The sequence below is a fragment of the Rhodococcus sp. K11/5 genome, assembly GCF_055193735.1.
This window is the reverse complement of sequence record NZ_CM143721.1, coordinates 173,015-228,235: the sequence shown is the minus strand read 5'-3', so window position 1 is coordinate 228,235 and position 55,221 is coordinate 173,015. Positions and strand designations below refer to the sequence as shown.

At 69.0% G+C, this 55,221-nt stretch carries 64 protein-coding genes, 3 tRNA genes and 1 pseudogene (2 of these 68 only partly in view); 18 read left to right on the top strand and 50 right to left on the bottom strand.

The annotated features are described in order from the left end of the window. The 7 genes from tgt to ACY466_RS01055 form a co-directional block, all read right to left on the bottom strand. On the bottom strand, positions 1-931 hold the 5' portion of the coding sequence (tgt, locus tag ACY466_RS01085; protein ID WP_463249108.1) for a tRNA guanosine(34) transglycosylase Tgt. Its footprint begins 302 nt before the window's first position; the window shows 931 of its 1,233 coding nt (coding positions 1-931); its start codon is at positions 929-931; the stop codon falls past the left edge of the window. Beyond that, positions 928-2,862: an ABC transporter ATP-binding protein gene (locus ACY466_RS01080; RefSeq protein WP_463249106.1), complete on the bottom strand. Its 1,935-nt coding sequence runs from the start codon at positions 2,860-2,862 to the stop codon at positions 928-930. The genes tgt and ACY466_RS01080 overlap by 4 nt, the downstream gene beginning before the upstream one ends. Continuing rightward, positions 2,859-4,592 (bottom strand): ABC transporter ATP-binding protein, encoded by a 1,734-nt coding sequence (locus ACY466_RS01075; RefSeq protein WP_463249104.1) that lies wholly within the window; start codon positions 4,590-4,592, stop codon positions 2,859-2,861. The genes ACY466_RS01080 and ACY466_RS01075 overlap by 4 nt, the downstream gene beginning before the upstream one ends. Before the next feature lie 43 nt (positions 4,593-4,635). Then, a complete protein-coding gene (locus ACY466_RS01070; RefSeq protein ID WP_463249102.1) occupies positions 4,636-6,963 on the bottom strand; it encodes an MMPL family transporter in 2,328 nt (775 codons plus the stop codon). Between the two features lie 111 nt (positions 6,964-7,074). Next, positions 7,075-7,710, bottom strand: coding sequence for a TetR/AcrR family transcriptional regulator (locus ACY466_RS01065; protein ID WP_463249100.1), 636 nt, complete (start codon positions 7,708-7,710; stop codon positions 7,075-7,077). Positions 7,711-7,840: 130 nt separating this feature from the next. Next, entirely contained in the window at positions 7,841-8,410 is a 570-nt protein-coding gene (locus ACY466_RS01060) for an antibiotic biosynthesis monooxygenase (protein WP_463249098.1), read from the bottom strand. An 83-nt stretch (positions 8,411-8,493) separates the two neighbouring features. Next, complete coding sequence (locus ACY466_RS01055) at positions 8,494-8,631, bottom strand: hypothetical protein (RefSeq protein ID WP_463249096.1); 138 nt, start codon at positions 8,629-8,631, stop codon at positions 8,494-8,496. A 446-nt stretch (positions 8,632-9,077) separates the two neighbouring features. Here ACY466_RS01055 and ACY466_RS01050 point away from each other — a divergent pair, with 446 nt between their 5' ends. Then, positions 9,078-10,166, top strand: coding sequence for a fatty acid desaturase family protein (locus ACY466_RS01050; protein ID WP_463249094.1), 1,089 nt, complete (start codon positions 9,078-9,080; stop codon positions 10,164-10,166). Between the two features lie 19 nt (positions 10,167-10,185). Here the strand turns inward: ACY466_RS01050 and ACY466_RS01045 are convergent, their stop codons facing one another. From ACY466_RS01045 to ACY466_RS01020, 6 genes are all read right to left on the bottom strand, one after another. Continuing rightward, a complete protein-coding gene (locus ACY466_RS01045; RefSeq protein ID WP_463249092.1) occupies positions 10,186-10,866 on the bottom strand; it encodes a YceI family protein in 681 nt (226 codons plus the stop codon). Between the two features lie 77 nt (positions 10,867-10,943). After that, positions 10,944-11,942, bottom strand: a complete 999-nt coding sequence (locus ACY466_RS01040; protein WP_463249089.1) for an aldo/keto reductase — start codon at positions 11,940-11,942, stop codon at positions 10,944-10,946. A 202-nt stretch (positions 11,943-12,144) separates the two neighbouring features. Next, positions 12,145-12,235 (bottom strand) — tRNA-Ser (locus ACY466_RS01035). Positions 12,236-12,382: 147 nt separating this feature from the next. Beyond that, positions 12,383-12,580: a CsbD family protein gene (locus ACY466_RS01030; protein ID WP_463249087.1), complete on the bottom strand. Its 198-nt coding sequence runs from the start codon at positions 12,578-12,580 to the stop codon at positions 12,383-12,385. 139 nt (positions 12,581-12,719) lie between these two features. Then, entirely contained in the window at positions 12,720-13,181 is a 462-nt protein-coding gene (gene tadA / locus ACY466_RS01025; protein ID WP_463252403.1) for a tRNA adenosine(34) deaminase TadA, read from the bottom strand. Between the two features lie 4 nt (positions 13,182-13,185). Further along, entirely contained in the window at positions 13,186-13,737 is a 552-nt protein-coding gene (locus ACY466_RS01020) for a tRNA adenosine deaminase-associated protein (protein WP_463249085.1), read from the bottom strand. Between the two features lie 113 nt (positions 13,738-13,850). Between ACY466_RS01020 and ACY466_RS01015 the strand changes: the two genes are divergently transcribed. After that, positions 13,851-14,819, top strand: coding sequence for a prephenate dehydrogenase (locus ACY466_RS01015; RefSeq protein WP_463249083.1), 969 nt, complete (start codon positions 13,851-13,853; stop codon positions 14,817-14,819). Here the strand turns inward: ACY466_RS01015 and ACY466_RS01010 are convergent. Further along, positions 14,816-15,430 carry a putative glycolipid-binding domain-containing protein gene (locus ACY466_RS01010; protein WP_463249081.1) on the bottom strand — a complete coding sequence of 205 codons (615 nt, stop codon included), beginning with the start codon at positions 15,428-15,430 and terminating at the stop codon, positions 14,816-14,818. The two genes, ACY466_RS01015 and ACY466_RS01010, sit on opposite strands and share 4 nt — an antisense overlap. 308 nt (positions 15,431-15,738) lie before the next feature. On the opposite strand from ACY466_RS01010, the gene ACY466_RS01005 reads away from it, so the two are divergent. The 3 genes from ACY466_RS01005 to ACY466_RS00995 are packed head-to-tail and all read left to right on the top strand — an operon-like array spanning position 15,739 to position 18,153. Further along, positions 15,739-16,911, top strand: coding sequence for a DNA cytosine methyltransferase (locus ACY466_RS01005; RefSeq protein ID WP_463249079.1), 1,173 nt, complete (start codon positions 15,739-15,741; stop codon positions 16,909-16,911). Between the two features lie 10 nt (positions 16,912-16,921). Beyond that, positions 16,922-17,731, top strand: coding sequence for a hypothetical protein (locus tag ACY466_RS01000; protein WP_463249077.1), 810 nt, complete (start codon positions 16,922-16,924; stop codon positions 17,729-17,731). Beyond that, positions 17,728-18,153, top strand: coding sequence for a very short patch repair endonuclease (locus ACY466_RS00995; protein WP_463249075.1), 426 nt, complete (start codon positions 17,728-17,730; stop codon positions 18,151-18,153). The genes ACY466_RS01000 and ACY466_RS00995 overlap by 4 nt, the downstream gene beginning before the upstream one ends. 10 nt (positions 18,154-18,163) lie before the next feature. Here the strand turns inward: ACY466_RS00995 and ACY466_RS00990 are convergent, their stop codons facing one another. After that, complete coding sequence (locus ACY466_RS00990; RefSeq protein ID WP_463249072.1) at positions 18,164-18,817, bottom strand: hypothetical protein; 654 nt, start codon at positions 18,815-18,817, stop codon at positions 18,164-18,166. Positions 18,818-19,106: 289 nt separating this feature from the next. Continuing rightward, the gene (gene corA / locus ACY466_RS00985) at positions 19,107-20,123 is read right to left on the bottom strand and encodes a magnesium/cobalt transporter CorA (RefSeq protein WP_463249069.1); all 1,017 of its coding nucleotides are present in this window, start codon (positions 20,121-20,123) and stop codon (positions 19,107-19,109) included. 252 nt (positions 20,124-20,375) lie between these two features. Here corA and ACY466_RS00980 point away from each other — a divergent pair, with 252 nt between their 5' ends. From ACY466_RS00980 to ACY466_RS00970, 3 genes are all read left to right on the top strand, one after another. Next, complete coding sequence (locus ACY466_RS00980; RefSeq protein WP_463249066.1) at positions 20,376-21,470, top strand: ferredoxin reductase; 1,095 nt, start codon at positions 20,376-20,378, stop codon at positions 21,468-21,470. A 46-nt stretch (positions 21,471-21,516) separates the two neighbouring features. Next, a complete protein-coding gene (locus ACY466_RS00975; protein ID WP_463249063.1) occupies positions 21,517-22,923 on the top strand; it encodes a fatty acid desaturase family protein in 1,407 nt (468 codons plus the stop codon). A 286-nt stretch (positions 22,924-23,209) separates the two neighbouring features. Further along, positions 23,210-25,294, top strand: coding sequence for a putative bifunctional diguanylate cyclase/phosphodiesterase (locus ACY466_RS00970; protein WP_463249060.1), 2,085 nt, complete (start codon positions 23,210-23,212; stop codon positions 25,292-25,294). A gap of 64 nt (positions 25,295-25,358) precedes the next feature. Here ACY466_RS00970 and ACY466_RS00965 read toward each other — a convergent pair whose 3' ends face one another. The 6 genes from ACY466_RS00965 to ACY466_RS00940 form a co-directional block, all read right to left on the bottom strand. Continuing rightward, entirely contained in the window at positions 25,359-25,529 is a 171-nt protein-coding gene (locus ACY466_RS00965; protein WP_463249057.1) for a CsbD family protein, read from the bottom strand. Positions 25,530-25,643: 114 nt separating this feature from the next. Next, positions 25,644-25,952 carry a DUF202 domain-containing protein gene (locus ACY466_RS00960; protein ID WP_463249055.1) on the bottom strand — a complete coding sequence of 103 codons (309 nt, stop codon included), beginning with the start codon at positions 25,950-25,952 and terminating at the stop codon, positions 25,644-25,646. Then, on the bottom strand, positions 25,949-26,299 hold the full coding sequence (locus tag ACY466_RS00955; RefSeq protein ID WP_463249053.1) for a DUF202 domain-containing protein: 351 nt from the start codon (positions 26,297-26,299) through the stop codon (positions 25,949-25,951). Before ACY466_RS00955 ends, ACY466_RS00960 begins: the two co-directional genes overlap by 4 nt. Positions 26,300-26,338: 39 nt before the next feature. Next, positions 26,339-26,719 (bottom strand): DUF5313 family protein, encoded by a 381-nt coding sequence (locus ACY466_RS00950; RefSeq protein ID WP_463249051.1) that lies wholly within the window; start codon positions 26,717-26,719, stop codon positions 26,339-26,341. Further along, positions 26,716-27,153: a MarR family winged helix-turn-helix transcriptional regulator gene (locus ACY466_RS00945; protein ID WP_463249048.1), complete on the bottom strand. Its 438-nt coding sequence runs from the start codon at positions 27,151-27,153 to the stop codon at positions 26,716-26,718. Before ACY466_RS00945 ends, ACY466_RS00950 begins: the two co-directional genes overlap by 4 nt. A gap of 56 nt (positions 27,154-27,209) precedes the next feature. Next, positions 27,210-27,704, bottom strand: a complete 495-nt coding sequence (locus ACY466_RS00940) for a hypothetical protein (protein ID WP_463249046.1) — start codon at positions 27,702-27,704, stop codon at positions 27,210-27,212. A gap of 149 nt (positions 27,705-27,853) precedes the next feature. On the opposite strand from ACY466_RS00940, the gene ACY466_RS00935 reads away from it, so the two are divergent. Together ACY466_RS00935 and ACY466_RS00930 are read left to right on the top strand one after the other, a co-directional pair. Further along, complete coding sequence (locus ACY466_RS00935) at positions 27,854-28,558, top strand: response regulator transcription factor (RefSeq protein ID WP_463249043.1); 705 nt, start codon at positions 27,854-27,856, stop codon at positions 28,556-28,558. Continuing rightward, positions 28,555-29,970 (top strand): sensor histidine kinase, encoded by a 1,416-nt coding sequence (locus ACY466_RS00930; RefSeq protein WP_463249039.1) that lies wholly within the window; start codon positions 28,555-28,557, stop codon positions 29,968-29,970. Before ACY466_RS00935 ends, ACY466_RS00930 begins: the two co-directional genes overlap by 4 nt. A gap of 7 nt (positions 29,971-29,977) precedes the next feature. Here ACY466_RS00930 and ACY466_RS00925 read toward each other — a convergent pair whose 3' ends face one another. After that, the gene (locus tag ACY466_RS00925) at positions 29,978-30,607 is read right to left on the bottom strand and encodes a CoA transferase subunit B (RefSeq protein ID WP_463252402.1); all 630 of its coding nucleotides are present in this window, start codon (positions 30,605-30,607) and stop codon (positions 29,978-29,980) included. Positions 30,608-30,627: 20 nt separating this feature from the next. Further along, on the bottom strand, positions 30,628-31,374 hold the full coding sequence (locus ACY466_RS00920) for a CoA transferase subunit A (RefSeq protein WP_463252401.1): 747 nt from the start codon (positions 31,372-31,374) through the stop codon (positions 30,628-30,630). A gap of 177 nt (positions 31,375-31,551) precedes the next feature. Between ACY466_RS00920 and pcaD the strand changes: the two are divergent. The 4 genes and pseudogenes from pcaD to lhgO all read left to right on the top strand — a co-directional run. After that, positions 31,552-32,301 (top strand): annotated as a pseudogene (gene pcaD, locus ACY466_RS00915) (3-oxoadipate enol-lactonase); the annotation flags it as partial. A 44-nt stretch (positions 32,302-32,345) separates the two neighbouring features. After that, a complete protein-coding gene (locus ACY466_RS00910) occupies positions 32,346-33,161 on the top strand; it encodes an IclR family transcriptional regulator domain-containing protein (RefSeq protein ID WP_463249037.1) in 816 nt (271 codons plus the stop codon). Continuing rightward, positions 33,154-34,377: an acetyl-CoA C-acetyltransferase gene (locus ACY466_RS00905; protein ID WP_463249034.1), complete on the top strand. Its 1,224-nt coding sequence runs from the start codon at positions 33,154-33,156 to the stop codon at positions 34,375-34,377. The genes ACY466_RS00910 and ACY466_RS00905 overlap by 8 nt, the downstream gene beginning before the upstream one ends. A 34-nt stretch (positions 34,378-34,411) precedes the next feature. Next, positions 34,412-35,623: an L-2-hydroxyglutarate oxidase gene (lhgO, locus tag ACY466_RS00900; RefSeq protein WP_463249032.1), complete on the top strand. Its 1,212-nt coding sequence runs from the start codon at positions 34,412-34,414 to the stop codon at positions 35,621-35,623. 15 nt (positions 35,624-35,638) lie between these two features. Here lhgO and ACY466_RS00895 read toward each other — a convergent pair whose 3' ends face one another. Beyond that, entirely contained in the window at positions 35,639-36,589 is a 951-nt protein-coding gene (locus tag ACY466_RS00895) for a diacylglycerol/lipid kinase family protein (RefSeq protein WP_463249030.1), read from the bottom strand. A 63-nt stretch (positions 36,590-36,652) separates the two neighbouring features. Then, on the bottom strand, positions 36,653-37,315 hold the full coding sequence (locus ACY466_RS00890; RefSeq protein WP_463249028.1) for a TetR/AcrR family transcriptional regulator C-terminal domain-containing protein: 663 nt from the start codon (positions 37,313-37,315) through the stop codon (positions 36,653-36,655). Between the two features lie 127 nt (positions 37,316-37,442). Between ACY466_RS00890 and ACY466_RS00885 the strand changes: the two genes are divergently transcribed. From ACY466_RS00885 to ACY466_RS00875, 3 genes are all read left to right on the top strand, one after another. Further along, positions 37,443-38,840, top strand: a complete 1,398-nt coding sequence (locus tag ACY466_RS00885) for a flavin monoamine oxidase family protein (RefSeq protein ID WP_463249026.1) — start codon at positions 37,443-37,445, stop codon at positions 38,838-38,840. A gap of 81 nt (positions 38,841-38,921) precedes the next feature. Further along, positions 38,922-39,245 carry a putative quinol monooxygenase gene (locus ACY466_RS00880; protein WP_463249024.1) on the top strand — a complete coding sequence of 108 codons (324 nt, stop codon included), beginning with the start codon at positions 38,922-38,924 and terminating at the stop codon, positions 39,243-39,245. A 303-nt stretch (positions 39,246-39,548) separates the two neighbouring features. Beyond that, complete coding sequence (locus ACY466_RS00875; RefSeq protein ID WP_463249022.1) at positions 39,549-40,256, top strand: tyrosine-type recombinase/integrase; 708 nt, start codon at positions 39,549-39,551, stop codon at positions 40,254-40,256. On the opposite strand, the gene ACY466_RS00870 is transcribed toward ACY466_RS00875, so the two are convergent. From ACY466_RS00870 to ACY466_RS00765, 22 genes are all read right to left on the bottom strand, one after another. Then, positions 40,253-40,798, bottom strand: a complete 546-nt coding sequence (locus ACY466_RS00870) for a hypothetical protein (protein ID WP_463249020.1) — start codon at positions 40,796-40,798, stop codon at positions 40,253-40,255. The two genes, ACY466_RS00875 and ACY466_RS00870, sit on opposite strands and share 4 nt — an antisense overlap. Before the next feature lie 9 nt (positions 40,799-40,807). Beyond that, positions 40,808-42,256 carry a hypothetical protein gene (locus ACY466_RS00865; protein ID WP_463249016.1) on the bottom strand — a complete coding sequence of 483 codons (1,449 nt, stop codon included), beginning with the start codon at positions 42,254-42,256 and terminating at the stop codon, positions 40,808-40,810. A gap of 4 nt (positions 42,257-42,260) precedes the next feature. Further along, complete coding sequence (locus ACY466_RS00860; protein WP_463249014.1) at positions 42,261-44,111, bottom strand: hypothetical protein; 1,851 nt, start codon at positions 44,109-44,111, stop codon at positions 42,261-42,263. After that, positions 44,111-44,299, bottom strand: a complete 189-nt coding sequence (locus ACY466_RS00855) for a hypothetical protein (protein ID WP_463249012.1) — start codon at positions 44,297-44,299, stop codon at positions 44,111-44,113. The genes ACY466_RS00860 and ACY466_RS00855 overlap by 1 nt, the downstream gene beginning before the upstream one ends. 5 nt (positions 44,300-44,304) lie before the next feature. Beyond that, entirely contained in the window at positions 44,305-44,694 is a 390-nt protein-coding gene (locus ACY466_RS00850; RefSeq protein ID WP_463249010.1) for a hypothetical protein, read from the bottom strand. Between the two features lie 63 nt (positions 44,695-44,757). Beyond that, a complete protein-coding gene (locus ACY466_RS00845; RefSeq protein ID WP_463249007.1) occupies positions 44,758-45,141 on the bottom strand; it encodes an HK97 gp10 family phage protein in 384 nt (127 codons plus the stop codon). Between the two features lies 1 nt (position 45,142). Then, positions 45,143-45,610, bottom strand: coding sequence for a hypothetical protein (locus tag ACY466_RS00840; protein WP_463249004.1), 468 nt, complete (start codon positions 45,608-45,610; stop codon positions 45,143-45,145). 13 nt (positions 45,611-45,623) lie between these two features. Next, positions 45,624-45,944, bottom strand: a complete 321-nt coding sequence (locus ACY466_RS00835) for a hypothetical protein (RefSeq protein ID WP_463249001.1) — start codon at positions 45,942-45,944, stop codon at positions 45,624-45,626. Further along, positions 45,941-46,294, bottom strand: a complete 354-nt coding sequence (locus ACY466_RS00830; protein WP_463248998.1) for a hypothetical protein — start codon at positions 46,292-46,294, stop codon at positions 45,941-45,943. The genes ACY466_RS00835 and ACY466_RS00830 overlap by 4 nt, the downstream gene beginning before the upstream one ends. A 4-nt stretch (positions 46,295-46,298) precedes the next feature. Further along, positions 46,299-47,846: a phage major capsid protein gene (locus tag ACY466_RS00825; protein WP_463248994.1), complete on the bottom strand. Its 1,548-nt coding sequence runs from the start codon at positions 47,844-47,846 to the stop codon at positions 46,299-46,301. Between the two features lie 2 nt (positions 47,847-47,848). After that, a complete protein-coding gene (locus ACY466_RS00820) occupies positions 47,849-48,322 on the bottom strand; it encodes a hypothetical protein (RefSeq protein WP_463248992.1) in 474 nt (157 codons plus the stop codon). Positions 48,323-48,333: 11 nt separating this feature from the next. Next, positions 48,334-48,462 carry a hypothetical protein gene (locus ACY466_RS00815; RefSeq protein WP_463248989.1) on the bottom strand — a complete coding sequence of 43 codons (129 nt, stop codon included), beginning with the start codon at positions 48,460-48,462 and terminating at the stop codon, positions 48,334-48,336. Beyond that, positions 48,459-49,271, bottom strand: coding sequence for a M15 family metallopeptidase (locus ACY466_RS00810; protein ID WP_463248987.1), 813 nt, complete (start codon positions 49,269-49,271; stop codon positions 48,459-48,461). Before ACY466_RS00810 ends, ACY466_RS00815 begins: the two co-directional genes overlap by 4 nt. After that, positions 49,268-50,356 carry a phage portal protein gene (locus ACY466_RS00805; RefSeq protein WP_463248985.1) on the bottom strand — a complete coding sequence of 363 codons (1,089 nt, stop codon included), beginning with the start codon at positions 50,354-50,356 and terminating at the stop codon, positions 49,268-49,270. The genes ACY466_RS00810 and ACY466_RS00805 overlap by 4 nt, the downstream gene beginning before the upstream one ends. Positions 50,357-50,608: 252 nt before the next feature. Beyond that, a complete protein-coding gene (locus ACY466_RS00800; protein WP_463248983.1) occupies positions 50,609-51,994 on the bottom strand; it encodes a hypothetical protein in 1,386 nt (461 codons plus the stop codon). Then, the gene (locus ACY466_RS00795; RefSeq protein WP_463248981.1) at positions 51,969-52,379 is read right to left on the bottom strand and encodes a hypothetical protein; all 411 of its coding nucleotides are present in this window, start codon (positions 52,377-52,379) and stop codon (positions 51,969-51,971) included. The genes ACY466_RS00800 and ACY466_RS00795 overlap by 26 nt, the downstream gene beginning before the upstream one ends. A 193-nt stretch (positions 52,380-52,572) precedes the next feature. Further along, on the bottom strand, positions 52,573-52,866 hold the full coding sequence (locus ACY466_RS00790) for an HNH endonuclease (RefSeq protein ID WP_463248979.1): 294 nt from the start codon (positions 52,864-52,866) through the stop codon (positions 52,573-52,575). Continuing rightward, entirely contained in the window at positions 52,863-53,195 is a 333-nt protein-coding gene (locus ACY466_RS00785; protein WP_463248977.1) for a WhiB family transcriptional regulator, read from the bottom strand. The genes ACY466_RS00790 and ACY466_RS00785 overlap by 4 nt, the downstream gene beginning before the upstream one ends. Next, positions 53,192-53,548, bottom strand: coding sequence for a hypothetical protein (locus ACY466_RS00780; protein ID WP_463248975.1), 357 nt, complete (start codon positions 53,546-53,548; stop codon positions 53,192-53,194). Before ACY466_RS00780 ends, ACY466_RS00785 begins: the two co-directional genes overlap by 4 nt. A 405-nt stretch (positions 53,549-53,953) precedes the next feature. Continuing rightward, complete coding sequence (locus tag ACY466_RS00775) at positions 53,954-54,202, bottom strand: hypothetical protein (RefSeq protein ID WP_463248973.1); 249 nt, start codon at positions 54,200-54,202, stop codon at positions 53,954-53,956. A gap of 109 nt (positions 54,203-54,311) precedes the next feature. Further along, positions 54,312-54,518, bottom strand: a complete 207-nt coding sequence (locus tag ACY466_RS00770) for a hypothetical protein (RefSeq protein WP_463248971.1) — start codon at positions 54,516-54,518, stop codon at positions 54,312-54,314. Next, the gene (locus tag ACY466_RS00765) at positions 54,515-54,712 is read right to left on the bottom strand and encodes a helix-turn-helix domain-containing protein (RefSeq protein ID WP_463248969.1); all 198 of its coding nucleotides are present in this window, start codon (positions 54,710-54,712) and stop codon (positions 54,515-54,517) included. Before ACY466_RS00765 ends, ACY466_RS00770 begins: the two co-directional genes overlap by 4 nt. A gap of 92 nt (positions 54,713-54,804) precedes the next feature. Between ACY466_RS00765 and ACY466_RS00760 the strand changes: the two genes are divergently transcribed. Further along, positions 54,805-55,104 carry a helix-turn-helix domain-containing protein gene (locus tag ACY466_RS00760; RefSeq protein ID WP_463248967.1) on the top strand — a complete coding sequence of 100 codons (300 nt, stop codon included), beginning with the start codon at positions 54,805-54,807 and terminating at the stop codon, positions 55,102-55,104. Here the strand turns inward: ACY466_RS00760 and ACY466_RS00755 are convergent. Then, positions 55,070-55,142, bottom strand: a tRNA-Arg gene (locus ACY466_RS00755). The genes ACY466_RS00760 and ACY466_RS00755 overlap by 35 nt on opposite strands. A 57-nt stretch (positions 55,143-55,199) precedes the next feature. Further along, positions 55,200-55,221 (bottom strand) — tRNA-Ser (locus ACY466_RS00750) (it continues 68 nt past the right edge of the window).

Here is a 55,221-nt window from a genome sequence, read left to right as displayed (position 1 = left end):
ACGGGTTCACGCAGTCGAAGGTGTCGGCACCGTTCTCGATGGCGACGAAGAAGTCGTCGGGCTCGCTGATGCCGAGCATGTGCCGCGGCTTGTGCTCGGGCAGTTCCTCGTTCACCCAGCGCACGATGGTCCCGAGGTTCTGCTTCTCGAGTGCCCCGCCGATGCCGTAGCCGTCGAACCCGTGACCGGAGTCGCCGCGGATGGTCTCGAGGTCGTGTGCCGCCTTGCGCCGCAGATCCTCGTACTGCGCGCCCTGCACCACACCGAACAGCGCCTGATACGGCTTGTCGGCGCGCTCGACGGTGAGGCGCTCGTGTTCCGCGATGCACCGCACCGCCCAGGCCTGCGTGCGGTCGACCGAGAGCTCCTGGTAGCCGCGGGTGTTCATCAACGTCGTCAGCTCGTCGAACGCGAACATGATGTCCGCGCCGAGCCGGTGCTGGATCTGCATCGACACCTCGGGGGTGAATCGGTGCTTCGAACCGTCGAGGTGGGACTTGAAGGTCACGCCGTCGTCGTCGACGCGCGCGAGCCGTTCCTTGCCCTCGGCGATCACGTCGTCGGACGTCACCCGGGACGCGTCCATCGAGATGACCTTCTTGAACCCGACGCCCAACGACATCACCTGGAAGCCGCCGCTGTCGGTGAACGTGGGGCCGTCCCAGTTCATGAACTTGCCCAGCCCGCCCGCCTCGTCGACGATGTCCGACCCCGGCTGTAGATACAGGTGGTAGGCGTTGGCCAATACCGCCTGCGCCCCCAGCTCTTTCATCGTCTCGGGCAGCACCGCCTTGACCGTCGCCTTGGTCCCGACGGCGATGAACGCCGGGGTCTGCACCTCGCCGTGCGGGGTGTGCAGCGTGCCGGTGCGGCCCAACCGGTCGGGGATGCGGGTGCCGACGGTGAAGACGGGTTCTCGATCTTCGATCACGGTGTCATCGAACCAGACGCCGCTTCCTGCTCCCGCAGGCCCGACGCACTCAGCCGGAAGTACGCTCCCTCGGCCGCGATCAATTCCTCGTGCGTGCCCTGCTCCACGATGGACCCGTTCTCCATCACCAGGATCAGGTCCGCGTTGCGAATCGTCGAAAGCCGGTGTGCGATCACGAAGCTCGTGCGGTCACTGCGCAACGCGGCGGTCGCCTTCTGCACCAGCACCTCGGTGCGGGTGTCGACGGAGCTGGTGGCCTCGTCGAGGATGAGGACCGCCGGATCCGCGAGGAACGCACGCGCGATGGTGATCAACTGCTTCTCACCGGCGCTGACGTTGGCGCCCTCCTCGTCGATCACCGTGTCGTATCCCGCCGGCAGCGAGTGGACGAACCGGTCGACGTAGGTCGCCCTCGCCGCCGCGAGAACGGCGTCCTCGGTGGCGTCCGGGTTGCCGTACGCGATGTTGTCTCGGATCGTGCCACCGAACAGCCAGGTGTCCTGCAGCACCATTCCCGTGCGCGATCGCAGTGTGTCCCTGGACATCTCGGTGGTGTCGACGCCGTCGAGGAGGATCGCGCCGGAGTCGATGTCGTAGAACCGCATGACCAGATTGACCAGCGTCGTCTTGCCTGCGCCGGTGGGACCGACGACGGCCACCATCTGCCCCGGCTCGGCGACGAACGCGAGGTTCTGGATGAGGGGTCGGTCCTCCTCGTACCGGAACGAGACGTCCCGGAACTCGACGCGCCCGCTGCGTCCGTCCGGCACCACCGCGCCGGCAGGATCGGGCACCTCCTCCTCGGCGTCGAGAATCTCGAAGATGCGCTCGGCGGAGGCGACGCCGGACTGCAGCAGGTTCACCATCGACCCGATCTGGGTGAGCGGCTGGGTGAACTGCCGGGAGTACTGGATGAACGCCTGCACCTCACCGAGACTCAACGTTCCCGACGCCACCCGCAGACCGCCGACGACGGCGATGATCACGTAATTGATGTTGCCCAGGAACATGATCGACGGCATGACGGTGCCGGAGATGAACTGCGCGCGGAAGCCCGCCTGGTACAGCGCCTCGTTGCTGTCGTGGAACTCCCGTGCGGTGTCCTCCTGCCGACCGTAGGCCTTGACCAGCTCGTGGCCGGTGTAGGTCTCCTCGACCTGGGCGTTGAGCGAGCCGGTCTGCTTCCACTGCGCGACGAAGTGCGGTTGGGATCGCTTGGCGATGAACGTCGTCGCCACGATCGACAGCGGAACGGTGAGCACCGCGACCAGTGCCAGAAGCGGCGAGATCCACAGCATCATCCCGAGGATGCCGAACACCGTCAGGACGGAGACGACGAGCTGACTCAGGGTCTGCTGCAGGCTCTGCGCGAGGTTGTCGATGTCGTTGGTGACGCGGGAGAGAACGTCACCACGCTTGTGGGAGTCGAAGTACCGCAACGGGAGTCGGTGGACCTTGGCCTCGACATCGGTGCGCAACCGCTTGACGACGCGTTGCAACCCGATGTTGAGCAGGTACCCCTGGATCCAGGACAGCAGTGCCGAGCCGAGGTACAGCGCCAGCACGATCGCCAACACGTTCGCGACCGCGCCGAAGTCGATCCCGTTGCCGGGCACCACGTCCATGGCCGCGATCATGTCGGCGCGCGAGGCGTCGCCCGCCGCGCGCAGGTCGGCGACCACCTGCTCCTTGGTCTCGCCGGCGGGCAGCGATCGCCCGACGATGCCGTCGAAGATGATGTTCGTCGCCTGTCCGAGAACGATCGGTCCCACCACGGTCAGCACGACGCTGCCGATGGCGAACATCAGAACCACGCTCAGCAGGATTCGCTGCGGAATCAATCGTTTTGCCAGACGTTTCAGCGACGACCGGAAGTTCAGCGGCTTCGCACCGGGGGCGCCGGGCGCCGCGGGTCCGCCGGGCCGGGTCACGACACACCTGCCGCGGAGCGTTGGGAATCGACGATCTCGGCGTACGTGGGGCAGGTCTCGACGAGCTCGTCGTGCGTGCCGAGTCCCACCATGCGCCCGTCGTCGAGGACCACGATGCGGTCCGCGTCGCGGATCGTGGACACCCGCTGCGCCACCACGATGACGCAGGCGTCGCCCGTGATCGGCTTCAGGGCCGCGCGCAGGTTCGCATCCGTCGTGAGGTCGAGAGCCGAGAACGCGTCGTCGAAGAGGTAGACGCTGGGGCGCCGAATGACGGCGCGGGCGATGGCCAGTCGCTGGCGCTGCCCACCGGAGACCGTCGTGCCGCCCTGCGCCACCGCGGTTTCCAGACCGTCGGGCATCGCTCGGACGAAGTCCGCGGCCTGCGCCACCTCGAGCGCCTCCCACATCTCGGCCTCGGTGGCGTCGCCCTTGCCGTACCGAAGGTTGGAGGCGATGGTGCCGGAGAAGAGGAAGGGTCGCTGCGGGATCAGGCCGATCGCGGAGCGCAGCGCGTCCGGATCGAGGTCCCGGACGTCGACGCCGCCCACGTTCACCGACCCTGCCGTCGCGTCGATCAGTCGCGGGATCAGGTTGATCAGCGTCGTCTTGCCGGATCCGGTACTGCCGATGACCGCCGTGGTCGTTCCCGCCTCGGCCCGGAACGAGACTCCGCCCAGCACCGGACGATCGGCACCGGGATAGCTGAATCCCGCGTCCACGAGTTCGACGGTGGAGGGGGACATGGCGAACGGGACCGGCGTCGCCGACGGAACCACCGACGTCTCGGTGTCGAGCACCTCGACGATGCGCTCGGCGCACACGCTGGCGCGGGGGATCATCATGGCGATGAACGACGCCATCATGACGGACATGAGGATCTGCATGATGTAGCTCAGAAGCGCGGTGAGAGAACCGATCTGCATGCGGCCCTCGTCGATCGCCTGGCCGCCGAACCAGATGACGGCCACGGACGTGACGTTGCTGATCAGCATCACCAGCGGGAACATCAGCGCCATCAGTCGGCCCACGCGCAGGGCGGTCTCGGTCAGCGCGGTGTTGGCCACGTCGAACCGGTTCATCTCGTACCGCTCGCGCACGAACGCCCGGACCACGCGGATGCCGGTGATCTGTTCGCGCAGAACCCGATTGACCGTGTCGATGCGAGACTGCATCTCCTTGAACGCGGGGACCATGCGCACCACGATGAACCCCATACTCAGGGCCAGGGCAGGCACGGCGATGCCCAGCAGCCACGCGAGACCGAGGTCTTCGCGGAGCGCCATCACGATGCCGCCCACGCACATGATGGGCGCCATCACCAGGATGGTGCAGCCCATGAGGACCACCATCTGGACCTGCTGCACGTCGTTGGTGTTGCGGGTGATCAACGACGGTGCCCCGAAGGACCCCACCTCACGGGCGGAGAACGTGCCGACCCGGTCGAGGACCGCGCCGCGGACGTCGCGGCCGACGGACATCGCCGCCTTGGCGCCGAAGTACACGCCGCCGACGGAGCACAGGATCTGGACGCCCGAGACCACGAGCATGAGCATGCCGGTGGAGACGATGTAACCGGTGTTGCCGACCGTGACACCGTTGTCGATGATGTCGGCGTTGAGACGAGGCAGGTAGAGGGCGGCGATGGTGGCCACGAACTGCAGGGCCACCACCGCCGACAACTCCCGGCGGTACGGCGCGAGGTACCGGCGCAGAAGAACGATCAGCATGACGCCATCATCGTCCTTCGGGCCGCGCCGGTCCTCGCCTCGCTCATGCGCGGACCGACTCGTCCTCGTCGACCGTCTTCGGCGTGGCCTTCATCAGCTTCTCGCCCTCGATGTCGACGTTCGGCAGAATCTTGTCCAGCCACTTCGGCAGGTACCACGCCTTGTCGCCGAGCAGCGTCATCACCGCGGGGATGAGGACCATGCGCACGACGAAGGCGTCGAAGAACACCGCCGCCGCCAGGGCGAACCCGATGGACTTGATGAACGCGTCGGGCTCGAGCATGAAGGCCGAGAACACCGAGATCATGATGACCGCGGCCGCCGCGACCACACGGGCGCTGTACTTGAAGCCCGTGACGATCGCATCGGTGGCGCTCGCGCCGTGGACGTAGGCCTCACGCATCCGGGACACCAGGAACACCTGGTAGTCCATCGCGAGTCCGAACACCACACCGATCAGGAAGATCGGCATGAAGCTCACGATCGGTTGCGGATTCGAGATCAGGCCGAGTCCGCCCTCCTGGAAGATGAACACCGTGGCGCCGAAGGTGGCCAGGACGCTCAGCAGGAATCCGACCGTGGCCGTCAGCGGCACCAGAATGGACCGGAAGACCACCATCAGCAAGATGAACGCGAGGCCCACGACCACGGCCAGGTACGGCACCAGTGCATCCTGAAGTCGCTGCGAGACATCGAGTTCCAGTGCCGTCTGACCCGTGATGCCGTACGAGACCCCGAACTGCTCCTGGAGTCCGGCCTCCGCGTCGCGAAGGTTGTTCACCAGGGTCTGCGTTTCCTCGCTGCTCGGACCGCTGTTGGGCGTGACCTGGATCAGCGCGGTGTCGCCGGCCGGATTGACCTGCGCCACCTGGGCGTTGGCCACGTCCGACTCGGCGGTCGCCGTGGCGACGACCTCGTCGAAGCTCGCCTGACGATCGGCCTCGGGGACCTCGCTCGCGTCGGCGACGATGAGCAGCGGACCGTTACGGCCGGGACCGAAGCCCTCGTCGACCAGGTCGTAGGCCATGCGGGCCGGGGTATCGGGATCGGAGGTGGCGATGGACGGAAGTGCCAGGCGCAGGCTGGTCATGGGTCCGGCGATGACCGCGAGGATCACGATGCCGGCGGTGAGGAACACCGCGGGGCGCTTGACCACCATGCGAACCCAGCGCAGACCGTTGGTCGGCTTCTCCGAGTGCTCCGGATCGGGAACAGTGCGCAGTCGGCCCGCGAAGGCCTTCTTGCCGATCAGGCCGAGTACCGCGGGGAGCAACGTCAGCGCCACGAGAACGGCGACGAACACGCCCAGACCGGCCGCGAGACCCATCTGGGACAGGAACGGGATGCCGACGACGCGCAGGGCGACAAGCGCGATGAGCACCGTCGTACCGGCGAAGACCACCGCGCTACCGGCCGTGCCGACGGCGCGGCCGATGGCCTCGACCCGGTCGTCGGTTTCCGAGAGCTCGTTGCGGAACCGGGCCAGGATGAACAGCGAGTAGTCGATGGCCACGGCGAGGCCGATCATGATGGCCAGAATCGGCGTGAACTGGGTCAGCTCCGCGAATCCCGACGCCGTGGTGATGGTGAGACTGGTGACGCCGATACCGACGACGGCGGTGACGAGGGGCAATCCGGCGGCGACGAGCGAACCGAACATCACGACGAGAACCACCGCGGCGACGGCCAGGCCGATGAGCTCCGCGGTGCCACCGGGAGGTGCGGTCTCCTGCATGGCACTGCCACCGAGCTGCACGGTCAGGCCGGCGTCCCGAGCGGGCTCGGTGGCCTGCTCGAGCTGTGCGCGGGTCTCGTCCGTGACGTCGGTGATGGTCCCGGACAGCGGCACGTCGAGCAGACCGATGGTGCCGTCCGGCGACAGCGGCGACACCGCGGCCGCGTTGGCTGCGGCGACGTCGGCCGGCGCACCCGACTGAGCGTAGGTGTCGACGATGGCCTGGTTGCCGGCGACCGGATCGAGCAGCGGCATCGCGCCCTCGGGAAGGGGCCCGGCGGCCGGGTCCGCCTTGACCGACTCGTCGACCGCGGGGATGCCGCGGATCTCGGCAATCGTGGCGTTCACGGCCTCGGTGTTCGCCGGGTCGTCGAGCGTCGTGCCGGCGGGAGCCTGGAACACGTACTGCGCGGTCGCGGCACTCAGCGGATCCGCGGCGGCGGCCGGGAAACGCTCGGTCTGCAGGTCCAGGGCTTCCTGGGCGGGCGTTCCGGGGATGGAGAACGAGGTGCTCGTGGGGCCGGACAGGGTCGCGGCGCCGATCCCGGCGAGTACCAGGACGGCGAGCCAGATGGGCAGCACGATGCCTTTTCGGCGGTACGAGAACCGGCCCAGGCGGTAGAGGAAGGTGGCCACGTCGGGGTGCTCCTAGTTGATCGGGACGGACGGTTGATCGGGTCGGACGGAGGTTCGGGTGGTGCAGTCGAGCCGGTGGTGCGGTCGAGCCGGTGGTGCGGTCGGGCGAGATCAGTCGGTGGTGCGGGTGCGCGCCGAGCCGGGGAGGGCGCTGCCCAGTCCGTGTTGCAGCTGGGCCAGGGCCTGTTCAACCACGTCCGCGGCGCTGTCGGCTCCGGAATCGTGGTCGGTCCAGAACCCCAGTGCGCCGCTCACGGTGGCCCCCACCGCCGCGAGCACGATGGACGGGAACAGGTCGCGCTTCGGGTCGAGACCGGTTCGACGACCCACCGCATCGAGCAGCGCGGCCGACAGATTCCGGTCGAATTCGAGCTTCTTGGCCAGCAGCGCCGGGGATTGCTCCACGAGTCGGCCCACCGCCATGGTCTCCTCCAGGTCGCGCGCCGGATCACGCACGATCTGCATGACGACCGCGTGGATCGAGTCCCAGAACCTCTCGTCCTCGGGCCGACCGTCGAGCAGAGCCACCCACTCGAAGGCAGCCGTCTCCAGGTAGTGGAGTGCCGCCTCCTCCTTGCTGGAAAAGTAGTTGTGGAAGGTGCGCGTGGACACGCCGACCTCGGCGGCGATCGCCTCGGAGGTGACGCAGTCGAAGCCGAGGGTTCGCCCCAGCCGCACCGCGGCGGCGCCGAGCGCGCTGCGGGTTTCCGCCTTCTTGCGGTCGCGGAGCCCTGGTGTCGTGATCACTCCGCCGAGGGTACGGACATTGCACGATCGTGCAAGTTTGCATCCGAGCGCAGAACCGGCTTCGCGACGGTTTTCGAGGGGTGCGCCGGAGAGGGTGTCGACGCCCCTCCGGCGCCCCGGACAGGGGCCCTCAGGACCCGTGCAACCACCCTCGGATCCGAGCCGTGATGAACGGCAACAACACGTACACCATGACCGGGGTGCTCACCAGGGTCACGACGAGGGTGCGAACGACCAGGTTGGTCGAGAAGACTTGTGTCAGAGCAAAATTCAGGAACAGACTGAGCGGGAAGAATGCCGTCCAGATGACGATCGCCTGCTTCCACCGCGGGGGTGGTGCACCCACCACACGAACCGCGTCGGTGAGGGTGGACTGCGGCTCGAACCACCCCTCCACACCGGTCAGTCGGTGGGTCACGCGATCGACCGCGACACCCACCCCACGGGCCACCCAGGCCTTGCGCAAAGGTGATGAGAGCCACTCGTCGAGCTGCTTGTCGGAGGCGAACCGGTACAGCACGTAGTACTCGTGCGGGTCGACCGCAGACCGCAGCCAACCGCCACCGAGGAAGCCGTCGAAGGTGCGCACCACGGTCATACCGGCGTCGGTCCAGGCGACGAAATCCTGTTCACGGCCCGGAGCGATGCGGCGGGCGACCGAGGTGGTGACGGCGGAGGCCGTCGGGGAAGCGTCGGGCATGGATCTCAGTGTGGCGCGACCACCCTCGCCACGCACATCGGCGCACGAGAGGGATCGCCGCGACGAGCCCTATGCGGACCGGGTCAGGGCTTTTCGGAGAACAGGTGGGTGTAGACCGGGGCGGACGAGTTCTTCTCGTCACGGGCGGCGACGGCGGACACGGCCTCGACGGGCTCGGAATCGGCGCCGACGGGTGCGAGGAACAACGGGTTGGGTTCCATGAGAAAACCCCTTCACAGGTGAGAGGTCCGGTTCGCGAAAACGAATCCGGACGATGGGCGCGCTGTACGAACGAGCGGCGATACCCGCACGGTGCGATCCGGCGGGACGAGAGATGGGCGACACTTCGCGACGACACTGCGTCGCGACTACCCCCGTGACTCGACTCTACGCCCCGACCCCACCGCTGCGCGGCAGACCCGCCACATGGATGTCACGAGCCCGTCCCGACCCCGTCCGACCTGCAGCGACGACGCCGTTCTCCGCGTGTCGCGGGCACCCGCACGCTGTGTCACACTTGTGACTCCACCGTGACCGACCGGAGATGTCGACCGGTGCCGCTGCACGATTCACCCGCACCGCCGGTTACGTCGATTCACCGCCATGGACTGTTCGCTTCACCGACATCCGAGCGAATCGGTTGTCGCACAACGAAATCGGGGAACACGTGTCCACTGGATCAGCGATCCCGCCCGCCGGAAGCACCTCGACGCGTCCACGCGACCGCTACGTCAGCTCCTACACCGAGCTGGCCGCTGCCGTCCGTGCGTCGGGCCTGCTGAAGCGTCGCCACGGCTACTACTGGACTCGCATCGTCGCCACCGTCGCGGCGTTCGTCGCGGTCTGGGTCGCGGCGTTCGCACTCGGCGACTCGTGGTGGCAGCTCGCCCTCGCCGCGGTTCTCGGCCTCGTCAGCACCCAGTTCGGATTCCTGGGCCACGACGGGGCGCACCGGCAGATGTTCGATTCCGCCGCGTGGAACGAGTGGACGGCACGCATCCTGTCGGGTGCCTTCGCCGGACTGTCGCTGCACTGGTGGCAGGGCAAGCACAACAAGCACCACAACGCGCCGAATCAGATCGGCAAGGACCCCGACATCGGCAACGGCCCCATCGCGTTCGTGCCCGAGTACGTCGCCGAACGCAGCGGCGTCTACGGCGCCGTCACCCGTCGACAGGGGTGGTTGTTCTTCCCCCTCCTCACGTTGGAAGGGGCGGCACTGAACATCGCGAGCATTCGAACTCTGCTCGGCGGCAAGGACATCAAGCGTCGCCGCCTCGAACTGGCCCTCGTCCTGCTCCGCCTGACCGTCGGGTTCGTGCTGCCGTTCCTCGCCATGCCGGCCGGGCTCGCCGTCGGGTTCGTCCTGATCCATTTCGCCGTGTTCGGCGTACTGCTCGGCGCCTCGTTCGCCCCGAACCACAAGGGCATGCCGCTGATCCCCCACGACGCGAAGGTCGACTTCCTGCGTCGACAGGTGCTGGTGTCCAGGAACATTCACGGCGGCCCCGTCACCGACTTCATGATGGGCGGGCTCAACTACCAGATCGAGCACCACCTGTTCCCGAGCATGCCGCGCCCCAACCTGCGCCGAGTGCGTCCGCTGGTGCGGAAGCACTGCACCAAGCACGACGTCACCTACACCGAGACATCGTTGGTGGCGTCCTACGGCATCGTGGTCCGACATCTGAACAAGGTCGGCCTGTCGCAACGCAATCCGTTCGACTGCCCCTTGGTGCGCGAGTTTCGCGGCTGATCCGACGCAGCGAGTCGGATCAGGACTTGTCGAGCGTCACCAGGAAGTCGACCGAACCGGTGGGATCGACGGTCACGAATCCGAGCGACGGCGGCTCGACGCCGTACTCGCTCCACGTCGCCGGAATGCTGCCCGACGCGACGAGGTTCTCGCCGTCCCGCAGCACCTGCGCCTCGACCGTGACCGGTCGCGTCTCGCCCTTGAGGGTCAGCGTGCCCTCCATCGACACGGTCGCGGTGGTGCCGTCCGTCGGGACGGTGGAGAGGTCGACCGGGGAGGTGACGGTGAACGTGGCCGTCGGGTTGGCGGCGACGTCGAAGATGTTGTCGCGGAACTGACCGTCACGACGATCGCTGTCCGTGGTGATGGACGCCGTCTGCACCGTGATCTCGCCGACGGTCAGCTCCTGATTCTCCACGGTGGCCGAACCCGACACGTCGGGAGTGGTGCCGACGACCGTGACGTCCGTTCCGTTCAGGACCTCCGCGACGGTGTAGCCGGCGGACGTCGGATTGGCCCCGCCACCCGCGGTCACCGTCCACTCCCCGTCGAGATCGCCCTCGGCCGCCTGCGCACCCTCGGTCGACACCGACGCGGCGGGGTCGCTGCTCTCGACCGCCGAATAGATCCGGGGGCCGACGAACAACGCGACGACCGCCGCGACCACGAGCACGGAACCGATGATCCACCACTTCTTCATGGCCCCAACGCTAGTTGTCGCGTCAACCTTTCACCACCGCCGGCGGCTGGGAATCCCCTGTGAATGCGGCGCTCCGGTCACCACTTGTCGTGGATCTCCGCCCGCAGATGCTCGTCGTAGATCTCGTGGACCCGCCGGTCGAAGGCCTCGCCCAACGGCGGAACACGGCCGGCATCGGCGTTACCTCGAGCCTGCTCGACGTTCCGAGCACCGGGAATGACCGAGGAGATCTGCGGGTGCTGCCAGAGCCAGGCGATCGCCGCGGCGGCGGGCGTCGTGCCCGCGGGGGCCTCGTCGGCGACCAGCGTGCCGAACTCACGCGCTGCTGCCACACCCGTCGCGAACGGCACCCCGGAGAAGGTCTCCCCGACATCGAAGGCCTCGCCGCCCCGGTTGAAGGTGCGGTGATCGTTCTCCGCGAACGTCGTGTCCTCGTCGTACCGGCCCGACAGCAGCCCCGAGGCCAGCGGCACCCGCGCGATGATGCCGACCCCGGCGTCCGCCGCCACGGTCAGTACCTCGTCGACGGGCTTGAGGCGGAAGGCGTTGACGATGATCTGCACGGTCGCCACTCCCGGTCGGGCGATGGCCTCGAGGGCCTGGGCGACGGTTTCGACGCTCACGCCGTAGTGCGCGATGGCACCGTCCTCGACCAGGGTGTCCAGTGCGTCGAACACGCGATCGTCGCCGAAGACGGCGGTGGGCGGGCAGTGCAGTTGCACCAACTCGAGCGTGTCGACGCCGAGGTTGCTCCGCGAGCGGTCAACCCAGGTCCGGAAGTTGTCGAGGGTGTAGTTCTCGGGTACCTGCTCGACGCGACGCCCCATCTTGGTGGCGACCATGACGCGGTCGCTCAGGCCTCGGTCGGCGAGGAACGATCCGATGACGCGCTCGCTGCGACCGTCGCCGTAGACGTCGGCGGTGTCGAAGAAGCTGATGCCGCCGTCCACCGCCGCCTCGAGCACGGCGATGGCGTCGGCCTCGGACACGTCGCCCCAGTCGGCGCCGAGTTGCCAGGTGCCGAGTCCGACGCAGGAGACGCGTCGACCGGTGCGTCCGAGAGTTCGGTGTTCCATGTCAGGCATAGTCCTTCGCTTCCTCGGTCCCGGGGGGACCGTGATGGAGCCGGTGTCGGGCGTCATCCGCACAGCGCCCGGCACGTTGCACAGCGCCGGACCCGTGCGGCTTGCCGGGAGATGTGCGGATACCCGACCCGGGCGGCGCTCACACGCTGCACCCACGACGAAGCCCCCCACCCGAGAACGGGCAGGGGGCTCGTGGCGGTGGCGGAGAGATTTGAACTCTCGGACGGGGGTTACCCGTCACGCGCTTTCGAGGCGCGCTCCTTAGGCCGCTCGGACACGCCACCGCCGAGAAGGCTACCGGACGCATACCGTGATCCCGAAATCGCGTTCGGACCTGCAGACACACCGACCTGCAGACACACCGACCTGCAGACACACCTCGAGCGCACCCGCAGTGCGGATGCGCTCGTGGTGAAGCCGGAAAGAAAGGGTTACTTCCCGGTCAGCTTGTCCTTGATAATGCTGGCCGCGTCCTTGACCTTCTCGGCACCGTCCTTGACGGCGGATGAGGCCTGGTCGCCCTTGCCCTCGGCGCGCAGGTCGTCGTCACCGGTAGCCGAACCAGCGGCTTCCTTGCCCTTGCCCTTGAGGTCTTCGGCCTTGTTACCAATTTTGTCGTCGAGTCCCATGCACTTCCCTTTCGAATGCGAACCTCTCGTCCACCCGTCCGTTTCGGCCGGGCAGGCGACGCGTGGATGCGTCTCGGGTTCTGTAGTGCCGGTTACCCGAGGGGGACGGAGCCTCAAACGTCACGGTTGGGCCACGGCCTCATCGGCGACGGTCGGCGAAGAACTCGCGGAGGCCGGCTCCGCACTCGTCGGCGAGTACTCCACCGACGACGCCGGGGCGGTGGGCGAGCCGACGATCGCGCACCACGTCCCACAGAGACCCGACAGCGCCCGTCTTCGGCTCCCACGCCCCGAAGACCAGCCCGGACACGCGGGCCGCGACGAGCGCACCCGCGCACATGGTGCACGGCTCGAGTGTCACGAACAGGGTGCAACCGTCGAGCCGCCACCCGTCCCGATGTACGGATGCGGCCTCGCGGAGAGCGACGACCTCGGCGTGGGCGGTCGGATCGCCGCGTCGTTCCCGCTCGTTGACCGCGGCGGACAGCTCCGTGCCGTCGGCGCCGACCACCACCGCTCCGACGGGAACGTCCCCGTCCGAGGTGCGGGCGGCCACGTCGAGGGCCCGCCGCATCCACCGTTCGTGGTGCGCCGCCGCCAGCACGTCAGCGCTGGAGTTTGTCGAGCGCCGCCGCGAACTCGTCGGCGAACCCCAGTCGCTGCGCGACCATGCCGAGCTGCTCGTCCGGATAGAGATCGGTCTCGGCGACGATGATGCCGAAGACCGGTGCCGGCAGCCCCATGTCCGTGAGGACGTCGAGATCCCCCTCCTCCCACGGCTCGATGTCGTCGAGATCGTCGGGATCGAGGTCCGGAATGTCGATGTTCAGGCGATCGAGGACGTCGGCGGCGAGGTCGTAGTCGAGCGCGGCGGTGGCGTCGGAGAGCAGGAGTCGGGTGCCGGAGGGCGCCGGCCGCAGGACCACGAAGAACTCGTCGTCGACGTCGAGGAGGCCGAAGACCGCACCGGAGCTGCGCATCTCGCGCAGTTCGGTCTCGGCGACGCTCAGGCTCGACAGGGCGTCGAGGGAGAGTGGACTGCAGGTCCACTTCCCCTCTTCGCGCACGACCGCCATGGCGAAGCCTTCGAGGTCGTCGTACCCCCCTCGATCCCGTCCCCCGGACGGGGCGCTGTTGCCCGCTTTCTGTGCAGCCATGCGGGCAACCGTAGTCGCCCGACGACCCTTCGAGGTAGTCACCACCGCCGAGCACCGTGTGTCCGGCCGTTCCTGCGCGCGCGCGAGCCGTCGGTGTGGAAACCTGTGCCCTCGTGGAGAAATCGACGGACCGCCCCGTGTGCGTTCTGGGCCTCGGCCTCATCGGCGGATCGCTGCTGCAGGCGGCCGTCGCCGCGGGCCGGCCGGCGTGGGGGTGGAATCGCTCACCGGGCGCGGCCGAGGCGGCCCGATCCGACGGGTACGACGCCACCTCCGATCTCACCGACGCCCTCCACCGGGCCGCGGCCGAGGACGCGCTGATCGTCGTGTCCGTTCCGATGAACGCGGTGGACGACGTCCTCGTCGCCGTCGCCCACGACGCGCCCCACTGTTTCCTGACCGACGTCGTCAGCGTGAAGGCCGAGATGGCGGCCGCGGTGGCGCGTCACGGCCTGTCCGAGCTGTACGTCGGCGGACACCCCATGGCCGGCACGTCCGCATCGGGGTGGACGGCCGCGGACGTCGATCTGTTCCGCAACGCCGTGTGGGTGGTCGGCGTCGACGAAGGCGCGCACCCGGACGTCTGGCGCACGGTCGCGCACCTCGCACTCGACTGTGGATCCGTCGTCGTGCCGGCCGAATCGGAGGAACACGATCGGGCCGTCGCTCGCGTCTCTCACCTGCCCCACCTGCTGGCCGAGACGCTCGCGAGCGTCGGCGCGGCCGGCGGCGACCTGACGTTGCGGCTCGCGGCCGGGTCCTTTCGCGACGGGACCAGAGTCGCGGGAACGGCGCCCACCCTGGTCTCGGCGATGTGCGACGCCAACGCGCCGGCCCTGGTCGAGGCCCTGGACGAGGCGCTCGAGCGGCTCACCCGTGCCCGCGCGGCGCTGGTCGCCGACCACTCGACGGAACGACTGGTGACGGAGGGGCACGCCGCCCGCGTGCGGTACGACGAGCAGTTGCAGTGGTGGGAGATCACCGACGTGACCGTCGGCGAGGACGGGTGGCGGGACGCCCTGCGCGACGCCGCGCGCCGCGGCGGCGTGATCCAGGTCCTGCCGCCGGGTCTACCGAGCTAGATGCGCTCGGCCAGCCCGCGGTAATCGAGAACGAAGCCGTCCGGGTCGACGCTGACGGCGGACGTGCCCACGGGCGAGACCACCTGGAACTCGGACGGACCCTGCTCGTAGGACAGGGTCTCGGCGCGGGCGCCGAGACGCGGCATACCCACGTAGACCACCGGGATCTGCGTCGGTGACGGTGCCGTGTGCAGACCCAACCGGCGGATGGCCAGGGCGTTGAAGAACGGGCTCCACTCGAGCTCCACGTCGACGGCTCCGCCGAACGAGCTCCGCGACGGCGATCCGTCGTCGACGAGCCACTTGCCCTCCGAATCGCGGCTGATGGAGATCTGCTTCTCCCCCGCGGCGACGGCGGCCCGCACCGACAGGCGCTTGGTCACGCCGGTCTCGTCGGTCACCACGTCGTACGACGCCGAGAACGCGGGGTGCTCGTCGCAGGCGCCCCCGATGATGCGGCCGGCGGCCTTGATGCGCTTGCCGTTGATCTGCACCCGCACCGATTCCATGCGCGGTGCGCTGTGCGCGCGCCAGGTCAGAATGGCGGGCCAGGCCGCGCCGGACCCCTCGACGGTCGAACCTTCATCGGCAGTGGGAGTGGTCACGCTCATACGGTAGAGGACGATCGATGGCCAGGGACCGGAGCCGCGGGAATTGGTTCCGGCGTTTCGGTGTCCGTTTCGGCGGCGGGTACGTCCAGTTCTCCGTGATCAGCGGCAACGACGCTGCCGGTGTGGGTCGGCCCACCCAGCACGATTCGTCCCGAACGGCTCACACCCACCGCCGCGCGGGACGTCCGAAGGCTGTCGGGGGTCTCGAGTAGCCTCCTTCGAAGACGATCGAGTTGCGAGCGGAAAGGGCGGCGGTGGTCATGACACGGATTGCCGGAGCACCTCACGCTCCGACCGGAGGCGCATCGATGGTCGGGCTGTTCGCCGGCATCGGCGGCCTCGAACTGGGCCTCGCTCGGCACGGGTGGAACACCGAGTTGCTGTGCGAGATCGATCCCGGCGCGGGCGCGGTCCTCACGTCGAAGTTTCCCGAGGTGCCGCTGCACACCGACGTCGGGACACTCCGGTCGTTGCCCGCCGGCACCGAACTGGTCGCCGCCGGTTTCCCTTGCCAGGACCTGTCCCAGGCCGGCCGCACCGCCGGCATCACCGGCGCCAGATCCGGCCTGGTCGACGAGGTCTTCCGGCTGGTCGCCCGGCGCCGCGGACCGCGCTGGCTCCTCATCGAGAACGTGCCCTTCATGCTGCAGCTCGGGCGCGGCGCCGCGATGCGCCACATCACCCACGCTCTCGAGGACCTCGGTTACACCTGGGCGTACCGGGTGGTCGACGCCCGCGCGTTCGGCCTTCCGCAGCGTCGCCAGCGCGTGGTGATGCTCGCGTCCCGCACCGAGGATCCACGGGAGGTGCTGTTCGGCGCCGATTCCGGCGCGCCCGAGCCCGGCGACGCCGACGCCCATCCGTGCGGCTTCTACTGGACCGAGGGCGTGCGCGGCCTCGGCTGGGCGGTCAACGCCGTCCCCACGCTGAAGGGCGGGTCGAGCATCGGCATCGCGAGCCCTCCGGCCGTGCGCCTTCCGTCGGGCGAGATCGTGACGCCGGGCATCGTCGACGCCGAACGGTTACAGGGGTTCGACGCGGGATGGACGGCACCGGCGCTGGACGCGCCCGGGGTGCGTTCCGGCCACCGGTGGAAGCTCGTCGGCAACGCGGTCAGCGTGCGGATGGCGTCGTGGGTGGGCAGCAGTCTCGCCGCTCCGGTCCCGTACGACGCGTCCGCGGACGTCGAGATCGTGCCGGGTCAGGCCTGGCCGTCCGCGGCGTGGGGCCGCCGCCGAACCGCGTTCCGAGTGCCGGTGAGCACCTGGCCGACGGAGGCGCCCTACGAGGATCTGAGCAATTTCCTCACCGAGCCGAAGCTGCTGTCCGCCCGCGCGACCGCCGGGTTCCTGAAGCGAGCGCGGTCGGGCAACCTGCGATTCGCGCCGGGGTTCCTGGACACCGTCGACGCACATCTGCACCGGATGAACGACGCGGCGACCACCGAGTGGGTGCCGGCGGATCCGGTGCAGGTCGCGTAGGGAGAAGGCCATGTATCCCCTGACCTTCGCGCTCGACTTCGCGGGCGACAAACCCGCACCCGACGCGGATCGCGGCGCGAAGAAGAACTACGCCCAACGGCTGTCGAACCACCTCGCGCAGGTGGTCGCCGACGCACTGCGCCCGCACTATCCGGCCATCACACCCGACGCACGGGGGTTCGGGCAGGAGGCGCGGGTGGACGTGGCGAAGGGCAGCAAGAAGCTCGACGTCAAGGCCCTCGACCCCACGCTCGGACTCATTCTGTGCGTGTCGATCAAGACGTACAGCTTCCAGGACTTCAGCCCCACCACCGGCCGCTTCGGACGGTGGACCAAGAACATCGTGCGCAACGATCACGAGCTGCGGGGCGAGGCCATGGTGCTGCACCAGCGGCAGCCCTACAGCGTGCTCGTCGCCGTGATGTTCGAGCCCTGGGCGACGTGTGAGGACGGGGACGCCTCCAAGAGCAGCGACACCGGCAAGAGTTCGTTCGCGCACCACGTGACCACGCTGTCCAAGCGGTCCGGGCGCGGGAAGCGTGCAGTGGTGGGGGCGCCGGGCAAGGCGTGGGTGGACCTCGGCGCGGAGGACACCCGCTACGACCTGTTCGAGAAGGTGTTCATCGGACTCTACGAAGCGGAGGGGCCGTACCGGGGAGAGGTCCGCTTCTTCGACGTCGACGATTCGCCTCCACGCAACGGTCGCCCTCCGGACCGGACGACGCTCTCCTTCGAGGAGTTCGTGGACGTGGTGCACGGGGAGGTCGAGCGCCGTAATCGCTTCGCGCCCAGCTGGTCCGAACCCGAAGACGACGAGTGACACCGGCCCGGCCCCGAACCGACGCCGCCACCAGCGCCCGGCTGAGCAAGCAGCGCCGGCGCGATACGAAACCCGAACTCGCGCTGCGCCGTGAACTGCACCGCGCGGGCCTGCGTTACTTCGTCGACCGAGCGCCGGTCAAGGGGATGCGGCGACGGGCCGACGTGGTGTTTCCGCGTCGCAAGGTCGCCGTCTACGTCGACGGGTGTTTCTGGCACAGCTGTCCGATTCACGCCACGCATCCCCGCAACAACGCGCAGTGGTGGGCGGACAAACTGGCTGCGAACGTCACCCGTGACCGCAACACCGACTCCACGCTCGCGGAGGCGGGGTGGACGGTGGTGCGCGTGTGGGAACACGAATCACCGGTCGATGCGGCAGCGAAAGTAATCGCCGCGCTGGGGTCGCCGACCGACCGGTGACTCGACGGACCTAGTTCGTCGGACGCTCGTGACGGCCGCGCTCGAGGCGGGCGCGCTCGTCCGCGTCGAACGGGTTGTCGAGGTCGCGGTCGTCGACGTTCCCGGTGGTGCGGTTGTCGAGACCCCGGTTGTCGAAGTCGCGGTTGTCGAGGTCCCGGTTGTCGAGGTCCCGGTTGTCGAGACCCCGGTTGTCGAGACCCCGGTTGTCGAGGTCGCGGTTGTCGAGACCCCGGTTGTCGAGACCCCGGTTGTCGTCGCGTCGGTTGTCGTCGCGACGAGCATCGTCGTCGTTCTTCACGGGCTTGCGCGGCGTGCCGTCGTTGCGCACGGTCGGATCGAGCTTGTTGGCGCGCTGAAACTCCTTGTCCAACTCGTCGCGGCCACTGGCAGCGGTGCCCATGTATTCCTGGGCCTGCTGCTGAGCGACCCGCGCTTCGGCGGCCTTCGCCTCTGCGTCGGCCTGTGCGCGTCGGGCTTCGGCGTCGGCCTTCTGCGCGAGTGCCTCTTGCTTCTCCACGTCGGCGGCCCGCTCCGCGGCGTTCTCGCGAATCTCTCCGGCCTTCTCCAGGCGCTTCTGCTTCTGCTTCTTGTTCAGTGCGAACGCGATGGCGATCAGCAGCAGCACCACCACGACGGCGATGACGATCCAGGCAGTGGTGTTCATTCGGGGCTCTTCTCGTTGCGGGTCATCCGGACGGGGTACCCGGGGGTGTGGCGTCCGAATCGGGACGCGACGATCGCTTCCGACCGCGCGCCCTCCTCGTGATTCCCCCGCGCACCCTCCAGCACTCTGCGCACCGTGCACGGTGCGCAAGACGCTGCACGGTGCGCGAAACCGGGGTCAGGGCGAAACCGGACGCTGCACGGTGCGCGAAACCGGGGGCGGAGCGAAACCGGACGCTGCACGGTGCGCGAAACCGGGGTCGGCGCGAAACCGGGGTCGGAACGAACGCCTACAACCACTTCTGCTTGCGGAAGACCACGTACAGCGCACACGACGCCATGAGCATCAGCCCCACGGCCATGGGGTAGCCGATTCGCCAGGACAGCTCGGGCATGTACTGGAAGTTCATGCCGTAGATCCCGGCGATCAAGGTGGGCGCGAAGAGGATGGCACCCCAGGACGAGATGCGCTTGACCTGCTCGTTCTGATCGATTCCGACCTGGGTCATGGCGCGCATCTCGTCGTTCTGGCGTTGCCCGACGAGCGTGGTGTGCACGGTCAGTGCGTTCTGCAGGTTGGCGCGGAAGGAGTCGACGCGCTCGGTGACGCGGATGGCGTGGTCGAGCACGTCGCGGAGGTTGCGCCGTAGCTCGATGTCCACGTTGTACTTCTCCGACCCCCGCCCGAGCGCCTCGATCATCGACACCAGGGGGTGCGTCGCACGTTGGAACTCGATGACCTCGCGGGAGAGTTCGTAGATGCGACGCGAGACGTCGGGGTCGCCGGTGAACAACTGATCGTCGATCTCGTCGATGTCGTTCTCGAGGCCGGCCACCACGGGCTCGTACTCGTCGACCACCTGGTCGAGGATCGCGTAGAGTACGGCCTCGGTACCGAGCTCCAACAGCTTGGGCGTGTGTTCGAGCCGGGTGCGCACCAGCCCGAGATCGGGGGATTCGGCGTGCCGGATGGTCACCACGAAGTCCGGCCCGCAGAAGACGTGCACCTCCCCGAACTCCACCTTCTCGGTCTCGTCGACGTAGCGCGCGGGGTGCAGGACGACGAACAGCTGATCTGCGTAGCGCTCGAGTTTCGGCCGCTGGTGCGCGGACACGGTGTCCTCGACGGCCAGCCGGTGCAAACCGAATTCGGTTGCGACCGAGTCTATTTCGGCTTGGTCGGGCCGGTACAGACCGATCCACGCCATCCCGCCGCACTCGCGCATCAGCTCGTAGGTGCGATCCAGGGTCTCCGGTTGCCGGCTGCGTTCACCGTGTACGTACACCGCGTTGTCGACGATTGCCACGTCTCGTAGCTCCTTGTGCGTTCCTCGCCGGGCCCACGGCCGAGCCCATGGAGGGCAACGGCCGCAGCACACTGTAGTCACCCGCACCGACGGTCCACACCACGCGGAAAACCACTTCTCACGAACATCGAGTTTCAAACCTGGTAGGCAGGAGTTCGGACGTCGTCACCACGGCGCGCCGGAGATTCGACGTCTGCACCCAATTCCGCGATTGTTGCAGGGAATCCGTGCACTGGGGATAACGTGTACTTCGTGGCAGAACGCGGCGCACGTCCCCAGGTATCGGTGTTCCGCCGAACCGCCCTCCGGGCGGTCAGAATGCTCTTCAATCCCCTCAGACCCGACGACTACCTCGAGATGATCAATCCGCTGTGGACCACCCGCGAGCTGCGGGGCAAGGTCGACCGCGTCGAACCCGAGGGCGTCGACGCCGTCTCGGTGTTCATCAAGCCGGGGTACGAGTGGGGCGGACACGTTCCCGGCCAGTACCTGCGGCTGGGAGTGTTGATCGACGGCCGGTATCACTGGCGTGCCTACTCGCTCACGTCCGATCCTCACGGCGAGGCCGGATTCATCACCGTCAGCCCCAAGCTGGTCGAGGGCGGGACGGTGTCGCCGTACCTGGTGAAGCACATCGAACCGGGAACGGTGGTCCGGCTGAGCGAGATCGAGGGCGTCTTCACCCTGCCCGATCCCGTTCCCGCCAAGATGCTGTTCATCAGCGCCGGTAGTGGCATCACGCCCATCATCAGCATGCTGCGCGAACTCGACCACATGGACCAGATGACCGACGTCGTGGTCATCCACTCCGTGCACAGTCGTGAGCAGACGATGTTCCAGGACACGCTCGAACGCCTCGATCGCAAGCATTCCTCGATGCAGCTCGATCTCCGGGTCACCGGTGACCGGGGCCGCATGAAAGCGTCCGACATGGACGAATTGTGCCCGGATTGGCGCGAACGCCAAGCCTTCTGCTCGGGGCCCGGTGAACTGCTGGACGATCTGCGCGAACACTGGAACACCGAGGGCGATCCGGACAAGTTCCACTACGAGAGCTTCCAGCCGGTCATCGGAGGTGACGCCGAGGGAGAGGGCGGCACCGTTCGATTCCTGCGAAGCGACAAAGACGTCGAATGCGACGGCGGCACACCGATTCTGGCGGCCGGCGAAGAAGCCGGGCTCGACCTCAAGTTCGGCTGCCGCATCGGCATTTGCCACACCTGTACCGGAACTGTCAAAAAAGGGCGTTTGCGGGACCTGCGAAACGGGGAAGTCTCCGAACCGGAGGGTCAGGCGGTGCGTATTTGCGTCAACACCGCCGAGGGAGACGTAGAAATCGATCTGTGATGGATCACCAGGACGCAGTCGAGAAACAATACGGAGGGGACGTCACATGAGCGTCGACACCAGGACTGACAAGTCCGTACCACCCAACCCGCTGGCTCATCTCAGCGACGAGACCATCGAAGAATTGGCAAAAGAGTTCGACGCCATTCACGACGAGGTGTACTCCGACCTTGGGGAGAAGGATCGGCAATACATCAAGAGCGTGATCGCGGCACAGCGGCAGCTGGTGGTGGCCGGGCGCGTGCTGCTGCTCGGCTCCGTGAGCAAGCCCGCCTGGATCGCCGGAACGGCATGCCTCGGCGTGGCCAAGATCCTCGAGAACATGGAGATCGGTCACAACGTCATGCACGGCCAGTGGGACTGGATGAACGATCCGGACATCCACTCGTCCGTGTGGGACTGGGACACCGCGTCCTCCGCCGAGGCGTGGAAGCACTCGCACAACTACGTACACCACACGTACACCAACATCCGCGGCAAGGACAAGGATCTCGGCTACGAGATCATGCGGATCGACCCGCACCAGAAGTGGAACCCGGTCTACCTCGCGCAGCCGTTCTACAACATGGTGCTGATGGCGTTCTTCGAGTGGGGCGTGGCCCTGCACGATCTCGACATCGAGGCCATCCGCCGCGGTGAAAAGCCCATGAAGGACCTCCGCGAGGACCTCAAGGGAATCGCGGTCAAGGCTCGCCGGCAGATCGTCAAGGACTACATCGGCTGGCCCGTGATCAGCGCCGGCGCGTTCGCGCTGGCCCAGGTCGCCGCGGGGGGTCGCCTCGGCGAATCCAAGCGTTCCAAGCTGGCGTCGAAGTTGCGTCGTAACAGCTCGTCCGACGCGGCCCACACCATGGCGTCGTTCCTGGACAAGCACGGCAGTGGCGTGGAGAAGACGTTCGTGAACACGTTCACGGCCAACTTCACCGCGAACATCATCCGCAACCTGTGGTCGCACGCGATCATCTTCTGCGGACACTTCCCGGACCAGACGTACACCTTCAGCCAGAAGGAGACGGAGAACGAGACCCGCGGCGGTTGGTACGTCCGTCAGCTCGTGGGCGCGGCCAACATCGACGGTGGTCCGCTGTTCCACCTGATGAGCGGCAACCTGAGCTACCAGGTCGAGCACCACCTGTACCCGGACATGCCCAGCACCCGGTACAAGGAAGTTGCTCCGAAGATCAAGGACATCTGCGAGCGGTACCAGTTGCCGTACAACACCGGTCCATTCTTCAAGCAGTGGGGCACCGTCAACCGCACCATTGCGCGCCTGGCGCTTCCCGGCGGCAAGGCGCGGCCCAAGCCGGGTCCGTACCGCAGCGAGCGCGGCTCCACCGCGTCGGGACCGAGCGAGGCTGCTCGATTCCGCAACCGGGTTCCCGCAGGTCATCCCAATGCAGGTCCCGAGCACAACGGCGGCGGCGTCGACGTGGCACCCCCGCCCCGCGACTGATCTCCACCCGACACACCCTCGGTCGGCATTCTCGCACCCCGGTGCGGGGGTGCCGACCGTTGTCGTTGGGTAGTGTCGTGGACAGGCAGGCGGGGGTTCGTGCCATTTCATAGCCATTGTGAGAATGGGAGCGCCGCCGCCATGCACCATCGAGTGGATCCGCTGACGATGGCGCGCGCGTTCGACCGCACCCCCGATCTCGTGTCGATCTCCGAGATGGACGGTCGCATCCTGCACATCAACCCCGCCGGGACTCGAACTGCTGGGAGTCGACCGCGTCGAGGCGGTGCTGACCCTGCGCACCTGGAACGTCTTCTCCGACGTCGGCCTGCTGATCGCACCGCTGGTGGAACGCGCCCTCACCACCGTCGGTAGCTGGCAGGGCGTCGGCGAGCTCCGACGCCTGGACGACGGCGTCGTCGTCCCGGTCAGCATTTCCGCGTACGTGGTGGAGCGGGGAGGCGACGACCCTCCGATCATCGCCTCCATCATGCGAGACCGCCGACGGCGCGCGAGTCAGGACCAGACCCTGCAGGCGGCCACGGAATCCGCCGCGTACCTGGTTCGCGAACAACAGGCCGTCGGCGAACTCGGCCGCTTGGCCGTCGACGCGTCGCTGCAGACCCTGCTCGACTCGGCGACCAGCGCGGCCGCCGCACTCATGGGCGTGGACTGCGCGTCCATCTCCCGCGTCGGCGAGCACAGCGACGACCTCGAGGTCGTCGCGTACAGCGGTACCGGTACGCCGCCGGCGTTCTTTCCCTCGGCCCGCGGCTCCGCGCCCGGTCTCGCGCTCGCGAGCGACGACGTCCTCGTCTGCTCGACCATCGAGAACGAGGACCGCTTCGATACCTCGGGGATGCGGGCTCGCGGGCTGGCCAGCGTCGTCTGCGTTCCGTTCGCGTCGTCACCACGACCCGGTGTGCTGTCCGTCCACAGCACCCGCCCGCGCGAGTACTCGGATCGTGACCTTGCCTTTCTCGACACCGTGACGGGAATTCTCACCGCCGCGATCCGCCGGATCGAGCTCGAACGTCAGCTGCGTCACCGGTCGCTGCACGACCCGCTCACCGGACTTCCGAACCGCATCCTCGCCTACCGACGCATCGAGGAGGGGTTGACGGCGACGCGGCGTTCCGCCACCACCGTGGCCGTGTTGCTGGCGGACCTCGACGACTTCAAGACGGTGAACGACAGCCTGGGGCACGCCAGCGGCGACGCCGTCCTGGTCTCGCTCGCTCGCAAACTCGAGGCGGCGGCACGTCCGGGCGACACCGTGGCGCGCTTGGGCGGCGACGAGTTCCTGATCGTCTGCGACGGCATCACCGATGTCGAGGCCGCTCGGGAGCGCGCTCACGAACTCTCGACCGTGCTCAGCGACGTGGACACCTCGGGCGCCGACCCCATCCCGTTCACCGCGAGCATCGGCATCGCGTTGGCCGACGACACGGTGCGCGGCGCCGAGGAACTGGTGCGTCGGGCCGATCTCGCGATGTATCGAGCGAAGGGGTCCGCCCCCGGATCCATCGACGTGTTCGACCGGCTCGGCAGCTACGACGCCGATCGAGTGTTGCGGTTGTCGACCGACCTCCGAGCGGCGATCGAGGACGGCAGCGTCTTTCTGGAGTACCAGCCGATCCACGACCTGTGGAACGACACCATCGTCGGCGTCGAGGCACTGGCGCGATGGACCCACCCGACGTTCGGCCCCGTCTCGCCCACGGAGTTCGTCGCCGTCGCCGAGCGCACGGGACTGATCGGCCGTCTGGGCGAGTGGGCGGTGGCCACGGCCTGCGAGGCGGCGGTCACCTGGCCGGGAACGACGACGGTGCACGTCAACGTCAGCGGCCATCAGCTGCACGATCCGCGGTTCTGCGGGATGGTCCGCTTCCACCTGGACCGCACCGGCCTGGACGTCTCCCGCCTCGGCCTCGAGGTGACCGAGACCGTCTGGGTGGCCGAGACGACTCGTGTCGTCACCACGCTCACGGAACTCCACGAGATGGGGGTGACGCTGGCGCTCGACGACATGGGGACGGGCTACAGCTCGATCTCGTATCTGGACCGGTATCCGATGTTCGCCTGCTTCAAGATCGACGGCTCGTACATCGCGAAACTTCCCGGCAGTCGGCCCGAGGCCATCGTCAAGGCGATCATGACTCTCGCCGACGCGTTCGAGGTCGACGTCGTCGGCGAGGGGGTCGAGACCGCCGACCAGGCCGAATCGTACCGAGTCTGCGGCGGGCGCTACGCCCAGGGGTTCCATCTGTCGCGGCCCATGGACGCGGCGTCGGTCGCGGAACTCCTGCAGTCGTACCGATCCGGACGGCCGAGTTCGGTGAGCGTGAACGACGCGACGCCCGGCAGATGATCTGCCGGGCGTCGCGATCGCGCTGCACCCGTCACGGGTGCGCGTCTGCAGTTGGTGGAACCGCTTACTTGAAGGTGTCCTTGACGTTCTCGCCGATCTTCTTGGCGCCCGCCGAACCCTGATCCTTCTTGCCCTCGGCCTCGAGGTCCTTGTTGTCGGTTGCGTCTCCGACAACTTCCTTCGCCTTGCCGATGGCGTCTTCGGCTGCGTTCTTGGCCTTGTCGACAAATCCCATGACGTTCTCCTAGGAACCTGATCGAGCCCGGCTGGCTGCGATCTATGACAGTGAGTCGAGAGCAGCACCCGAAAAGCGCACACCTCCCACACGTGATCCCCGTCACACAGGCGTTCAGGGTCTCGCGCTCGTGAGCAGAACCACCACCGCGAGCGCCACCACGGACCCGGTGAGCAGGACGTTCAGCACGGCCGAGGTGGACGCGCGGCCGTTGTCGAAGTCGTCCGACACCGCGGAGTAGCGCAGGTGCAGACGAATCACCGCGACCACCGGAACCACCGCACAGCCCAGTGCAGCGATCACGCCGATCGGTCCGCCGCTGTGCGCGGCCCGGGCGACGATCAACGACACCGCGACGATCAGCAGGCCGGTCCGCACGTGGGAGAGAAAGGTCCGCTCGACCTGCCGACCCGGATCGGTCACAGCACCAGGCCGAGGCCGAACGCCAGGGTGACGACCACCAGAACGACGGACAACAGCACCGCCGCGGCCGGAAGGGGTAGCGCTCGACCGAGCCGCATCGCGGACTCGATGTTCATCCATCGACTCAGCGATCCGATCGCGACGACGACGGCCGCGAGCAACAACACCGCCACGATGAACGCCCGAACGCCGGAGGGAAGCACGTCCGCCGCGAAGGCCTCGAGACCCGCCGCGGCCGCGACGAGTCCCAGCGCGGTTCGGATCCAGGCCAGAAAGGTGCGCTCGTTCGCGAGGGTGAACCGAGGATCGGGCTCGTCGCCCTCACGGAGACGCCGCGGAGTCAGCACCGCTGTCACAGTACGGCGTCGCATCCGACCCGGCACCGGTCAGTGGCGGTAGGGACGCCAGCGCTCGTACGCCCGCCGCTCGGCCTCGTCGCGCGCGACCTTCTTGGGGTTCTGCAGGTCCGGGGACAATCCGTGCCGAGCCAGACGCCGTTTGCGATTGGGTTCCATGTAGGCGGCGGAGTAGAACAGCGCGAGCAGCACCGCCAACAGCACCATCGTCCCGCGCAGCCACAACTCGCCGGGAAACAGCATGAACACCGCGAAGATCGGCAGGAACGGGATCATGCCGCGGATCAGGTGTCGGGGTACGGCGCGGTCGCCGATCAGGTCGTTGCGCACCCAGTCCTGCATCGAGTCCGGCAACCGTCGCCCGAAGGCGTAGCCGATCCACTGGACGGGATTGGGCCTCGTCGCGCTCATCGACTCGCCGCCAGCGCAGCGGCGTTGACCCCGGTGAGGACGCGGTGCAGCTCCTCCAACTGCTCGACACCGACACCCAGCCGGGCGACGACCGTCTCGGGTATCGATTCCGCGGACTCGCGAAGCCGCCGACCCTCCGCTGTCACGTCGACGATCAGTTGACGCTCGTCGGTGTCGCTGCGGGTCCGTGTGACCAGACCGGCGGCCTCGAGCCGCCTCAACAGAGGAGTCAGGGTGGCCGGCTCCAACTGCAGCGCCGCGGCAACCGACCCGGCCGACATCGGAGCGCGCTCCCACAACGCCAGCATCACCAGGTACTGCGGATGCGTCAGCCCCAACGGCTCGAGCACGGGGCGATAGACACTCAGTACGGAGCGATTGGTCACGGCGAGTGCGAAACACACCTGCCGTTCGAGACTCAGCGGGTCGGTCATACGTCGAGTGTACAGATAGTCAGTACACGTACTTTCTGCCTATCCGACGAGAAAGGTCACGACGACGGGGTCGGGACGTCACCCTCGACGGGAGGAGCCGGCGGAGTGGGAGCGTCCGCGTCCGGTCGCGGCGGAGTGGGAGCGTCCGCGTCCGGTCGCGGCGGAGTGGGAGCGTCCGCGTCCGGTCGCGGCGGAGTGGGAGCGTCCGCCCCTGCGGGCGGGGCCGGCGGGGTCGGTGCCTCGCCGTCGGTCGGCGGGCCCGGATGACCACCGGGGCCCCCCTCACGTCCGGGACCGTGCGGTCCCTCCCCCGCCACCGAGGGCGGCGTCGCGCACAGGTCGGCACCCGGTCCTGATTCCGGTGCCGTCCCGGGGGTGTTCGACTCGCCCGCGGGCGGGGCGGGTGGGGCGGGCGTCATCTCGGCGGCATCGGTATCCGAGCCGCTCGGTCCGTCCGCCGCCGCGATCGCGGTTCCGCCGAGGAACACTCCGGCCACCAGCACCGCACCTGCGGTGATGCGGCCCACGCGTCCCATGGTTCGTATCGACATCGATCGGTCCTTCCCTCGGGGCGGCAACCGGTGCGGCGCCGCTCTGGTGAGAACCACCGTGCGACCCGCACCTGAAGCCGACCTGAAATCCGCCCGTGCCGGACCCCGTCTTCAGGAACTCTTCAGCCACGTGCGGCCATAGTGAACGGGTGACCCACCCGAGCGAACTCGACGCCGAGGGACGGCGCGCACCGCGCGCCCGAATACTCGTCGTCGAGGACAACGACGCGATCCGACTGTCCGTGGCCGCCGCGCTCGCCGACACCGATGCGGAGGTGGTGTCGGTCGCCGACGGAACGGACCTCGAACGCGTCCTCACCGCCCGACGGCCCGATCTGGTGATCCTGGACATCATGCTTCCCGGGCGGGACGGGCTCGAACTCCTGTCGGTGGTCCGCGCCCGGAGCACCGCGGCCGTTCTGCTGCTCACCGCTCGTGACACGGTGGCGGATCGGGTTCGCGGATTGACCGCCGGCGCCGACGACTACCTGGTGAAGCCGTTCGCGATGGCCGAACTGACGGCGCGGGTGGGCGCAGTGCTACGCCGATCGGGGGTCACCACGGCCACGATCACGCACGGCGACATCGTCGTCGACCCGGAGTCCGGGGACGCCAGCCGGGCCGGAGCGGACCTCGCACTCACCGCGACCGAGGTGAAACTGCTCGCATACCTCGCCGCCCAGCGCGGCCGCACCGTGAGCAAGACCCAGATCCTCACGCAGGTGTGGGGGTACGACGCCTACGACGAGAATCTGGTGGAGGTCCACATCAGCGCACTGCGTCGCAAACTCGAGAACCACGGACCGCGCGTACTGCACACCCGTCGCGGCATCGGATACGTGCTGTCGACATGACCTCACGACCGCCTCGCGAGCAACTGCGCACCGGGTCGCTCCGTGCCCGACTGCTGTTCTCCGTCCTCACCGTCGTCGCGCTGTTGCTCGTGGTGGTCGTCGTGGCGACCGGTTCGATGCTCGAGCGACAACTCCGATCCTCGGCCACCGACAGCCTGGCCGGCCGAGCGGAGACCGCCCAACGACTTCTCGATCGCGGCGCCGACCCCACCGAGATCGTCTCCGCCACCCGGGGCGAGAACGTCGCTGCCCAACTGATCACCTCGGACGGACGCGTGTTCGGCGACCTTCGGGTGCGATCGACCGTGCCGCCGCCCGCACCCGCACCCGCATCGGGTCCGGGCCGACCCGGTCCGCCGGCGCCGGGAGGCCCCCCATCGGCCACCATCGAGCCGGTCGATCGCCAGATCGAGAGCACCACGCTCTCGGACGGCTCCCTCCTGACCGTGGCGGTGGACGCAAGCGCGATCTCCTCGGTGCGCGGACAACTGACGGCCGTCCTCGTTCCGGTTGCCCTGGCCGCCGCCGCGCTCGCCGCTCTGTTGATGACCGTCGCCGTGACGGTGTCGTTGCGACCGCTGCGCTCGATGACCGCGCTGGCCCGGTCGATCACCACCGGGCGCCGAGGCGAACGGCTTGTCCCGACGCGTTCCGACACCGAATTGGGCGCCACAGCAGCAGCATTCGACGAGATGCTCGATGCCCTCGAGGGTGCGGAAGCTCGAGAACGGGCCGCCGGCGAGCGTAGCCGGCGGTTGTTCGACGACGCCGCGCACGATCTCCGTACACCCGTGGCCGGGATGTCGGCGGCGGCCGAGACGCTCCTGCGCACCGAGACCACCGACCGGGACACCCGAGAGAGGCTGTTGGTCTCGATGGTCCGAGAATCGCGCCGCGCATCACGTCTGATCGACGATCTGCTCGCCGTCGCTCGATTCGACCATTCCGCGACGCTCGATCGGCGGCCGGTGAACCTCATGGATCTCGTTCGCGCCGACGCCGATCGGCTGAGGGTCCTCGCCCCGGAACTCGAGGTCACGGTTCGGGGCGACGACGTCGAGGTCGCGGGCGACGAGTCGGCGTTGGCCCGAGTGTTGGCCAATCTCACCGACAACGCGCGACGGCACAGCCCACCCGGCGCAACGGTGGAGATGGACGTGTCCCGTTCGACTTCCGTTGCCACGGTGCGGATTCGAGACCAGGGTCCCGGCGTCGACCCTGCCGACCGAGAGCGGATCTTCGACCGTCTCGTGCGGGTCGACGAGTCCCGTCACGGCGACGGATCGGGACTCGGGCTGACCATCGCGCGGGCCATCGCGCGGGCCCACCGCGGCGACGTCACCTACGAACCGATCAGTGAGGGGGCGTGTTTCGTCGTGTCGCTCCCTGTGGACGACCGGACCGTGCGCTGAGCTCGCGCTAGCGGGCGGGAAGGTGCTCCGGAACCCGAACGGCGGCGTCCGTCGCCGACAGCACCTCCTCGACGGTGATCCCCGGTGCGGTCTCCACGAGCTCGAATCCGGTGGCCGTGACGTCCAGGACCGCCATGTCCGTGACGATGCGGTGAACGCATCCCTTGCCGGTGAGCGGCAGCGAGCATTCGCGCACGAGCTTGGGCTCGCCCGAGCGGGAGACGTGCTCCATCATCACCACGACGCGCGCGGCGCCGTGGACGAGGTCCATCGCTCCGCCCATGCCCTTGACCATGTGACCGGGGATCATCCAGTTCGCGAGGTCACCCTTCTGGTCGACCTGCATCGCCCCGAGGACGGCGACGTCCACACCTCCGCCGCGAATCATGGCGAAGGACTGTGCTGAGTCGAAGAACGACGCGCCGGGGAGAACCGTGATGGTCTCCTTGCCGGCATTGATCAGCTCGGGGTCCACCTCGTCCTCGGTGGGGTACGGGCCGACGCCCAGGACGCCGTTCTCGGAATGCAGGACCACGGTGACGTCGTCGGGAATGTGCCCGGGGACCAGGGTGGGCATCCCGATCCCGAGGTTCACGTACTGACCGTCGTGCAGTTCCCTCGCGACACGTGCCGCCATCTGGTTCCGCGTCAGCCTGCTCACGACCGCACCGTCCGCTGCTCGATTCCGACCGTGACCTTGCCGACCGGGACCACCCGCTGGACGTGGATCCCGGGGGTCTGGACGTGCTCGGGGTCGAGTTCCCCGGGCTCGACGAGGTGTTCGACCTGCGCGATGGTGATGCGGCCCGACTCGGCGGCCGGCGGGTTGAAGTTCCGAGAACTCGCCCGGTACACCAGGTTTCCGAACCGATCGCCCTTCCACGCGTGCACCAACGCGAAATCGGCGACGATCCCGCGCTCCAGGACGTAGGTGACGCCGTCGAATTCGCGAGTTTCCTTGGGCGGGCTCGCGAGAGCGACGCCGCCGTCGGCGTCGTACCGCATCGGCAGTCCTCCGTCGGCCACCTGGGTCCCGACGCCCGCCGGGGTGAAGAAGGCGGGGATGCCGGCACCACCGGCGCGCATCCGTTCCGCCAGGGTTCCCTGCGGGGTCAGCTCGACCTCGAGTTCGCCGCCCAGGTACTGCCGTGCGAATTCCTTGTTGGACCCGACGTAGGAGCTGATGGTGCGCCGGATGCGCCCCTGTTCGAGAAGCAGGCCGAGACCGAATCCGTCCGTACCGCAGTTGTTGCTGACGGTCTCCAGGTTCGTCGCGCCCTGCGCGAGGAGCGCGTCGATCAACACCTCCGGAATGCCGACCAGACCGAAACCGCCCACGGCGATCGATGCGCCGTCCGGGATGTCCGCGACCGCGTCGGCCGCCCGAGCCACCACCTTGTCCATCATGGCGCCCAGCGTAGCCCGGGTTGTGCGTGATGTGAACAATTATCCGCACTCCGAACATTTCGGCCTCGAACTGTTGCCCGGCCATCACCGCGCGCCCTACGCTGTTCGCACAGCGGCTGTCCGTCCACACAGCGCACAGACCCGCGACGCCCTGCCGAGCCGAGGAGGACCTCGATGACCGTCGAACTCGCCCACACCCGCACGCCCGGTCCGCATCCCGATGCGCCGACGGTGGTGTTGCTCGGATCGCTGGGTTCCAACCGCTCGATGTGGGATCCCCAGGTCGGTGCACTCGCCCGGCACGCGCACGTACTCACCGTCGACGCCCGCGGGCACGGCGTCTCCCCGGTTCCGCCCGGCCCCTATCGGATCGAGGATCTCGGTGCCGATGTCCTGGCGCTGCTCGACGCTCTCGACCTCGACCGGGTGCACGTCGTCGGACTGTCGATGGGCGGCGCCATGGCCCAGTGGCTCGCGATCCATCACCCCGCTCGCATCGAGACGATGACGCTGCTGTGCACGGCGGCGAAGTTCGGCGATCCTGCCGACTGGACGGCGCGGGCCGACGCCGTCCGCGCCGGGGGCCTGGCGTCGATCTCGTCCGCGGTGGTGGGGCGGTGGTTCACCGGTGCACTCGCCGCCCGCGATCCGGAGCTCGTGGCCCGGCACGTGGCGATGATCGAGGGCACGCCGGACGAGGGCTACGCCCTGTGCTGCGACGCTCTCGCCGCGTGGGACAGCCGCGCCGACCTGGGTCGAATCTCCGCCCCCACCACCGTGATCGCCGGTCACGACGATCCCGCGACGCCACCGGCCATGCTGGCGGAACTCGCCGACGGGATCGCGAATGCCGAGCTGATCGTCCTGGATCCGGCGGCGCACCTGGCCAACGTGGAGCAGCCCGAGGCGGTCACCCGAACCGTCCTCGGGCGCATCGGTGCCGACATCCGCGGCATCACCGCACCGTCGTGAGCGACACGGACGACCGGGCCTCCGCGTCGTCGGACCACGTGCAGTCGCTCGCGCGCGGTCTGGCCGTGATCCGCGCGTTCGACGCCGAGCATCCCCGCCGCACGCTCAGCGACGTCTCGCGGACCACGGGTCTGACTCGAGCCACCGCGCGCCGGTTCCTGCTGACCCTGGTCGACCTGGAGTACGTGCGCACCGACGGCTCGGTGTTCTGGCTGACGCCGCGGGTGCTGGAACTGGGCTACTCGTATCTGTCGTCGCTGTCCCTGCCGGACGTCGCGGGCCCTCACCTCGAGACGCTTGCCCACACCGTGCACGAGTCGACCTCGGTGTCGATCCTCGACGGCGACGACATCGTCTACGTCGCACGGGTTCCGGTCAGCCGCATCATGACCGTGTCCATCACCATCGGCACCCGATTCCCGGCGTACGCGACCTCGATGGGTCGGGTGCTGCTCGCGAACCTCTCCGACGACCGACTCGCGGCCTACCTCGAGCGCGTGACCCTGGATCCGCTCACCTCCTCGACGATCGCCGACAGCGATCGGCTGTCCACCGAGCTCGATACCGTTCGCGCACAGGGCTTCTGTCTCGTCGATCAGGAACTCGAGGTGGGATTGAGATCGGTCGCCGCCCCGGTGCGCGGCTCCACGGGCAGCGTCGTCGCCGCAGTGAACATCTCGACCCAGGCCGCGCGCTGTCCGGTGGAGGACATCCACCGCACCCTCGTTCCCGCCCTCCTCCGCACCACCGACGCCATCGAGGCCGACCTGGCCCGCATGTCGTCGCCGACCAAAGGAACCCCCCATGCCTGACGCCGTGATCTGTGAACCCCTCCGCACCCCGGTCGGCCGGTTCGGCGGAGCACTGAAGGATCTGAGTCCCGAGGCGCTGGCCGCCGCCGTCATCACCGAGCTCGTCGCCCGCACCGGTATCGACGGCGCGCAGATCGACGACGTGATCCTGGGGCAGGCCTCGCCCAACGGCGAGGCCCCGGCCATCGGCCGCGTCGCCGCCCTGGACGCGGGCCTCGGCATCGACGTGCCCGGTCAGCAGGTCGATCGTCGGTGCGGATCCGGTCTGCAGGCCGTGATCAGCGCGTGTCTGCAGGTGCAGTCGGGGGGCAGCGATCTGGTTCTCGCCGGCGGCGCCGAGAGCATGAGCAACGCCGAGTTCTACGCCACCGGAATGCGGTGGGGGGTCAAGGGTGAGGCCGTCGCGCTGTCCGATCGGCTGGCCCGAGCACGCGTGACGGCCGGTGGCACCAATTTCCCGGTCCCGGGCGGCATGATCGAGACCGCCGAGAACCTTCGCGCCGAGTTCTCCATCAGCCGGGCGGATCAGGACGAGCTCGCCGTCGCCTCGCACCGCAAAGCCGTTGTGGCACAGCAGAGTGGCGTGTTCGCCGAGGAGATCGTGCCGGTCTCGGTGCCGCGGCGTCGCGGGGAAGCCGTCGTCGTCGACACCGACGAGCATCCTCGGGCCGACACCGACGCCGGATCGCTCGGCGCGCTCCGCGCCATCCGAGCGAAGATCGACCCGGACTCGACGGTCACCGCCGGCAACGCGAGCGGGCAGAACGACGGCGCGGCGCTGTGCATCGTGACGACGCCGGAGAAGGCCGCCGAGCTGGGGCTGCGGCCGCTGGCCCGGCTCGCCTCGTGGGCGGTGGCGGGCGTCGCGCCCCGGACGATGGGCATCGGGCCCGTCCCGGCGACGAAGAAAGCGTTGGGCCGCTTGGGAATCGGTCTGGACGACATGGGCGTCGTCGAGTTGAACGAGGCCTTCGCCGCGCAGACGCTCGCGGTGCTGCGCACGTGGGGGCTCGACCCCGCGGACGATCGCCTCAATCCACACGGCTCCGGCATCTCGCTCGGTCACCCCGTGGGGGCCACCGGGGCCCGCATCCTGGCCACCCTGCTGCGCGAGATGGACCGCCGCGAGGTGCGCTACGGACTCGAGACGATGTGCATCGGCGGCGGCCAGGGACTTGCCGCGGTATTCGAGCGCGTCACGCCGGGGTCGCGTTAGTCTCGATTCTCGAACGGCGGGGAGGGGTGCGGGGATGGCTTTCGGTGCTGGCGGTTCCGGTACGACCGACGTGGTGGTGATCGGCGGCGGCATCGTCGGTCTCGCCACCGCGTGGAAGATCCAGCAGGCGAGGCCCGGGGTGGGCGTGACCGTCCTGGAGAAGGAGTCGACGCTCGCCGGTCACCAGACCGGGCACAACAGCGGAGTCGTCCACTCCGGGATCTACTACGAGCCCGGCAGTCTCAAGGCGGTCCTGTGCAAGCGGGGCGCGGAGGAGACGAAGTCGTTCGCAGCGGAGCACGGCATCGCGTGCCACACCATCGGCAAGCTGCTCGTCGCCACCGACGCTGCGGAGACGCAACGGTTACGTGCCCTCTTCGGCCGGGCCCACACCAACGGACTCGAGGTGTCGTGGCTCGACGGTCGGGAGCTGACCGCGGCGGAACCGAGAGTGCGCGGCGTCGCGGCCGTCCACGTCCCCACCACCGGGATCGTCGACTACGCCCTGGTGTGTGCCGCGCTGGCCGACGAGGTGCGGGCCGCCGGCGGGACGGTGCGAACCGGCGAGAAGGTCACGGCCATCACGGAATCGGCGAGTTCGGTGACCGTCGACACCGAGGGGTCGACATGGACGGCGCAGCACCTCGTGGTGTGCGCGGGCCTGCAGGCGGACCGCATGGCCGCTCTCGCCGGAGTGTCGACCGACATCCGCATCGTGCCGTTCCGCGGGGAGTACTTCACCCTGCCACCGTCGAGGCGGGATCTGGTGAAGCACCTCATCTACCCGACCCCCGACCCGTCGTTGCCGTTTCTCGGCGTGCACCTCAGCCCCACCGTGGACGGAGAGATCACCGTCGGACCGAACGCGGTGCTGGGCTTCGCCCGGGAGAAGTACCGCAAGGGCGGCGTCACACTGCGCGACGTCGCCGACTACGCGGCCTTTCCCGGCATGTGGCGGGTGGCGCGGGCCAACGTGCGGACCGGGGCGCACGAGATGAAGAATTCGTTCTTTCGACGTGGATACCTCGCGGAGTGCCGGAAGTACTGTCCGGACCTCACTCTCGACGATCTGCGGCCGCGCGAAGCCGGGATCCGGGCGCAGGCGGTGCGGCGCGACGGCACGTTGGTCCACGATTTCCTCCTCGAACGGACTCCGCGCAGCGTGCACGTGCTCAACGCGCCGTCCCCCGCCGCGACGTCGGCACTTCCCATCGGAGAGGCCCCGGCGCAGAAGCTCTTCGGCTGACCTCGGCACCGCTGGTCAGGAGTCGTCGCCCGCGCTCACCTTCACCAGAAGTGCGCCCGGCTCGACGTCGACGATCAGCGACCGGGTGGGCTCCAGATCGTCGCCGTCGAACTGCCAGGGATGGGCATGGGCAGTGCCGATCTCGACGTGTCGGGCACGGAACCGCTCGAGTTCTCCGGCGCGGTTGTTCTCTCGACGCCGCAGGAGGTGCCAGGCCACCGACGCCCACCCGAGAACCGTCCGGGGCGCGATGACGACGACGTCGAGCACCCCGTCCGTCGGATCCGCGTCGGGCAGCACCGGAATCCCGCCCTGGAGGAGACCGACGTTGCCCACGAGGACGGTGCGCGCGCGGCGGGACAGCGGAGCGCCTCCGTCGAGACGAAGGGTCGTCACCATCGGTCGGTCACGGAGGTGCCCGACACCCGCGACGACGTAGGCGGGCCACCCCACCAGCGTCTTCACCCGAGGCGAGGTGTCCCGCATGATGGCCGCGTCGACACCCATTCCGGCCATGACGGCGAAGAGGTGCTCACCGATGCGGCCCAGATCGATGGTCTCCACCCGGCTGTCGTCGCCCAGAGCGACGGCGAGGGCCTCGTCCAGATCCAGCGGCAGGCCGAGATTGCGGCCGAGCAGGTTGCCGGTACCGGTCGGCACGATGCCCATCGGCACACCGGAGTTCGCCAGCCCGGTGGCCACCGAGGCCAGCGTTCCGTCGCCTCCGCAGCACAGCACGAGCTCGGCCCCGTCGGACACCGCGCGCCGCGCCATCCCGGCCCCCGGATCGTCCACGGTGGTGGTCAGCACGGTCGGTTCCGTCCACCCGAAGCGCTCGCAACTGCGGCCGACCGTTCGGGTGAAGGCGGCGACATCGTCGACCGTGGTGGGGTTGAGGATCAACGTCACCGCTCTCGTCGGCGCATCACCGGAGTGCGGTGTCGAATCGGTGGTGTTCGTGGACATGCTCACTGTTCCTCACGTTCGTGCCGGCTCCCCTGGTCACCGGATACCCCGGCGAGTGCGTGGTCAGCGCCGGGCGTCCAGACCGTCGACCAGGCTCGCCAGGCCCAGCTCGAAGGCGGCCTCGGCGCGAGCGCCGGCGTGGTCTCCGCGGGCGGCGACACCCGCGCGTGCGACGAGAGGAAAGTCCTCGGCCATCGCGCCCGTATCGAAGACGTCCGTGGGGGCGACGGCGTCCATCGCCGACCCCAGGACGAACGACTCGACGGACACGATCGCCTGCAGCACGTCGGCCTCCGACCACCCCGCCGCAAGGAATCCGCGGGTGACCGTCTCGTACATGTCGAGCACCACGCGGGAATCCGTCACCGACATCACCGCGTAGATGGGCACGAGCGTCGGGTGCGCGGCGAAGGCGTTGCGCATCGACCGCGCCCAGACCCCCACGGCCTCGGCCCACGGGAGTTCGTCGAAGCAGCGGTGGTCGATCTGCCCGATCACGTGGTCCTGCACCAGGATCAACAACTCACGCTTGTTCGTCACGTGGTTGTACAACGCGGACGGCGCAACTCCGAGCGCGCGGGCCAAGGCTGTGACCGTGAAGCCGGCGTCCCCCGATTTCTCCAGCAGCACCAACGCCTCACGCACGATGCGGTCCGGGGTGAGCACCCGGCCCACGGGACGTCCCGGGGAGCGCGCCTCGCCCGGTCCCCGCGTCGTCTCACCCATCGTGTGTCCCCGTCTCTCGCCTGGTTGCGTCGTGACCGGACCCTACGCGCCCTCTTGCCACCTCTCGCGGTCGTCGCTATCCTCTAATGAACGTCATTCATATATTTCGAGTTCACGGAAGGTGATCATGGAGCGCATCGAGCGCAGTACCGACGTCGTGGTGATCGGTGCGGGCGTGTCCGGCCTGACCGCTACCAGGGAACTGAGGAAATCCGGCGCGTCGGTCATCGTCCTCGAGGCGCGCGACCGAGTCGGGGGACGCACGGAAACCCGCGACGTCGACGGTGCGACCCTCGAGATCGGCGGCCAGTGGGTCTCGCCCGACCAGACGGCGTTGATCGACCTCGCCGAAGAACTGGGCCTCGAGCTCTTCTCCCGCTACCGCGAGGGCGAGAACATCTACGTCCGCAGCGACGGCGAGGCCGTCCGCTACACCGGCGACGAGCTCCCCACGGGCGAGGGCACCAACGCCGAGATCGACCGCCTGGTGCGCCTGGTCGACGATCTCGCCGCAGAACTCGACCCCGAGCAACCCTGGGCCCATCCCCGCGCGGCCGAGCTCGACAGCATCCCGTTCGCGTCGTGGTTGGCCCGAGAATCCGACGACGCCGTCGCGTGCGATTCCGTCGCCCTGTTCGTCGCCGGCGGCATGCTGACGAAACCGGCGCACGCGTTCTCGGCGCTGCAGGCGGCGTTCATGGCAGCGTCGGCGGGATCGTTCCTGCACCTCGTCGACGAGGACTTCCAACTGGACAAGCGCATCGTGACCGGTATGCAGTCGGTGTCCGTGCGACTCGCGGAGGACCTCGGTGACGCCGTGATCCTCGGCAGCCCTGTCCGCGAACTCCGGTGGGGCGGTGAGGACGATCCGACCGCGCCGGTCACGGTGATCTCCGACCGCGCGACGGTCACCGCGTCCCGCGTCGTCGTCGCCGTGCCTCCGAACCTGTACAGCCGCATCTCCTTCACCCCGCCCCTGCCGCGACGGCAGCAGCAGGCCCACCAGCACCAGTCCATGGGCCTGGTCATCAAGGTCCACGCCGTCTACGACACCCCGTTCTGGCGTACGGACGGGCTGTCCGGCACCGCCCTGAACCCGTCGGGCGTGGTGCAGGAGGTCTACGACAACACCAATCACGGCGACACGCGGGGCACACTCGTCGCCTTCGTGCCCGAACAGAAGGCGGACGACATGTTCGCGCTCCCGGCCGAGGAGCGGCGGGCGACCGTTCTCCGATCCATCGCCGACGCGCTCGGCGAGACGGCGCTGACCCCGCAGGTCTACTACGAGTCCGATTGGGGCTCGGAGGAATGGACCCGCGGCGCCTACGCGACGAGTTACGACCTCGGCGGTCTGCACCGGTACGGCGACAGTCAGAACGTTCCGGTCGGCCCCATTCACTGGGCGTCGTCGGATATCGCGGGTGTCGGGTTCCAGCACATCGACGGCGCGGTGCGAATCGGTACCGCGACGGGGCGGGCCATCGCCGACATCCTCGACCGGACGTCGGCGACCACGGGCTGACCGTCGGACTCGCCGTCGACGGAAGTTTGTACGGTGGCGGGACGTGGTACGACCATCACCGAACGCGAGAAAGGACGAACGATGATCTTCATCACCGCCAAGTTCAAGGTGAAGCCCGAGCACGCCGAGCAGTGGCCCGAGATCTCCCGCAACTTCACCGAGGCCTGCCAGGCCGAGGAGGGGTGCCTCTGGTACTTCTGGTCGCGCACGCTCGACGACCCCACCGAGTACGTGTTGGTCGAAGCCTTCCGCGACCCCGACGCCGGTGCGGCGCACGTGAACTCGGATCACTTCAAGCAGGCGCAGAAGGATCTGCCGCCGTACCTGGTGGAGACCCCGAAGATCGTGAGCACCGAGGTCGAGGGAACCGGTTGGTCCGAGCTCGGCGAACTCGCGGTCGACTAGGACCGCGTCTGTGTCGGCGCCGTTGCGTCGGCCGAGAACGAAGAATCCCCCACCCGCGAGATCGCCGGTGGGGGATTCTTCTCTGTGCGCCCGAAGGGATTCGAACCCCTAACCTCCTGTTCTGTCCACGTCATGCCCTTGACCAGGACGTTTAGTAGCGCGGCCTAGTCCCATCGACTGTGACGCATGGGACGAATGTGACATATGACCACTGTGACTGATGATGTTGTTGAGACTTACCTGGTGGTCCTTACGGCCGGCGGTTCGCCGGCGAGCACGCGGGCCACGCGACGGTCACACCTCATGCGAGCGTCGAAGTGCCTCGGCGACCTGACGGCCGTCGACGGGCCGGCGCTGGTGCAGTGGTGCGGCCGGCAAGCGTGGTCGGTCGAGACGCGGCGCGGGTACCGAGCGACGTTGCTCGGTTTCTACCGTTGGGCGGTCCAGACGGGCCGGTGCGAGACGAACCCCGCCGAGCATCTGCCACGGGTGAAGCCGGCCACGCCGGCGCCGAGGCCGGCGCCCGAGTGGGCGTACCGCTCGGCGCTCCTGGCGGCCGACCCGCGTGAGCGCGTCATGCTTCGACTGGCGGCCGAGGCCGGCCTACGGCGGGCCGAGGTGGCCGGCCTCCACGCGCACGACCTCACGGCCGACCTGACGGGCCGGTCGCTACGGGTGGTCGGGAAGGGCGAGAAAGTGCGACTGGTACCGCTCACGACGAACCTGGGCGCCGAGGTGGCGGCGATCGCCGAGCGCGGCGGGTACCTGTTCCCAGGCGCCGCCGGCGGCCACCTCTCGCCGAGGTGGGTCGGCAAGGTGGTGGGCCGTCTCCTGCCCGAGGGCGTGACGATGCACCAGTTGCGCCACCGATTCGGCACGCGGGTCTACGGGGCCACGCGGGACATGTTCGCGGTTCAGGATTTGCTCGGCCACGCGTCGCCGGTGACCACCCGGCGCTACGTGATGGTGCCCACGGCCACGCTTCGATCGGCCGTCGACTCGGCGGCCTAGACGCGCACGACGTAGACGACCAGGCCGGCCTTGAAGGTGCCGGCCTCCACGGTCGAGCCGCCGAACCCACGTTGCAGGTAGGCGCGCACGACCTGACCGCCGGTGAACGATGGCGCGGCGGCCGGCGACGCGTAAGCCTCGGGCGTGACCGTGATCGCGTGGAACGCGGTGCTGTCCACGCCCCAACCCACGGCCACCACGGGGCCGGTGCCGGTGTTCGAGCGCACGACGATCTCGGGGCGGGAGCCGGCCGCCTGGGTGCGGGCTTCCCAGCGGCCGAACACCATGAGCCGGTAGCGCCACCCCGGATCGGGAATGGTCACGTTGCAAACTTCGACCTGGGTGGTGGTGGCCGTGCGCGACTGGTATCCCGAGGTCGGGGCGTAGGGGCCGACGATCTGTAGGTTCGCCTCGGCTTTGGGCATGGCCGCATTGGTGAGCGTCTGTTCGATGCGCTCGGCCATTTGCTGGAATACGGCGGCGCCCACCGGGTCGGTGTTGACCGGATAGGGAATGTTGTATTTGGGCGTGTAGGCGACCATGTGTGTGTCCTAATCCACGAATGATGCGGCGGCGGTGTCGATGAAACCGAGGTCGTAGTACGTGACCGACTGGTCGAGCGAATAGCCGGCGGTGCCGGGATAGTCGGCATATCCCCAGCCGTTCGATGCGAACTCACCCCAGGTGACCGGAGTGAATCCCGCCGGCGGTGCCCACGTCGAGGGCGCCAGGTCGATGTCGATGCGCCAGTGGCCGGCCTCGAACGCGACCTCGCCGCCGGCCGGGTGCCACACCGGGGCCATCCCCAGATCGGCGGTGAACGGGGACGCGGCGACGACGACCTGACGGATGGTGCCGGCCGGCAACGTCAGTGACTCGAACGTGTCCCAGCCGGGAATCTCGTTGGTGCGCTTGGTGTCCCAGGTGATGCGCGGGTGCATCGGCTTGGTGGCTTCGCCGGTGACCAGCCGGCGCACGTCCTCGATCACGGGGTCGACGAACCGGCCATCGTTGTACCAGGAATCGAACTTGAGCATCCGGCGCGGCGTCGCGTCGCGGGCCGTCACGGTCGTCACCCAGTCGCGGTAGCCGTTCGGCTTGTCCTTCCACGCGCACACGATGTGGGTGATATCGGTCAGGGAGGACGCCGTGAGCGCGTTCTCGGCGAGCACGTCACAGCCGCCGATGTAGGCGGGTGGGTAGACCTCGGTGTCGATGGCGGCCTGTTTGCCGGTGGGGTCCACCCAGCCGGGAGGGTATATCCCCAGTTTCTTACGGGGGTCGTTACGAATGGCGCCGAGGGTGAGGTTGTAGGCGCCGAACTGGGAGCCGGAGACAATGCGATTGATCGTGTTCCGGTGCGGGTTATAACTCCATTGGTCGGCGAACGTCGAATACATTTCGTTCACCATTTCGAGCACTGTTTTGTCGGTGACGGTGACCGGCCGCACCAGGCCGTCCTTGAAGCGATCCTCGAAGTAGACCTCGCGGATGCCGGCGCCGCCGAGGTTGGCGCGGTCGCGGATGCGGACGGCGCGCAGTTGCATGGATTCCTCGGGGGCGTCGCCGGCGTCGAAGGACACATTGCCGAGCCAGCCGGAGCGGTCGACCGCCTGGACCTGGACGCGCCAGCCGTCGACCTCGCCGGCCGTGGTGCGGTGCCGCCAGCGCGACACGTCCACGTCGGTCGTGAATCCCTGGAACAGGTAGCGGACGCCAGGTTTCGCGCCGCCTCGGTCCACCCAGACGGCCACGCCTCGGCCGATCGCTTCGCGGTCGCGGATGCGAGCCAACCAGGTGCCGGTCGGGTCGAACATCGTGAACGTGAGCACGGTCGGCTCGGGTTGCGCCCACACGTCGGCGCGGCCCCACACGTAGCGGAGCGCACCGACCAGGGTGGGCCGGGTGTGCGAGAACACGGGTTTGCCGCCGGGGCCGGCCTCGGTGTCGCACCGGACGAACTCGCCGTCGAGCGCCAGGACGGGGATCGGGTTGACCATCGGGTCACACCGCCGAGCCGAGACGAACGGCCGGCCGGGTGCCTCGGGTGCGGCGGTCGCGCCGAGTGGCGCCGGCGACCGCGCCGGCGACCGCCTGGGGGTCGACCACGCCCGAGCCGTCCACGGTGATGTTGGTCGACTGGTCGACGCGGACGTAGGTAGCCGAGCCGCCGGCCATCGTGCCGGCGAACGGGGAGCCGGCCGAGGCGGCCGTGATGATGTTCGGCGTGTAGCCGGCCCCGCGGTGGCCGGCGATCACGGAGCCGGGGAGGGCGCCGGCCTCGGCGCCGAGGATCGAGCCGAGCCACCCGGGGGGCGACGGCCACCGGATCGACGCGATGGCCGAGATGAGCGACTGCACCATGCCGATGATCGCGGAGATGGCGCCCGACACCGCGCCGGCCGCACTGGCGACGGCGCCCATGACGCTCGAACCGATCGAGCGGAACGTCTCGAACGCGGCGACCACGTTCGACACCATGCCGGCGACGGTCGAGATGATCGAGCCGAGGACGCCAGCGACGACGCCGAGGATGGCATTCCATACGCCGGCGACGGCGCCCACGATGGTCTGCCATACGGCCACGACGTTTGCCACGGCCGAGACGACGAACCCGACGATTGACTGGAACACGCCGACGACGATGGGGACCACGGCGAGGATGGCGGCGCCGATGAACTGAACCATTGCGGCCCATACGTTTTGGAAGAACTGCGTCTGGGTTGCCAGGTAGACGATGCCGGCGACCAGGGCGGCGACGGCGGCGACGATGAGCACGATCGGGTTGGCGAGCAGCACGAGATTGAGGGCGGCCTGGGCGATCGCCCACACTCGGGTTGCGACGCCGACGATGCGCATGGCGCCGCCGAGGGCGACGGAGGCGATGTTGAACACCGACGCGGCGGCGCCGGCCACAGCGAGCGCCGGCCCGATGGCGAGCAGTGCGCCGAGGACGATCGGGAGCGCCGGCCCGAGGCCGGTCAGCAGCGAGGACACCAGCGCGGCGATCGGCGGGAGCAGCGGGGCCACAGCGCCGACGACGGTGGCGAACGCGGCGCCGAGCGCGTCGATGCCGGGGGTGAGCGCGGTGATGGTGGCCGCCAGTGCGGGGCCGACCGACTCGGCGATCGACACCAGCGACGGCGTGAGCGCGGTGATGATGGTGCCCACCTGAGACATTGCGCCGCCGAGCGGGCCGGCCGCACCGGCGAGTTGCAGGAACAGGTCGAGCACGGGCCGGAGCAGATCGCCGACGCGGGCGAACCCGGCGAACAGTGCGTCGACGTTGATCGACGCGCCGAACTCGATCATCTTGGTGACCAGGCTGTTGAGGCCGGGGCCGAGTCGGGTGATGAACTCGGCCGACTTGTCGGCCAGGGTGCCGATGCCGGCGGCGTTCTGTTTGACCGTGGCGGCCAGGCCACCGAACACGCCGGAGATGGCCGAGGCGACACCGCTCATCTGGGGAGTGATCGCGTCGAGGGTGTCGCCGAGGTCGAGGAACCCCTGGCGCATACCGCCCTCGAACACGCCCGACATGGTGGATTTGAACCGATCGAGCGCCGGCGTGGCGTTGCCGGCGGCGGCCTTGATTCCCTCCATGCCGGCGGCGATGACACCGAGCGCCGGCGCGGCGAGCAGACCCACCGAGGCGCCGGCGATCGCCAGGGCGCCGACCGCCTGGGCGGCGCCGGCCGCGCCGGCGATCGCGGCCGAGCCGATCGCCGTGAGTTTCGCGGCGGTGCGGGACGCGGCCCCGCCGAGCCGGTCGGTGGCGACCTCGGCCTGACGGAACCCTCGGCCGTCGGCGTCACTGATGATGCGGACTCGAAGGATGGCGGTACGGCCGGCCACTATCGGTTCTCCATTTCCTCGGCTTGCCGCTGGATCACGGCGAGCATCGTTGCGAGCATCACGTCAGGTTCGGCCAGCAGCACGGCCGGCGCGATGCCGGTAGAGACGGCCAGGGCGGCGACGAGATAGCCGGCGTCGTCCTCGGGCAGCGCCAGCCTTTCGAGGCCGGCGCCGCCGAGGGCGAGCACGCGGGTTACAGCGTCGGTGTCGGTGCCGTCTGGGGCGCCGGCGTCTCGGCGATCGGTGCCTGGGGAGCCGGCCCGCCGTCGACCACGGGGGCCGGCGTCGGCGTCGGTACCTGGGCGGCCGGCACCGGCTCGGTGCCGGCCGACGTAGGGCGCTCGGGGTCGTCGTCGTCCTGGTCGTCGTCGGCCAGTTCGAGGGTGACGGCGGCCTCGGTGAACGCTTCGAAGTTCCCGGTGAAGTGGCCGAGGCGCCGGCACGCGGCGAACGCCGAGTAGGCGCCGACCATCATTTTGTCTTCCTCGGGACTGGGCCACTGGCGCTTACGCCAGACCATCGAGTAGGCGATCGTGTCGGCGAGCCGGAGCGCGACGGTGACGCGGCGGCCGTCCTCGAACACGACCGTAATCGTCTGGGTTTGGGTGATGGATTCCATTGTGCGGGTGTCCTTCTCGGTAGGTAGTCAGGCGCCGCGAACGCTGTTCACGAGCGAGTCCATGTGATCGTGATATTCGCGTATCCACACCGGCTCGGTGCGTTGCGCGGTGAGGGAGAGCCACGGTTGCGCGGTGATGTTGCGGGCCGCCCATCCCCAGTGGATCGGGCCGGCGTAGGGGACGCTCTTACGGCCGGCCGACACGACGGCCATGCTCGGCGTGGAGCCGGCGGTGCGCACGGACGCGGCGAGCCGGCCCGAGACGCGGGGAGCCGAGACGCGGCCGGCGTCGACCACGACGCCGGCGGCGGCACGGTTGACGGCGGTCATCTGGGAGGCGCGGACGCCGGCCGCTCGAAGCGTCGACCGGAGCCGGCGGGCGCCCTCCACGGTGACGATCGAGCCGGCCACGTCAGGCCGCCGGCGTGGTGCCGCCGGTGGCCGGCTCGGCGGTGAACCGGGGGTCGCCCGAGATGTTCCACTCGAACTCGGACTGGTTGCGCTTCTTCACGTCGCCGCCGAGGTCGATCGGGTCGACCATCACAGTGCCGGCCACCTTCGCCGAGCCGGTGTTGTCGGGGACGAATGTGAACGTGACCTCGGCGCCGGCGTTGGTCCACGTCCAGTCGATGAGGCCGTTCGCTTCGAGGTCCTGGAACAGTGATCCGGCCATCGTCCAGGCGTAGGTGCGGGAGCCGGCGACGGACCCACCGCACAGCGTGGGGGTGGGATCCTCGCTGTCGCCCTTCGCGGCGATTACCAGGTTGGCGATCTGGCACGAAATGTCCAGCGCGACGTTGCCGCCGTTGGGGGCGTCGAGGATGAGCGAGCCGGGGCCGAGCGAGTGGATCGGGCGTTTGGCGGGAGCGGGTGCGGTCATGGTGGGTGGTCTCCTAATCGAGAACGTAGGTGGCGCGCCAGCCGATGACCTGGCCGGCGCTGTTGACGATCGACGCCAGGGCTTCGATCGGTAGTGCGTTCATCGCCTCGAACACGGCGCCGAGGTCGCGGTAGGTGCCGCCTCGGGTGGCGTCGGGGGCGAGTACGTCGATCGACGCGGTGATCGACGGGGGGCCGGCGAGCGTGTCGAACGCCACCGAGTCGACGCCGACCAGGACGGCCGGCGGCGTGAGGTCGGCGACGTTGGTCGACGCGGCGATGCCGAGGTCGCGGAGCGTCTGGGCGAGCGCGTCGAGACGGGCGTCGAGCGTCATACGACGAACCCCTCCTGCCACCGGCCGAGCCGGAGCAGCATCGAAATGTCAGGGTCCGACCGGGCGACGTATATCGGGCCGAACTCCTCGGACGCCAGCGTGCCGTCTGGGGTGTTGCGCCGGCGGTGCAACTTCGCCGCCAGCATCACGGCGCCTCGGTGCAGATCGTCGGGCCACACCGCCGAGGCCGGCACGGGGTCGGCCTCGGCTGTGGTGACGGTCAGGTCGTGCCACCGCGCCATGAGGCCGGCCACCGCGTCGACCACGCCGGCGATGTGGGGATCGCCCTTGTCGGTCGCCAGGTGGACGGCCACGCTCTCGATCAGCGAGTCACGGGTCACGGTCGGCATGGCGTCAGGCGCCGGCGGCCGGTGCGGCGAACTGAACCTTGCGCAGCGCCTCGGGGCGGTTGAGCATCCGGGCGGTGTACCCGAACAGGGCGGCGTCCTGCCCACCCTTTGCGATGTGCTCGGCGCGCACGCGCAGCGGGGAGCCGGCGAGCTCGTAGAACGTCGCGGCGTTCTTCGATCCGACGATGGCCGTCCCCTGTTCCACGCTCATGCTGGTCACCCACTTCGACGGATCGGCGAGCGGGGACAGGTTGCCGTAGTGCGGCGCTTCGAGTACCGACACCTCGAGCAGCGTGAGCATGTCGAGCGGGTTGACGATGGCGAACGTGGCGGGCGACCGCACGGCGGCGTCGATCGTCAGGGCGGCGGCCGAGATGGCGCGCACCATATCCCGGTACGTGGCCGGCAGGACGAGCGCCGAGTCATCGAGCCACGCGGCGGTGTCGAGGTCGGTCTCCTCGGCGTAACTCTCGCTCATCGCCGACCAGTAGGCCGCCAGGAACTCGGTGTCGTTGAAGTCGAAGAACGCACGGTCGATGTCGTGACCGCCAGCCCACCGCACGGCCGAGATTTCGACCGGCTCGGTGGTGACGGGGCCGGTGGGAATCTCGGTCTTGTTGCCGGCGTACTTGCCGACCTTCGGCCGGGTGCCCCAGCGGTAGCCGACCGCCTTGCGCCGAGTCAGCGGCGCGTTGGTGAGCAGCGGGACGATGCGCCGGGAGTAGGGCACACCGGACCACAGTTCGCCGAGCCACGCCGGCGCCGACACGTCGGTCTGTCCGGCCACCGTAATGTCGGACAGTTCCGCGTGAACCTCGGTGCGGCCGTGGTGGGCGTCGGTGATGGTCGAGATGGCCTGGGCGAGAGTCAGACCCGAGCCGCCGGCGGCGCCGGTGCGGACGGGGCCGAGGCCGGTCGGCACGACGGCCGGCCGGGGCGTGGCTGTGGCCGGCGCGGGAGCCGGTGCCGGCGATGCCTCGGCGGCCGGCGCGGGAGCCGGAGCCGGTGCGGGGGCGGGGGCCGGCTCGGCGGCCGGCGCGGCGGGTGCCGGCTCGGGCGCGGGAGCGCCGGCGGCTGTGGTCTCCTCGGCGAGGATGAGAGTATGCTCGGCGTTCTCGGCGTAAACCATTGTTACTCTTGCCCTTTCGTAGGCGGGGATCGGTACCAGTGCCACCTTGCGTAGCACTGAGTCGGTGATGAACGGGCCGTTGCGGGTGATCGGCACGGCCTCGATCGAGAAACAGTCGCGGACGGACTGGGCTTCGATGAGCGCCTGGTCCCCATCGGGCGTGGCCGGCACGGTGAACGTGGCGTACACGCCCACGCCGTTGCCGTCGATCGCGTCGACCCACCAGCGGGACAGGACGCCGACCGGGCCACCGCCATGCGTGGAGTGGTCGCGGAGCAACTTGACGCGGGCCAGATCGTTCGGGATGCGGAGCGATCCACGGGTGAACGTGAGCCGGCCGGCCGTGGTCGCGCCGGCCTGGTCGTAGGGGAGGATGACGCCGGTGATCGTGCGCCGGCGCTGGTCGACTTCGCTTATCTCCATTGTCATCCCAGTCGGTGACGGCCGGGCGATGCCGGCGGGTACGGGTCCACCCACGGGGGCGGGGGTGGGGGTGGTGCGGCCGAGTACGCCAGCGGGGGCGGGCCGGGTGATGGCGTCTGGTAGGCCGGCGCCGGCGGGCCGGCCGGCGCGGCGTAGTGGTCCCCTTCGATCGCGGGCATGGTGCCGGTCGCCGACGTGAACTTGGCGGCCAGTTCCTCGTTGCGCTTACTGAGGTCGTCGTAGTTGCCGTTCACCTTCTGCTCGATCCGGCCGATGTTGGCGCGGACGCCGGCGCCGGCGAGCAGCGCGACGATCGTCGGCGTGGCGAACCCGAGCAGCGTCGGCGCGAACGATGCGAGGTCGCGGCCGTCGAGCGCGGCGTAGCCGAGTCCGACGACGATGAGCAGCACCAGGGCGAGCGCGCCGAGCAGGGCGATAGTCCGGTCGCGGGACGCCAGGCCGTCGCGGTCGTTCATCGACGGCATGTTCACCGGCCGTCGACCAGGTAGCGGGCGGCGAGCCGGGTGACGGCGGCGCGGGTGTCGACCAGCATGGCGGTGTTGACCACGCCGAGGATCAGGGCGGCCAGGGCGGCCGAGTCGCCGAGCGCGCTCACTTCCGCACGTCCCCGGTGATCGGGTTGATGAACCCTGGGATCGACTGGGACCAGCCGATGAGCGCCAGGGCTTCGACCACGGTCAGGCCGGCGAGCATGTCCCAGCCGGGGAAGGACGCCGGCAGGTCGACCGCGCCGTCACGGACCACCAGGTCACGCGACCCGGTGAGTTGTCCCCGAACATCTTTCAGGTCGGACAGGCCGGGGCCGACGTACCCGGTGAGATAGTCGGCGATGTACTGCTTGATCTCATTGACCTCGGCGGCGCTCATCGGTGCGTCCTTCGCGGGAGTAGGTGCGGGTGCGGGGGTGGGCGCCGGCGCGGGGGCCGGCCCATAGATACCGAGGTGGCCGTTGTTCAGTCGCTCGGCGAGCGCGGCCAGGCGGGGATCGCCAGGCAAGACGCCGATCTGGTAATGCATCTGGTCCACCGAGCCGGTCCACCAGCCGCCCCAGTAGATGACACCGCCGAACAGGGCGAGGCCACGTTCGACCTTCGCCACGATGGCGGCGGGCATCTTGCGGGCGAACATCGGATACCACGGGGCGTGAATGTCGATCGCGGTCCCGCTCATGTGGTTCGAGTTGGCTACGTCGTTGTCGTTCGAGTGTCCCCAGACCTGGGACCGGATCGGCTCGATGTGCCTGTCGTAGTAGATGATCCACGCGTTCAGCACGGTCGCCACGTCGCCGGCGCGGATGCCGACTCGCTTGGCGGCCGGCACCACTTCGAGCGCCACGGTGCCGGCGCTGGTCATCATCGGCCAGCCGTTCTCGGACGGGACACCGGGCCGGGTCGGGTACCTCATCGCACAGCCGCCAGCGGCGCCGGCGCCGGCACGGGGCCGCCGTTGTCGGGGGCGCCCACGTTGTCGCCGCCGGTGGTGCCGCCGGCCACGTTCACCAGTGGCGTCGTGTCGAACTCGATCCGGACGCCGGCCGGCACCACGTCGTCCATGCCGAGGCGGGCAGCGATGGCGGCCATGTGCGGGGCGAGTCCGAAGTCGACCAGTTCCTCTAGGCGGGCCTGGGTGTTCTGGTAGGTCATCGAGCCGCCGGGGGTGGTGGCGTCGAGCAGCGCGGCCGGCACGCCGGTGGCGCGGGCAATGTCGACGGCGGCCACGTTGCGGCCGTCGATGAACATGGCCGGATCACGCTTGCCGGCCTCGATCACGTCGATGTTGGCCGAGGCGAATGAGACGCCGTGGCCGGCTCGGCCGCGCGCGGCGACGTAATCGTTGACGATGGCCTGGGCCTTCTCGCGGGTGAGCGGTTCGCCCGAGGTCTGTTTGAGCAGGACGTTGGTCGCCGGCGTTCGGGCGGCGGTGCCGGCGGTGCGGGCGAGGTCGCGGGCGTGGGCGACGGCCGGCCCGCCGTGGGAGAGCAGACCCTCGGATATGCCGGCGATCACCAGCACGGTCGAGTCATCGACCTCGGTGTCCTGGTAGAGAACGCGGCCGTTCGAGCCGATCGTCCACTGGTCGTAGGGGATTCGGTCGGCGGCGACGATGGCGCCGGCCTGGTCGCGTTCGACCGCCCACGCCGAGTAGCCGTGGAAGAACAGGTCGTCGGCCGTCCACAGCATCCGATGGAACGGGGCGATCGGGCCGTCAGTGCGGTCGAGCCACGCCGGCCGGCGAGCGCCGTCGAGCCGGCCGGCCGCGTCGAGCGCCAGCAGCGGGCACCGCGCCAGGTTCGCCACGATGAGGTTGCGGGCGCGGGCCACGGCCGGCACGCGCATGGCCTCGGCTCGGCCTATGTCCTGGCGCGGCCAGTAGTCAGGCGCCTCGATCGTCGCCAGATGGTTCGGGCTTGCCCACACGGACTCGGGCGCCACGCGGTCGACGGTTCGGCCGAGCGCGGCGGCCTGTTGGATCGTCGTCAGTAGTCCCACGCGGAGAACGGTAGGACAGGTGTTCACGCCGATCGGCTTCGATCGCGGCGCGCAGTGCCTTGCGCCCGCCGGCCAGATCGTCGTGATGAGCGCGCAGATGGCGGCCGGCCGCCGTCCACACCTCGGCCAGCGAGGTCGACGCCAGGCGCCAGTCGCACCGGGCGCACAGCGCCACGCGGATGGCGCCGTGATCTATCGTGATCGCTACTGGCGCTTGAGTATTGGGCACCGGGGGTGTTCCTTTCGGGGGTGTCACACGAACATGGTTTCGACGTCGGCCTCGGCGTGGGTGACCACCCACAGCGCGGCGAGCAGTGCTTCGATCTCGGCGATGCTGCCGACCGAGTGTTTGCGGGACAGGACGCGGCCGGCCTCGGCGACGTGACGCATGACGGCGCCGCGCCAGGCTCGGCGCATACCCTCGTCGTGCCGGAGGAACAGCGTCGGCTCACCTTCGCCTCGCTTGGGCGCCAGCCGCGCCAGCAGGTCGTCGGTCGCGGTCGCCCATTCGCGGCCGGTGGGCGCTCGGTGGTCGACGCCGAGCGCGTCGGCCAGGCGGCCACTCGGGCCGTCTGGGTTCACGCCCACGCCGACCGGCCGGCGGGCGTCGACCATGCGGTCGATGAGATCGGCCGCCCACGTCACGCCGGGGCCGCTGTCGACCACCTCGGCGAGGTAGTGGCCGGCCACCTCGGCGACGACGACGACGGCCGACCACGACCGATCGAAGGACGTGGCCGCGCCGATGGCGAACGGGGCACCCTCGGGGATCGTGTCGGTGACGGTCACGGCGTCGAGCGTCGCTTCGGAGAGCAGCGGTTCCTTGCTGCCCGTGGGTCGGTTGGCGTAGCCGCGAATGAACTCGGCCTCGCTCATCTGGGCACGGGCGCGGTGCAGTGTCTCCATGTTCATCGTGTGACCGAACGCCGGGTGGTAGCGGGCGATGGTCTCGAAGTCGGTCGGGTCCAGATCGTCGGGAACCCCGAAGTCGATCAGGCAAGCGTTGGGTTCCTCGCGTGCCTTCTCGATCATGCCGTCGAGCCATTCGGAATCGGCGGTGCCTCGGGTGGACAGGACGACGGTCTGGGCGCCGGCGAACGGCGCTCGGTTGCGCGTCGACTGGGCGGGGGTGATGCCGGCCATGAGCGCGTCACCCTGGGGCCGGGTGTACTCCCACGATTCATCGACCAGGTTGAGGTCGCCCTGTTTGCCGTGGAGCGAACCGGGCGTCGGCGGGTGGGCCTTGAACCGGGAGCCGTTGACGAACTCCATTGCGGTGTTGGCCGAGCCACGCTTGAGCGAGAACAGCGGGGCGAGCGCCGACCGCTCGGCCGGCTCGGCCATCTCGAGAAAGTTCTCACGGGCGTCGAGGCCGGTCTGGGCGGTGTACCAGACGCGGGACGCCGGCACGAGCAGCGAGCGATGAACGCCGGTGGCGAGCATCGAGACGGTCTTGCCGGCCTGGCGCGGGACGGTGACGACGACCAGCGAGTAGAACAGCCGGCCGGTGGCGGGGTCGACCTCGTTCGCCACGGCGGCCGTCGCCGCTTGCCAGGGCATCGACGGCCGGCCGAGGGCGCGGGCGATCTTGCCGATGGCCGGCCCGTAGGTCTTACGGCCGTGGTCCCGTGGCGTCATGTACCTCGGTGGCGGCATGGCCGGTGGTGTCGTCGTCCGATGCTCCGAGGTCATTGAGCAGATCCTTCAGTGAGTTGTCCGTCTCGGTCGCTCGGGAATCCGGCGTGAGCCGCAGTTCTCGCAGCGCCTCGGTCACGGCCGGGAGCAACTTGCTCGGGCCGTAGGGCTTGTTCTGGGATTCGAACTCATCGAGCGACCAGGCCGCCGAGCGGACCAGCGTCACCAGGGCTTCGTCCTCGGGCCGGATGAGCGCCGACTCGGCGGCGGCGTTCATCGCTCGGTCGACCGCCTGGGCGTGCCGGCCGGCGCGGGGAGCGAGCACGGGGGCCGCGCCGAACAGGTCCGTCTGTCCGTCGCCGGGTGCCCTCGGGTCAGGTCGTGGCATGGTCGTGTCCTCTCGTGTGTACCGACCCCCCGGTGCCCGTGACCTGGGGGAAAACTTGGCAGACGCGGGGCTTCCTGGGGGGGTCGGTCGCTCTAAAACCGCAGGTCAGAGCGTTATTGGTGCATCGCCGCAGGTCACAGCGTCGCACAGCATAACCGCAGGTCACAGCGTTGCGGGGCCGCATGGTCATACCCTACAGCGCATGACGATCGGGCGGCCGTGACCAGTCGAGCGAGGCCGGCGCCCGCTCGGTGGGGAGCGGGTGCCGCCGGTACCACTCGGCCAGGGGGAGGGCGCCTCGGGCGCTGTTGCATGACAGGTGGGCCGGCCGGAGGTTGTCGAGCGTGTCGGCGCCGCCGGCCACCCTGGGCACCACATGGTCGGCGGTGGTCGCGCCGAGCCGTCCGCATAGATGGCACCGCCGGCCGTAGGTCGCCAGGGTGAGCGCGGTGAGCGCCTGGGATGCGCGGCCGGCCCATCGGTTCACGGGGCCACGTCCACGCCGAGCCGGCCGAGCGCGTCGGCGAGCACGTCGCGGTTGCGCCGAGGGCGAGCACTGAGCACCAGCCGTCCGCGTATCACCTCACGATCGCCGAGGACGTAAGCCTCGGCGAGACAGTCGATTTCGACGGGACAGCCGGCGCACATGAACACCTGCCACGGTTCGGCTCGGCGCCTGTTCTTGCCTCGGGTGCCGGTGTCGTTGTCGATACTGGCGTCCCACGCCTCGGGGTCGGTGCCTCGGCACGCGGCCGAGTTGCGCCAGCCGGGGCGCGGGAGCGTGTCGCCGGCGATCGGCTCGGCCGGCGCGCTCACTGGTCGGCCGCTCGGTCGGCACCGGCCCACTGGTCGAGGCCGTGGAGGGCCGTCTCGATCGCGGTGCGGGCGTCACTGAGGTTGTCGTAGACGGGAGCGAGCGCGTCGCGGTCGATGTTCACGGTCGGCACCAGCGCGGCGTGCGTGACGGCCAGGTCGTCGGCGATGTGGACCAGGCGCCGAGTGATCGCGTCGATGGTCTCCTGTTGCCAGATGGCGCGGGCGATCGCCTCGGCGGCCTGGGCGATCGGCGGGCCGGTGTTCGGAACTCGGTCCGTACTTTCCGGGGCGGTGTTCGGAACTCGGTCCGTACTTTTCGGGCGGGACCATCGGGGGGCTTTGCTCTCGCTCATCGTCGTGTCCTGTTCTCGGGTGGTGGGTTGGGCGCTGTTCGTGCGTCTCGGTGGGTCTGGGGTTCGGCAATCACGGAGGGAGGGAAGGGAAGTGCGGGAGGGAGGGCGTACCCCGTACCGCAATGGCACGGGAGCACTCCGGCGGCGTGGAATCACGTCGGTCGGTCGGTCGATTGGTCGGTCGATGAATGCACGCGCACCGGGGATTACTCGGTGCGCCGGGACTGGGGTACTTGTGTGGCCGTTCACGGCGGCGCGGTGCCGTGTCCTGCCCGAGTCCGCCTTTACCAGGTACGACCACACAATCGGGGAAGGGTGCAACTGCCCCTCTGACGGGCGACGACGGCGCGGGCTAGGCGCCTCACCCTGTGACCAGGGCGCACGGCTTCGAATGCGTTGTGAGGGTTACGGATCGGGGTCGAACAGGCCGAATTCGTAGGCGTCGGCGGCGGCGTCGGCGGCGGCCTCGGCGGCGGCCTCGGCGGCGGCGTCTCTACAGTCGCCGCACAGCAGGTCGGCGGGAACCCAGGCGCCGGGATGGAACGGGCGCCGGCACTCGGAGCAGTGCTGGCGCACGGTCTCGGGAGCCGGCGGCCGGCCTCGGCGCCAGCGGACGCCGGGGGCGGGCCACGGGCCACGGATCACGTCGCCCATCACAGCGCCCCAGCGAGCGGCATGAGCCACAGCGCCGCGAAGAACATCACGGCGACCAGCAGCACCAGGGCGGCCAGGACGCGGGCCACCAGGACGGCGGCGCGGCGGATCACTCGGGCCGCCGATGCCGGCCGGCCGGGTGCGCTCGGCGGGACGACGACTCTTGCGCCGCTTCGACCGCGTGAGCGACGACGCCGGGGTACTGGGCGCGGAGGTGGCCGAGGACGTACCAGACGTGTCGGGGGTGTTTGCCGAGCCAGTCGATGGCCTCGGCGTCGGCGATCGTGCCGGCGTTCGGATCGGTCGGCGCGCTCACGCGGTGACCTCGCGGCGAGAGTGGTCGGCCGCGAACTTCTCCACGTCGGCGCGGTCGAACACGTAGGCGCCGGTCTTGCCGGAGAGTTTCTGGGCGGGGAGCACGCCGGAGGTGACCCAATAGATGACGGTCCGCTTGGGGGCTTTCAGGATCGCGATGGCGTCCTGGATGCCGATCGCATCGAACTTGTGCATGGCACAACTCTTACACCGATGTTGTTCGATGCACAATCGGCGCGTCCTCGGCCATCTTGCGCGGTTGCACAGTTGGACCTATTCTGTCCAGCATGAGCATGAGTTCTGAGGTCGGACGTATCCCCCAGTTTTCTCGGGGCGATCGGTTCCGTAAGGCTCGTGAGACGGCGGGCTACAGCGTTCAGGAACTAGCGGACGCCCTCGGTGTGTCGAGGAACACAATCGGCAACGTGGAGTCGGAGCGCACCGGGCCTCGGCGCGTCATCGCCATCGCCTGGGCGGTCGCCACGGGCGTCCCTCGGCAGTGGCTAGAGACGGGGGAAGCCCCGTCACCTGATGGTGACGGGGCTTCCGATGTGCGCCCGAAGGGATTCGAACCCCTAACCTCTTGATCCGTAGTCAAGTGCTCTATCCGTTGAGCTACGGGCGCATGCATTTTCACTTGTGGAACAACTGCAACTTGTGAAGCTACCGACCGAAGCCGGTGTGGCGGAGGCGAGAGGATTTGA

Bases quoted from the DNA above. Each gene is read 5' to 3' on its own strand.
- ACY466_RS01075 (WP_463249104.1), bottom strand. From the start codon at position 4,592: ATGCTGATCGTTCTTCTGCGCCGGTACCTCGCGCCGTACCGCCGGGAG.
- ACY466_RS01060 (WP_463249098.1), bottom strand. From the start codon at position 8,410: ATGCCCGACGCTTCCCCGACGGCCTCCGCCGTCACCACCTCGGTCGCC.
- ACY466_RS01055 (WP_463249096.1), bottom strand. From the start codon at position 8,631: ATGGAACCCAACCCGTTGTTCCTCGCACCCGTCGGCGCCGATTCCGAG.
- ACY466_RS01045 (WP_463249092.1), bottom strand. From the start codon at position 10,866: ATGAAGAAGTGGTGGATCATCGGTTCCGTGCTCGTGGTCGCGGCGGTC.
- ACY466_RS01040 (WP_463249089.1), bottom strand. From the start codon at position 11,942: ATGGAACACCGAACTCTCGGACGCACCGGTCGACGCGTCTCCTGCGTC.
- ACY466_RS01030 (WP_463249087.1), bottom strand. From the start codon at position 12,580: ATGGGACTCGACGACAAAATTGGTAACAAGGCCGAAGACCTCAAGGGC.
- ACY466_RS01020 (WP_463249085.1), bottom strand. From the start codon at position 13,737: ATGGCTGCACAGAAAGCGGGCAACAGCGCCCCGTCCGGGGGACGGGAT.
- ACY466_RS01010 (WP_463249081.1), bottom strand. From the start codon at position 15,430: ATGAGCGTGACCACTCCCACTGCCGATGAAGGTTCGACCGTCGAGGGG.
- ACY466_RS01005 (WP_463249079.1), top strand. From the start codon at position 15,739: ATGGTCGGGCTGTTCGCCGGCATCGGCGGCCTCGAACTGGGCCTCGCT.
- ACY466_RS01000 (WP_463249077.1), top strand. From the start codon at position 16,922: ATGTATCCCCTGACCTTCGCGCTCGACTTCGCGGGCGACAAACCCGCA.
- ACY466_RS00990 (WP_463249072.1), bottom strand. From the start codon at position 18,817: ATGAACACCACTGCCTGGATCGTCATCGCCGTCGTGGTGGTGCTGCTG.
- ACY466_RS00975 (WP_463249063.1), top strand. From the start codon at position 21,517: ATGAGCGTCGACACCAGGACTGACAAGTCCGTACCACCCAACCCGCTG.
- ACY466_RS00965 (WP_463249057.1), bottom strand. From the start codon at position 25,529: ATGGGATTTGTCGACAAGGCCAAGAACGCAGCCGAAGACGCCATCGGC.
- ACY466_RS00950 (WP_463249051.1), bottom strand. From the start codon at position 26,719: ATGAGCGCGACGAGGCCCAATCCCGTCCAGTGGATCGGCTACGCCTTC.
- ACY466_RS00945 (WP_463249048.1), bottom strand. From the start codon at position 27,153: ATGACCGACCCGCTGAGTCTCGAACGGCAGGTGTGTTTCGCACTCGCC.
- ACY466_RS00940 (WP_463249046.1), bottom strand. From the start codon at position 27,704: ATGTCGATACGAACCATGGGACGCGTGGGCCGCATCACCGCAGGTGCG.
- ACY466_RS00930 (WP_463249039.1), top strand. From the start codon at position 28,555: ATGACCTCACGACCGCCTCGCGAGCAACTGCGCACCGGGTCGCTCCGT.
- ACY466_RS00925 (WP_463252402.1), bottom strand. From the start codon at position 30,607: ATGGCGGCACGTGTCGCGAGGGAACTGCACGACGGTCAGTACGTGAAC.
- ACY466_RS00920 (WP_463252401.1), bottom strand. From the start codon at position 31,374: ATGGACAAGGTGGTGGCTCGGGCGGCCGACGCGGTCGCGGACATCCCG.
- ACY466_RS00905 (WP_463249034.1), top strand. From the start codon at position 33,154: ATGCCTGACGCCGTGATCTGTGAACCCCTCCGCACCCCGGTCGGCCGG.
- lhgO (WP_463249032.1), top strand. From the start codon at position 34,412: ATGGCTTTCGGTGCTGGCGGTTCCGGTACGACCGACGTGGTGGTGATC.
- ACY466_RS00895 (WP_463249030.1), bottom strand. From the start codon at position 36,589: ATGTCCACGAACACCACCGATTCGACACCGCACTCCGGTGATGCGCCG.
- ACY466_RS00890 (WP_463249028.1), bottom strand. From the start codon at position 37,315: ATGGGTGAGACGACGCGGGGACCGGGCGAGGCGCGCTCCCCGGGACGT.
- ACY466_RS00885 (WP_463249026.1), top strand. From the start codon at position 37,443: ATGGAGCGCATCGAGCGCAGTACCGACGTCGTGGTGATCGGTGCGGGC.
- ACY466_RS00880 (WP_463249024.1), top strand. From the start codon at position 38,922: ATGATCTTCATCACCGCCAAGTTCAAGGTGAAGCCCGAGCACGCCGAG.
- ACY466_RS00875 (WP_463249022.1), top strand. From the start codon at position 39,549: ATGCGAGCGTCGAAGTGCCTCGGCGACCTGACGGCCGTCGACGGGCCG.
- ACY466_RS00870 (WP_463249020.1), bottom strand. From the start codon at position 40,798: ATGGTCGCCTACACGCCCAAATACAACATTCCCTATCCGGTCAACACC.
- ACY466_RS00865 (WP_463249016.1), bottom strand. From the start codon at position 42,256: ATGGTCAACCCGATCCCCGTCCTGGCGCTCGACGGCGAGTTCGTCCGG.
- ACY466_RS00840 (WP_463249004.1), bottom strand. From the start codon at position 45,610: ATGACCGCACCCGCTCCCGCCAAACGCCCGATCCACTCGCTCGGCCCC.
- ACY466_RS00835 (WP_463249001.1), bottom strand. From the start codon at position 45,944: ATGACGCTCGACGCCCGTCTCGACGCGCTCGCCCAGACGCTCCGCGAC.
- ACY466_RS00830 (WP_463248998.1), bottom strand. From the start codon at position 46,294: ATGCCGACCGTGACCCGTGACTCGCTGATCGAGAGCGTGGCCGTCCAC.
- ACY466_RS00825 (WP_463248994.1), bottom strand. From the start codon at position 47,846: ATGGAGATAAGCGAAGTCGACCAGCGCCGGCGCACGATCACCGGCGTC.
- ACY466_RS00820 (WP_463248992.1), bottom strand. From the start codon at position 48,322: ATGAACGACCGCGACGGCCTGGCGTCCCGCGACCGGACTATCGCCCTG.
- ACY466_RS00810 (WP_463248987.1), bottom strand. From the start codon at position 49,271: ATGAGGTACCCGACCCGGCCCGGTGTCCCGTCCGAGAACGGCTGGCCG.
- ACY466_RS00800 (WP_463248983.1), bottom strand. From the start codon at position 51,994: ATGACGCCACGGGACCACGGCCGTAAGACCTACGGGCCGGCCATCGGC.
- ACY466_RS00795 (WP_463248981.1), bottom strand. From the start codon at position 52,379: ATGCCACGACCTGACCCGAGGGCACCCGGCGACGGACAGACGGACCTG.
- ACY466_RS00780 (WP_463248975.1), bottom strand. From the start codon at position 53,548: ATGAGCGAGAGCAAAGCCCCCCGATGGTCCCGCCCGAAAAGTACGGAC.
- ACY466_RS00775 (WP_463248973.1), bottom strand. From the start codon at position 54,202: ATGGGCGACGTGATCCGTGGCCCGTGGCCCGCCCCCGGCGTCCGCTGG.
- ACY466_RS00765 (WP_463248969.1), bottom strand. From the start codon at position 54,712: ATGCACAAGTTCGATGCGATCGGCATCCAGGACGCCATCGCGATCCTG.
- ACY466_RS00760 (WP_463248967.1), top strand. From the start codon at position 54,805: ATGAGCATGAGTTCTGAGGTCGGACGTATCCCCCAGTTTTCTCGGGGC.